The following is a 57671-nucleotide window of genomic DNA, read 5'->3' on the forward strand; positions in this document are numbered from 1 at the left end:
CGAGGCTGTTGATTTAATAATCCATGATAAAACCGTTCATATAAGGGGTACACAAAATAAACATCTTGGTAAAATGATGTTCGTTGTTGTTCAATATACTCCTTATATTTCTTTTCAAATAATTCAACAGTTTCTTTTGGTTTATCTTCCTGAATGATATTCATCTGATCTAACAATTGTCGACCTGTCATAATATTTGGGATACTTTTCAAAGTCGACTGCTTAAATTTCCTCAAAATATCTCCGACCAAAGAAAATGATGCAGCTGCGTAGCATAGTAGTGCAATCTGATGTTGGCATGGAGGTGCTTCGTAACAATCACATCCATTTTGATCATGATTATTTATATGTAAAATTGGTAAGTGAATTTGTTCTGATTCTTCTACCACTCCGACAATTCTACCGTCTCTAACTGAAACATTATAAACCTGTCCTTGTCGATAAAGCTGTAAGCCACTTTCAACAAGCTCCGCATCTCTCATATTTTGTGGAGAAAGTTTAGAAAAAAGCGAGTATGAGAGTTCATAAATCACATCTTTACTTAAATCACGTTGAAGCATTCTCTGCCTCCTAACTCGTAACATTCTTATTGGTAATTATACCCTAAACAGATACGTTACACATAGTTGAAAAGGAAAAAGTATAAGTTCCTTCATTACATATGATGAAAAATGAAATAAATGAGATAAAAGTCATGAAAAAAGTAGGATTCAATAGAAAATTGACTAATGATGCTGCTTAATTTTGTAAATTACTGGTGTATTTAAATAAATGGTAAACAACTTGTAATATAGCTGTAACATAAGGGAGAAAAAAACATGATATTATCGAATTATCAGATAAATTGGTATATAAAGTAGAAACATACATGTCTAGGAGTGAAAAGAATGAAAAAAGGTTTTATACTACTTTCAGTAATTTTCCTATTCCTAGTTGGACAACCTCTTAGTAAAACATCAGCCGCAACTATGGATGGTAATGATATCGTAAATGAAGCAAAACAACATATAGGTGTAGATTATGTTTACGGAGGCACAACTCCAAATGGATTTGACTGCTCAGGATTTACTCGCTATGTATACAAAGAAGCAGCGGGAATTAGTTTGCCACGTTCTTCTTCTGATCAATATGGTGTTGGTAAAACAGTATCTAAAGATGACCTAGAGCCAGGCGATCTAGTGTTTTTCAGCAATACATACAAATCTGGTATATCACATGCTGGAATTTATGTTGGAAATAATAAATTCATTAGCGCTTCAAGTAGTAAAGGAATTAAAATTGACTCTCTAAGCGGAGGCTATTGGGGTCCTAAATATACTGGAGCAAAAAGAATCATAAAGTAATAGAATACTAGACATATAAATATAAGCTCCCTAAGCAGGGGGCTTTTCGTTTTTAATTGACAACTTTGTAATAACTAACTAGAGAGGTGAAAAGTTTTGAAAAAGTTTTTTATAAGTTTTATCGCGTTTTTATTAACATTTAGCATGGTTAAGGATGTATTTGCGGAAACTTCCACAGGACAAGTGGTACCAGAAAAATGGGTGATTACATTAGAAGTAGCTAATCTAACAGTACAAAATCCAGAAACTGGTGAAGTTACAACTGTACAAATACCGGCTAATCAATTATTGAAGGTTGAAAAAGAAGAGGCAGAAGTGTTTTTTGTACAGTATAACGAAACGCTAGGCTCTGTTTTAAAAAGTAAAGTTCGTGACGCTACATTGTGGGAGATTCATCCAACTGAAAAAATATTTAAGGTGATGACAAATACAGCTCTATTACTAAATGAAAATGGTAAATTAGTAAATAAAGGGATTGTAAAAAGTAATACTTTATTTGAAAAAATAGGAGAAAAAGATCAATACCTTATTATTCAATACTTAAATACAACAGCTTATATAGAAAAAAATAATACAGTTCCCGTACAAGGTGGAAAACTACCTGTACCAACAATTTCTGTAAAAGCAGTTTCAATAAAGGTAGGAATGACGAAACGAGTAACTAAAATTGTAAATGCAGTAAATAAATCATATATCATAGCAGAGATTCCGGCTCGTCAAAAAATAGACATTAAAGGTGAATATGGTTCTTTTTATGTAGTAAAAATTGGCGGGAATACGGGATTAATTACAAAAACGAATCTTTCACTTAAGACAAATAACTATGTGAATCCATCCGGTGACTATAGCTATAATGAGATGATTGCAGATTTACAGGAATTAAATGCATGGTATCCTTCATTTACTAAGGTAGAAATAATAGGCAAATCAGTTGATGGAAGAAATCTTTATGCAATTAAACTTGGAACAGGTAAAGAAGAGATTAGTTTAAATGCCTCTCACCATGCCCGTGAGCATATGACAACTAATGTATTAATGGAAATGCTTGATCAATATGCGAATGCTTATGAAAAAAATACAAAAATAAATGGCTATGATGTAAAGAAACTATTAACTAGAACATCTATTTACTTTGTACCAATGGTGAACCCTGATGGGGTTATGTTAGTACAAGAAGGTGCAAATAGTGCCAAAAATCCAAGTCAAGTGATCAAACTAAATAATGGAAGCAAAAACTTTAAGGCTTGGAAAGCGAATATTCGTGGTGTTGACTTAAATCGTCAATATCCAGCTAATTGGAGTAAAATTAGTGGAAATAAACCTAAACCAGGACCGGATAACCATAAAGGCAGTAAACCTTTAAGTGAACCAGAAGTAAAGGCTTTATATGATTTTACGAATAAACACAGCTTTAAAAATACCGTTGCATATCATTCTTCTGGCAATATTATTTTTTGGCACTATAATCAAAAAGGTAGTCAATTTACGAGAGATAAAGCGATTGCTACTAAACTTTCAAAGCAAACTGGATATAGTCTTGTTGCACCTGCTAAAGGTGGAGGCGGAGGTTATAAAGATTTGTACGTTGCGGTAAAAAAACGTCCAGGATTTACAATTGAAATTTCTCCATATGTAGGTAATAAACCTGTACCACATTCATACTTCAATAGTATTATGAAGAAAAACTTACCAATTGGATTAATACTGGCTGCAGAACCAGCAAAATAAAGGGTTTGATAAGGTCCTATATTAAAATATAGGACTTTATTTTTTTAAAATTTCAACACAATTTGTTTTTCAGTAAAATCTATGATACAATAACTACATACTTAATAAGAATTGGTTAATTCAATTCATGTGTTAAAAGGGACGAATTTTCATCCTGTTATAATGTGTGTATTTTTTCTTAACAATACTCATTAAGTGTAAAAAAAACAGGATATATGGAGGTTCGCATTATGAACACAGGTACAGTAAAATGGTTTAACGCAGAAAAAGGTTTCGGATTCATCGCAGTTGAAGGTGGAGACGATGTATTCGTACATTTCTCAGCTATCCAAGGCGAAGGTTTCAAATCTCTTGAAGAAGGCCAAAAAGTAAGCTTTGAGATCACTCAAGGTAACCGTGGCGCTCAAGCTGAAAACGTAGTTAAATTATAATTCTCACTTATGAGATAAAAGACTGTTAGCAATTATGCTAACAGTCTTTTTTTTGTCGCTAAACGAAAATAAGGACTTGTTATTAGATTGTTGAGATTCATATAGATGATAGGCATACCCAGGAGAGTAGAAGACAAGTAGGAGGGCTACTGTACAGTTTTAACGAACGTCCCAAGATAATTTAAAATACATAAAAAAAAGAGCCGGTTTCAGCTCTTTTCCTCATTTATTTTAATGCCTCATTAATTAATTCAGTCGCTTCAAGTTGAGAAATACCTTTAATTAAACTTAATTCTCCTACAAACATTCTTTTTGCAGTGTCGAGCATTTCTTTCTCACTTGGGTTTAAAGGTTTTTCTTTACTTTGTAATGTTAAATCACGTACAACTTGTGCGCCAGCTAGCAATTCACCCGATTTGAGTTTTTTCATATTCACATCATACTTTTGTTTCCATGATAATGAGTCATCTGGATGACCATTTGAAAAATCATCTAATACTGTTTCTAGGTGGTCGTGATCTTCTACTAATCGAATTTTCGTTCTTGAAACATTTCCTTTTGGAATCATTAACTTCATATTACTGGAAGGCATATGGATAATGTAATATTGCTGTGTTACACCCTGTATGACCTTTTCTTCAATGGAATCAATCACTGCAGCTCCTTGCATGGGATAAATTATTTGATCGCCAATTTTGAACAATGTATCCACCTCCGAAAAACCTATGATAAATCAAGTATAACATTGTTTAATGAAATAACAAAATTTTTATAATATCATTTAAAAAGTAAAATTGTCAATTAAAAACATGTATAATTTTAGTCTTTTTTGGGAAAAAGATGAACATGTCGAATGGTCGTGGACATAATATGGAGGGAGAGATTGTCGGAAAGGAGGTTGTTCATGAATTATCACTTTCGTGTTGTTTTATTTTGTGTAGCAGTATTAACTTTTTTTACATCAGCAGGATGTAGTGAACAAAGGGTTCTAGAAAAATTACCAGATAGTGTTTTAGATAAAATACCTGATGGAGTATTGTTAACAGCTGCAGAGCTATCTTACGAACCTTTTCTAAAAAATGAACTAGGAAAGCAATTGACTGAACACCAAGGTGTTGCTGAACCACTTTATACTGAAATGCATGATCGGTTAAGTGATTATGAGTTAGTTTCATTAACAGCTGGTCAAATCGGTTTTTCAGCAATTGCCCTAAAAAATACGAAAGACAATAGTCTTTTATTTGCATTTAGTGGTTTAAAGAAAATAAATTTACAAGATATATATCAGAGGTTAATTGGTTTTGATTCTCCAGAAAATGCATCACCCGTCGTGGTTGATGCACAAGCTCAGCAAGCATATAAATGGGTAAAGCAAATATTAAATAAAAAAGAAAATACTGGTGCGAGTGTTTATGTAACCGGGCACTCATTTGGTGGGTATTTGGCACAGTATATAGGCTATCAGTTGGTGCAGGATCAAAAAATGAAAGACCATCCACTTGTACAAGGAGTTACATTTAATTCACTTGGTGTTTTATTAGATAATGGAACGAAAAAACTTCATACGAAAACTGAAAATATTCAAACGCTATTCAAACCAATCTTTACAAATTATATTGTAAAAGGAGATCCTTTAGACTACGCTAGTAAGACATTTTTTGAAGAAATTACAGGTTATTCACTGCAACATCTAGGAAACGTTAATTATATTACAGTAGATGAAAACTATAAAAAGTCTTTACAGTCTTTGGAAAAAACAAAGGATTTATGGACAAAAGCGAAGCAGTTAAAACCTCTATATCCATACCATGATCTAGCTGGTTTCGAGACTCATTTTTGGTCGGTACAGTAGTTAATACGTAGAATGCAAAAACAGTAAAAAGTTATTATCTTTAACGATAATAGCTTTTTTATATGTCTTCCTTCCAATATAAAGAAGTAATGAACTAAATAACTATATTAGTATTTTAATTATTCAAAATAATAAAAAAATTAGTAGACTGCATTTTCTTTATCATATACAATCGACTTAGTTGGTATATTCTAGCAATTAATGAACATTTAGGAGTGATTGATTAGTATGAAAAGAAAATTTTCTAAACGTAATGTACTAATGACATCTTTGTCAGCAGCTTTAGTAGCATCTGCCTTAACACCTTCTGTAATTAGTGCTAAATCAGTGAAAGAACCAAAATTAACAGTTAAAAAAGTAACAGCGGTGAATACAAAAACAGTAGTTGTTGAATTTAACAGAGCTGTAGATAAAAAGTCTGCAGTGAAAGTGAACAGTTATTCATTTGCTAAAAACAGTGGGATTTCAGTAACAAATGTTACGTTATCTGGAAATAAAGCACTTTTAACAGTTAAAGGTGTTGAAAAAAGAACTGCATCATTTACTACAAGTCTAACAGTTTCAAAAGTTAAAGATAATAAAGGCAAAGTAATGGCTACAACGAAAGTAAATGTTAGCTTTAAAGTTGCTGCAAAAGCTGTAACACTTACTAAAGTACAAACACTTGATATGAATAAAAATGGTAAGCTAGATGCAGTTGCTGTACAATTCTCAGAGCTTGTATCTGGCGTGGATAAAGCTGACTTTACTGTAGACGGATACACGGTAACAAACGCTTCTTCAAAAGGATTAGTGACAACGCTTACACTTGAAGAGCAAGCATCAAGTGATTTAACTGCTAAACCAGCGGTAACATTTGTTGGTGAAGTGAAGGATGGCTCTGGTAAAACTGTTACATCAATTAAGTCAACTCAAACTACAGCTGGATTTATCGCTGTAAATTTAGGTGGTACAAGTTTAGCATTTAACACAGAGCAAGAGTTCATCGTAAATGCAAAGCTTCCTGAAACATTTACAAGACCAGCAGGTTCAGAGCTTAAATTTAAAGTATTGATCACAAAAGACGGTGCGCCAGTTAAGAATTTAACATTTGGCTACTTAGCAGGCTATGCACTTCAATCAACAACAAATAGCCAAGGTATTGCTTATGTACCACAAGATGGTGAAGTAAGTGATCTTTCTTTAACACTATTAAAAATGGCTGAAGGCTATCCAGTTCCATTTAAAATGAAACTTCCTTCAGTAGGAGTCTATGAAATTAAAGTAGAATTAGTAGACCACAAAGCAAATGACGCTGCTGTTGAGGGTGCTAGTTACAAATATGCTTTAAAATAAGATTTTGATATAAACTAAACTATTCAAGATTATCGATTTTTAATGAGTACGGTTTTGAGTCGATGATCTTAGAGTGCACTAATGATAAAGAATGTGATTGGAACGGAAGGCAGCTCGACTCCTGTGGGAATAGCGGGAAGGTTAGACCCCGGAGGCTTGCCGAGGAGGCTCAGCTCTCGCCCCACGGAAAGCGAGCAGCCTGAAGTGGAAATCAACACATCGTATTTAAAAGTAAAAAAATGAACAAATTAGATATATAAACGAAAAAGGGCTCCTCATGTCGAATTGACGTATGAGATAGCCCTTTTTTGTATTTATTTACATTAATCTCTGAACTAACCAAATCAGACCTAGGATAAAAATGAAAACTGAACCTATTTTTACATAACTTCTGTATTTTGAAAGAACTTGCAATTTCAATAAGATTGGCACGATCAATAGTGCAATACATAGTTGGATAAACTCGATTCCAAGATTGAAATTTAATAATGCTACAGCTAGATTTGATTTCGGAAGTTCCATTTCTTTTAAAATGCTAGCAAATCCCATCCCGTGAATTAATCCAAATATAAATGTAATTGCCCATCTATAGTTAATCTTTTCTTTCAATATATTTTCTATAGCAACATAACAAATACTTAGTGCGATCACTGATTCAACAAATTTAGATGGTAGGTCAACGATTCCTAATACTGCTAAAGTCAAGGTGATACTATGTGCAATTGTAAAAGCAGTGATTGTTCCGATAAATTGTTTTAAAGATTGTCTGCTTAGTAGTAATGCAAATAAAAATAATAAATGATCATATCCAGTTAGTATATGAAGCATCCCTAATTTGAAAAATGATAGCCAAGATGAAGTATCTTCTGCAGATTTAGTATCACTTACTTGTTTTGTATCTTGTGCTTGTCCATCGGTTGTTTGTTGATCTTGCTGAGCTTCTGTTAAAAGGATTGTCCATGTTCTGTTTGTCCCTTGTAAAGCAGCTTGGCTCGTTTCAGATCCATAAGTAGCTGTTAATAGATTTACATAATTTGTCGTTCCTGAGTCACCTGTGTAAAAGCCATCATTTAAACTGATTGTGTCCCCAGGAGCAAATGCAGGGAAGAGAACTTTAAACTCTATATATTCTACATCCTCTTTTTTAATCTTCTTCATTTTTTTAACTGTTGGTGTTTGTTCTTCGTTATTTTTATCAAGAGAAAGCTTTTCAGTAACAATTTCCTCTAAATGGTGTTCCTCTTTTTTTAATTCTGTTTTTTCTAGTTTAAAATTATTATTTGGATCAATACCATTGATTAATTCAATAAGAGATATTGAATCAATTGCGAATGTCATTTCAGTTTGTTCTTTTTCAAACTTAATATTCGTAAAACTAGCACTATAATTATGTGCTGATGCGTTTTGTGGTAGGGTTATAAATAAAAGTAAAAGTAGTGGTATTAAACGTAAAAATAGATTTCTCGATTTCTTTCTTTGTATAGCTTTTATAAGCTTGTCAAAATAATGAAGCACCGAAGTATCCCCCTGTATTCTATTAAAGTATTCAGTAAATGAATCTTTTCATTAGATTCATATATTAAAAAGGAAATCATAAACCCACTTAATATAATCATAGAATAATTGAGTTTGTATAGTATTAATTTAAAATTTACAGAAAATGTAAACTAATTTTAAAATAAACTTATTTCTTTACTTTTAAAAATTTCATATAATATTCTAGGCGATATATCTTTATAAAATTACTGATATATTACACGTTTATAGAGAAAGGGAAAATACTGTTTTTTAGCAATAATTATTTCACCAAATTTATTAAAGGATGTTGATGAAATGAAGTTAAAAACAAGAAGGATTAAGCGTTGGACGAGCATGGTCATATCAGCTTTACTATTAACAAGCACGTTCTTACCGAGCGGTTTAGTGAATAGAGCTGAAGCAGCAATCGCTGATCATGTAGTAATTAGTCAAGTATATGGTGGCGGAGGAAACACAGGAGCTACATATACAAATGATTTTATTGAACTTTATAATCCAACTGACAGTGATGTTGTATTAGATAATTGGTCGGTTCAATACGCTAGTTCAACAGGAAGTGGTTGGACATTAACTACTTTAACTGGAACGATCAAAGCTAATGGTTATTTTTTAGTACAAGAAGCAGCTGGAACTACAGTAAAGGATAAGCCTTTACCTACTCCTGATAATACTGGTTCTTTAACGATGGCAGGAGGAGCTGGAAAAGTAGCATTAGTAAACAATAATAGTGCACTTTCAGGTACAAATCCAACAGGAACAAATATTATTGATTTTGTAGGTTATGGAAGTGGAACAAATGCATTTGAAGGGACTGGTCCCACAAATCCGTCTCTTACAAGCACGACGAGTGCTCAGCGTAGACCATATGCAAACGTTTCCCCGGGTGGTGGAAAAGGAAATGCATGGGATACGGATGATAATGCTAAGGATTTTGTAGCAGCAACACCTGTACCAAAAAACACAGCAAGCCCAACTGAAGCTCCAATGGTTTCAAACACGAGCTTACAACCAATTGGAAACAATATTCAATTGACGAAACAAGGTACTGACTGGAAAGTAAGTGGTCTTACTAGTGCTGTTCCAAACGGTGCAACAGTAAATATATATGATAGTGTTACAAAAACTACTAAACTATCAACAATCGTTGCTTCTGCTGATGGCAGTTTTGAAGTGAACTTTTCTGCTGGGGACTTAACTTCAGTATTTGTAAGTGCTACTGAAACAGCTAAAGAAGAAAGTGATGTAATTGAAATACAAAAAGCAATTGAAAGCGCTTCAATAGATGGATCGAAATTAAGTTATATGGTAGATGGTAATGGGGTAGGTACATTAATTGGTAATAACGGTGCAGGAGTTGCATCTTCAATTATTAATATTTATCCAAATGATACTGCTACTATTTCTGAAAGATTATTAAATCAAGAAGTAAAAGTAAGTGCAACAGGTGCTTTTACAGCTACGATTAATAATGCACCAAATACAATTTATGTAACACAGCAATCAAGCAGTGCAAAAGGGATCAAACTTGAAAGTTCGACAGTATCAGTTACAAAAACAGTAACAGATCAAGTTACACCTGTAAAAGTTGTACGTGAATCGGATGCGACAACTGGGAAACCAGTTAATCTGAATAAGTATTATACAATCGAGGGTGTAGTAACTGTAGACAACGGTATTCTTGGAACACAGAAGCAAAACTTCTATCTTCAAGATGCAACAGGTGGGATTAATGTATTCAGTACTTCATATGACCCTGGGTTTAAGGTTGTTAAAGGTGACAAAATACGTGTGACTGGTAAAGTCATTTATTACAATGGATTAACAGAATTTGATACGTCTAGTATTGTGAAAATAGATGAAGGTAATGCTGTACCAGTTGCAAAAGATGTGACAATTTTAGATTTAACTACTTTTGCTGTTGCAGAACCTCTTGAAGGTAGCTTAGTAACACTAACTGGAAAAGTATCAGCAACTGCAAGTACACCACCAAATTACAATGTAACGATCGTTGATGAAAATAATAAAGCAACTACATTAAGAGTAATGAGTAATACAGGTATTACACCTGATACTGATTTAGTGGTCGGCAAAACATACACGATTACGGGAATTTTAGGACAATATACAACTAATGCAAATGCGACGAATGGTTACCAAGTGTATCCACGTGGTAAAAGTGATATTGCATCTGTTTTAAATATTACACATACGCCTATTACCGAAGACTATAAAGATACAAATATAGAATTCGAAGCAACTGTTGATGGTGCAGAATCTGTAAAAGTTTACTATAGAGCAACAGGTGGTACAACTTATACAGCATTACCAATGATAAAAGGTAGTGAAGGACGCTACACAGTTACGTTAGAAGCGAAGGACGTTCCTTCAAACGGATTTGAGTACTATATTGAGGCGATTGCAGGTGCAAGAACTGTCACATCTGGTTCAAGTACTACACCTCATAAAGTATCTTTAAAAGCTGATTTAGTAGGTCCATATTTTAATGGGGAAACACCTCAGGACCAATCAAAAGTTGAAACTCCACAACCGGAAATTTCTGTATTAATGAATGACCCAAGTGGTGTAGATGTTGATACTGTTCAATTATGGGTTGATGGGATTGAAATTAAATCTCCAGCGGCAACAATTAATAAAAGCCAAGTTAAATATGCTGTAACCCAAGATCTTTCAATTGGAAATCATACTGTAAAGGTATCGGCGAAAGATAGCAAAGGTAATAGTAATGAAAAACAATGGACGTTTGAAGTTGTTAAACGTTTTACTGGTGGTAAACATTATCGTGGAACAACACATAATCATACGAATATTTCACACGATGGTGCAGGGACACCAGAGGATGCTTTAAAAGCAGGTAAAGCACATAATTATGATTTCTTTGCATTCTCAGATCACTCGCATGATATTGATGCAAGTCTTGCTGGTACGGATAATGTTGACCGTAAAGGTATGACAGAACGAACTGGCGGAGAACAATGGCAGTTAACAAAGGATTTAGCAAAACAGTATACAAAAAACGGTGATTATGTAGTATTCCCGGCATTTGAAATGACTTCTACAACATGGGGACATTCAAATATTTTTGGGACTGAAAACTTTATTGACCGTAATATCAATGGAAAACAGTACCAAGACTTAAACAAGTATTACTCTTGGGTACTAACTTATGATGATATTGTTGGTCAGTTTAACCATCCAGATATGTCAGCAAATGCATTTAATAGTTTTAAACCTTATGACGCTAAAGTAGATAAATTGTTCACAATGCTTGAAGTAGGTAATGGTTCAGGTCACTACGGATATGCAAATGCTGATAAAAAGTTCTACTCAACATTAGATTTAGGATGGCATGTAGCACCAACATACGGTGAAGATAACCATGAAGGTTCATGGGGACAAACAAATGCGCGTACAGTTATCGTTGCAGATGATCTTTCACAAGATTCATTAATGCATTCTATGAGAAATATGCGTGTTTACATGGAAGAAGATCCTAACTTTACTTTAGATGTGTTAGCAAACGGCTACTACATGGGATCAACAGTTGATAGTAAAACACTTAATTTTAATATTTCTGGTAGTGATTTGGTAACGGAATCACGTACAGATAGCGATTATAGTTATCTTTCATCAAGCTACCAATCTGATGATCGTATTGCGAAAGTAGAATTAATCACAAATGGTGGTAAAGTAGTAGATTCAATTCAACCAATGACGAAGGATTTTACATGGAAACCAACATTTACTGTTCCAAGTGGACAACAATGGTTCGTTGTAAAAGTTACTCAAATGGATGGTGAAAGAATTTATTCTTCTCCTATTTGGTCAAAAGAACAATCAGTAGATGTAAAAGTGAGCGGAATTGATATTGTTGGGGATGTTATTGTTGGAGGTAATCCTGCGACTTTAAAAGCTACAGTTGCTAATAACGGAACGCAAACAATTAACAATTTAAAAGTAGATTTTTACTATGATGAAGTGAAACAAGACAACTTTATTGGAACAAATAATATTTCATCAATCCTATCAAAAGGTTCAGCAACAGCAACAGCGACATGGAATACGCCACTCGTCGGAGACCATCAAATAATTGCAGTTGTGACTTCACTAGATAGTCTTGATATTGGTGATGTTAAATTTAACTTACCAGTTAAAATAAAAGAACCATTAGGTATTAAAGTATTAATAGATGCATATCACGGTAATGAAAATACTTCTGGTGATAGTGGAACGTATAAAGATAATTTAAAAGCTTATACAGTTCAACTTCAAAAAGAAGGTTACACAGTTGCCGAAAATAAACAAGCTTTAACAGATGCTGTATTAAGTAATGTTCAAATCCTAATGATTACTTCAACTAGAACAGCTTTATCAGCAGACGAAAGAACAGCGGTTGCTAATTTTGTGAAGAATGGTGGTTCTTTATTACTGACAAGTAAGAGTAATAACAGTTCAGATCCAACAATTAGTAATCCGTTACTAGCTGATATTGGAACGAAAATTAGAATTAATAATGACGGAGTATTTGATGATAGTAAGTCAGGTAACTTCTGGAGTGACCCAAAAGTATCACCATATGCAGTAAGAATTCACCCTGGCTTAGTGTCAAATTATATTACAGACAGAGTCTCTTTCCTTGATTATTATAGTGGAGTAAGTCTTGCCGGAGAAAATAACGGTCCACTTGTCGAAGGTGGTAAAGTTGTCATCCTTGGTAAAGGAAACGAAACAACTTATGAAGGAAATATTAAAGGTGGATACACATATGATAATGTTTCAGATGAAAAAGGTGGATCAGCAATTCCATTAATCGCATCTGAGGAAATCGGTGAAAAAGGTCGTATCATCGTTTCAGGAATGAATATCTTTAATGATAAACAAATGGATGAGTCATACGAACCTAAAGGTAATAATGAATTCTCACTAAATGCCATCAATTGGTTAGCTCATCGTGAAACGAAGATTTCTAATATTGGTGATGTACGTAAGCTTGAAGAAGATAAAGAAGCAGTAATTGAAGGAACAGTAACGACTGCTGCAGGAGTATTCTTCGACGCGTTTTATGTACAAGATGAAACAGGTGGCATCATGGCATTTAAAGAGGCACCAGAAGGATCTTTAGAAGTCGGTGATAAAGTTAGAATTTACGGCCATATCAAAACGTTTGAGAATAATAAAGAATTTGAGTTTAATAGTTTCGCTACAGATGTCATAAAAGTTGGTAAGACGACGCCGATTGCACCTAAGGAAGTGACGACTGGTGCTGCTACATCGGAAGAAAACCAAGGACTTCTTGTAAAAGTGAAAGGTAAAGTAGTATCTAAGTATGATGCAAATTCTTATATCATTAATGATGGCTCAGGAGATACTCTTGTATTTACGGATGGATACATTACAAATCAAAGTGGACCTGTACCTGACCTAAAAGTAGGCGATACTTTAGAAGCAGTTGGTTTATCTGGTAAATTTACAGATGGTAACCGTATTCGTGTACGTGATACAAAGGAATTAGTAGGATCTGACACAACTAGTCCAATCTTACACGTTAATTCTTTAAATGATAAAGATGTAACAATTAGCGGAACAACTGAAGCAGGAGCTAAAGTGTCTGCAAAAGTAGAGGATTTAGAAATTGGAAATGCTACAGCAGACAGTACAGGTAAATTCGAAATGAATATTACAAAGCTTGCTGCAGATACAAAGGTTAAGGTAACAGCTGTTGACGAAAATGGTAATGTTAGTGACGTTGTAGAGGTAATCGTAATCGACGTAACTCCACCTTCAACACCTGTCGTAAATGATGTGAAAGATTTTGAAACAAATGTTTCAGGTAAGGCAGAAGCAGGCTCAACAATTATCGTTTCTGTTGGAGATCATATTCTTGGTCAAGGTGTAGCAAACCAAGATGGACAATTCAACATTTCAATTGGTGAGAAACAAAAAGCAGGATCAGTAATCAGTGTCGTTTCGGTTGATAAAGCAGGAAACAGAAGTACTCAAACTGATATAACTGTTATTGATGCTACTGCGCCAGCTGCGCCTGTTGTATCTGAGATAAAAGATTACAGTACAGTAATTGGAAAAGCAGAAGCGGGCTCAACAATCACTGTTTCAGTAGGAAGTACAATTCTTGGTAAGGGTATAGCGAATCAAGATGGAAGCTTTTCTATTTTATTAAGTTCTAAACAAAAAATAGGAACAATTTTATCAATTGTATCTGTCGACAATGCAGGTAACAAAAGTTCTGTGACTCATGTAACTGTAGTAGACACAACTCCACCAGATTCACCGATTGTAAAGGGAGTTGTAAAAGATAATGATAAAAAAATTATGGGAACAGCCGAAGTGAATTCTTTAGTAGTAGTAAAAATTGGTGATGAAATCATTAGTGCTGATACTGCGGATTCAAAAGGAAAGTTCACATTAGAGATTCCAAGACAAAAAATAGGAACGGTTCTTTTAATTATTGCAATTGATCTACAAGGGAATGAAAGTACACCTGTGAGAGTAGTTGTACAGAAGTAAATAGTCGTTTCATAAACCAGATGCCTTTATTGGCATCTGGTTTTTTTATTTGTCAAAAACATTAAGTAATCGTCTTACAATGAAAACCTAAACATTTTCAAAAAAGGATAGCAATCGCCTTGTTATCTTTGATAAGTAAAGTAGGTTTATAGAGAAATCTGTTGATTATTGAAGTCTATTAGGGAAGATTTGTCATATAAATAAAAATAGAAACAGTCCTAAGAAAGTGTAAATCGATATAAATATAAGGGGGGTGAAAAATAGCATTTAAAAAACGATTTATTTTTGTTTGTTAATAAGAATATTTTACGTTCTGAGTAATAGAATATATTAATTTTCAGTTCTTTATAGAGAAATGCTTGCTATGGGGAAAATATGGTACAAGCTACAACATTTTTGATGTTTTTAGGTTCTTTTTAAGAAGGAGAGGGGACAAATGAGTTATCAGAAACGGCGTTCTATGTTAGTAGTAATTGACTCTTTTATTATTCTATTTGCTTTCCTAGTTAGTCATTTATTTTTATATGTAAATGAAAGTTTAGTAGAACTACCTAAGCTACTCATTGGTGCCTCTTGTTTAATTTTATTACATCATGTATTTTCATTTAAATTTGGTATGTATAGGAAAGCTTGGGAACATGCCAGTTTAAGTGAGTTAGTTGATCTTCTGAAGACTGTTACATACTCGGTTTCTGGTTCTTTTATTATTCTATTTTTCTTACAAGGAATTGTGTTCTATCGAAGTTTTATTGTTACATGGATGATTTATTTTATATTTTTAAGTGGATCAAGACTGATTTGGAGATTAATCAATGAAACCAATCATCAGATTACACCAACTAAAAAGAATACGCTTATTGTTGGTGCAGGAGTTGGCGGGACAATACTTGCACGTCAATTATTGATTGAAAAAAACTGTGATTTAATTCCAGTAGCATTTATAGATGAAAGTGAGAAAAAAGAGAAATTAGAAATATTCAATATTCCTGTCGCTGGAAAAATGAAAGATATCGAACAAATTATTAAAGAGAAATATATTCAGCATATTGTCATTGCAATTCCATCCTTAACAGCTCGTGAATTAAGCAATATTTATCAAACCTGTTTGCAAACAGGTGTGAAAACACAAATTGTACCTAGCTTAGATGATATCGTTCATGGAAATGTAAGTATGACACAATTGCGAGATGTTTCTGTGGAGGAATTACTAGGAAGAGATCCCGTTCAATTGGATGAAAAAGGTATTTTTGAAAGTCTTTCAGAAAAAGTAATTCTTGTTACTGGAGCAGGTGGGTCAATTGGATCTGAACTATGTAGGCAGGTCATAAAGTATAAACCGCAAAAGCTCATTTTATTAGGTCATGGTGAAAATAGCATTTATACAATTGAAATGGAGCTTTTGGAACATAGGCTTGCAGGTGAAATAGATATCATTACTGAGATTGCAGATATTCAAGACCGTAAAAGAATATTTGAAGTAGTAGAGAAACATAAACCACAAGTCATTTATCATGCAGCAGCTCATAAGCATGTACCGTTAATGGAAAAGAATCCGAATGAAGCAGTTAAAAATAACGTAATTGGTACAAAAAATATGGCCGAAGCAGCGGATTGTTTTGGAGTAAATACGTTTGTATTAATTTCAAGTGATAAAGCCGTTAACCCAACAAGTGTGATGGGTGCCACGAAACGTATGGCTGAAATGGTCGTTCAATCCTTAGATAAGGCGAGTAAAACGAAATTTGTATCTGTCCGATTTGGAAATGTACTAGGAAGTAGAGGAAGTGTTTTACCACTATTTAAGAAGCAAATCGAAAAAGGTGGACCAATCACAATTACTCATCCAGACATGGAAAGATACTTTATGACAATTCCCGAAGCTTCAAGGCTCGTTATTCAAGCAAGTACGCTAGCAAATGGTGGAGAAATATTTGTACTTGATATGGGTGATCCAGTAAAGATTAAAGATTTAGCAGAAAACTTAATTCGTTTGTCTGGATACGATATAGAGGAAATTGGCATTAAATATTCAGGTATTCGTCCAGGTGAAAAGCTATTTGAAGAATTACTTGGTAGTGATGAAGTACATGATGAACAAATTTACCCTAAAATCTACCGTGGTAAAAGCGCTATTCAACCAAGTGAGTTTAATCTTTGGTATACAGAACTTATAAATAAGCTACAAGAGTGCTCAGACAATGAACTAAAACAATATTTAGTAAGCAGTGTAAACAGTAAACCAATTATTAAAATGACTAGTTAATTGGAATAAATTATTTGAATCCAAGGGGAGTTTAAAATGCAAATAAGATTAAAGTGTAAAAGAATCATAGATGTTACTGTATCTTTAGTTGGTTTAATCACACTTGCACCAGTCTTACTCATTGTATCAATCTTTATTTATTTTCAATTAGGTTCCCCAATTGTTTTTGAACAAGACCGAGTCGGAGAAAGAGGTAAAGTTTTTAAGCTGATCAAGTTTCGGACTATGTTAAATACGCAAGATGCTGATGGTAATTTGTTACCGGTAGAAGAACGTATGACCCCATTTGGAAACTTTATTCGTTCGACCTCGCTTGATGAAACGTTAGAACTATTTAATGTCTTAAAAGGAGACATGAGTTTAGTTGGCCCAAGACCATTACTAGTCGAATATGTGCCACTATACTCAGAGGAACAATTTCGTCGGCACGAAGTAAAGCCAGGTATAACTGGTTGGGCACAAGTTAATGGAAGAAACAATATTAGTTGGAATGAAAAGTTTAAATTAGATGTTTGGTATGTGGACCATTTTAGTTTAATGCTAGATACGAAAATTCTATTTATGACACTTTTTAAAGTGATTAAACGATCAGATATTAATCCAGAAGGAAGTGTTTCGATGAGTAAATTCGCAGGGAACGAAAGTACAGAGGTTGAACAAGTATGAAAAAAATCTACTTATCTTCACCACATATGAGCGGAAAAGAATTAGATTATGTGAATGAAGCTTTTCGGTCAAATTGGATTGCACCTTTAGGTGAAAACGTGGATTGCTTTGAAAAAGAAGCTGCAGAATTGGTCGGAACAAATTCTGCCGTTGCATTATCAAGTGGAACGGCTGCTATACATTTAGCATTAAAAGCATTAAATATTGCAAAAGGTGATATTGTTTTTTGCTCTTCATTAACATTCGCAGCTAGCTGTAATCCTATTATTTATGAAAATGCTACACCTGTTTTTATTGATTCGGAGCGTGAAACATGGAATATGTGTCCTATTGCGTTAGAAAATGCACTTCGGATCGCTAAAAAAATAAATCGACTTCCAAAGGCAGTCATTGTCGTCAATTTGTACGGTCAAAGTGCAGATTATGATAGATTACTAGAAGTTTGTCATAAATACCAAGTTCCTATTATTGAAGATGCAGCAGAATCATTAGGCGCAACTTATAAAGGAAAACAAACTGGCTCATTTGGACAGTTTGGTATTTTTTCCTTTAATGGAAACAAAATTATCACAACATCTGGTGGTGGAATGATTGTTTCAAATGACGAAGAATCACTCAGTAGAATAAAGTTTTGGGCGACTCAAGCACGAGAAAAAGAACGCCATTATGAGCATAAAGAACTCGGCTATAACTATCGCTTAAGTAATGTGTTAGCGGGAATCGGTCGTGGTCAATTAATGATTTTGTCTGAACGAATTCAACAAAAAAGGGAGATATATCAATTTTACCAACAACAATTTGCAGATATAGACGAGATACAAATGATGCCAATTGCTAAGTATGGTCAACCAAATTATTGGTTATCAGTGATTACACTTGATGAAAAAAGTAGATTAAAGCCAATACAGTTAATTGAAATGCTCGAAAAAGAAGGAATTGAGTCAAGGAATGTATGGAAACCAATGCATAGACAGCCCTTTTTTGAAAAGTACCCATTTTATACAGCTGAAACGAAAGAAAGTGTAAGTGATGATTTATTTAATAGAGGAATTTGTTTACCATCAGATACGAAAATGACCATCGCAGATTTAGAAAGAGTAGTAGGTATCGTTAAGTCTGCATTTCATTTTGTAAAATAAAGGAGACTATATGAAAGAATTTAATATACTTTTTCTAAGTGCAGGTAGAAGAGTTGAGCTTATTAAGCAATTTAAAGAAGCTGCTAATGAATTAAATATAAAAAGTAAGTTGATTTCAGTCGATAGTTCTCCAACTGCTCCTGCATTTTACTTCACAGACGCTTTTTATATTGTACCTTCGATTCATGACAACGAATATATTTCGACATTAATCAATATTTGTCATAAAGAAAAAATCCATTTAATCATCCCTACAATAGATTTGGATCTGCCTAGAATCGCTCAAAATAAAGAATTAATTGAAACTGAAACAAATGCCAAAGTGTTAGTATCAGATTTAGACGTTATATCGATTTGTTTAAATAAGATGACTACGCAGGCGTTTTTTGAAAATAATGGCTTTGATTCACCAAACATTATCACAAATAAAGCGTTAGAAATGAAAGATTACGAGTTTCCTTTATTTATTAAACCATTTGATGGAAGCTCAAGTATTCATTCTTTTAAGGTGAATTCTGAGATAGAACTAGCATTTTTTAAACAGTATGTGAAAAACCCAATGGTACAAGAGTTCATCGATGGTGAAGAGTTCACTATTGATGCTTTTCTAGATTTTAATAGTCAGATTCTTTCAATCGTCCCTCGAAAAAGAATTGCTGTTAGAAGTGGAGAAATATCTAAAGGGATGATTAGTAAGGATGCATTTATCATAAAAAAAGTAAAAGAGCTACTAGAAACTTTGAAGCCGATTGGTCAAGTAACCGTTCAGTGCTTTAAGACGAAAGATAGCATAAAGTTTATTGAAATTAATCCTCGCTTCGGTGGGGGTGCTCCGATGAGTTTTAAAGCGGGAGCAAATTCTGCTATTGCTATTTACAAGTTATTAATGGGATATGAACTGTCATATAGTGAGGATTATGAGGACGAGTTATTGTGTTTACGGTATGACCAAACAGTTTATATTCATCAAAAAAGTAGCGTGATATCTTGATACGGGCTATTGTATTAGATCTCGATGACACCTTAATTTTAGAAAAAGATTATGTATTTAGCGGATATCAAGTGGTTAGTGAAAAAATTGCTAATGATTTTAATGTTACTCAATCAATTGTCTTTGAAAAAATGTGTTTGGCGTTTACGAAGGGCAAGTCAAAGGTATTTAATCGTGTTTTAGATGATCTGAAATTATATTATAACCAGGCATATATTCTAGAATTGTTAAAGCTTTATAGAGACCACGATCCTGAAATTCATTTACTTGATGATGCGAAGGAGTTACTTTCATTGCTGAAGCAGAAAAATTACAAAATAGGGATTATTACAGATGGATACAAAGAATCTCAGCAAAGAAAAATAGAGACGTTACATCTAGGACAATATGTTGACGAAATTATTATAACAGATGAATTTGGCAGGAAATATTGGAAACCGCACAAGAAATCATTTCAGTTAATGAAAGATAGGCTCAATGTCGATTATTCAGAAATGGTCTATGTCGGTGACAATCTGAATAAAGACTTTATTATGCCAAAGGAACTCGGATTTACAACGATTTGTATAAGAAGAAGTGAAGGTATTTATTATCATATTGAAAAGGATTTAGAAATCTATCAACCGCACACGTATGTTGAAAATTTACTTGATGTACTAAAGGTGATCGAATGAAGAAAATACTCTATATTACAACTTTAAGTAGAACAATTAATGCGTTTCTAGTTCCACATATCCAACGATTACTGGAAATTGGTTTTGAAGTCGACTGTGCTTGTGCAGTTGATCGACCAGTAAACGAGAGTTTGTTATCAAATGGCGTAAAAGTGTTCGATATTCCTTTTTCAAGGAACCCACTAGATTTAAGGAATCGGAAGGCATTTCAGAGTTTGGTACAAATTCAAAGGGAACATCAGTATGACATCATTCATGTCCATACGCCAATTGCAGCTTTATATGGTCGTTTACTAAAAATGAAATTTCCAAAGTTGAAGACAATCTATACCGCACATGGATTTCATTTTTATAAAGGTGCACCGCTATTAAACTGGCTTCTATATTATCCAATCGAACGAATCATGGCGAGATTTACAGATGCTATTATCACAATGAATGATGAGGATTACGAAAGAGCCAAATCATTTCATGTATCGGAAACGTATAAAGTAAACGGTGTTGGATTAAATCTTAATCAATACAATGTATTAAGCTACAAAAAAGAATTATCTCGAGCAAAGCTTGGCATAGACCCATCAGACTTTGTCATTGTTATGATTGCAGAAACAAATTTAAATAAAAACCACCAGCAAATGATTCATGCTATTTCTTTAATATCCACTGAATATCCACAAGTGAAGGTATTATGTGCTGGCGAAGGACATTTATTAGAGACACTAAAACACGAGATTGTGAAAAAGCAGCTAGAGAACACAATCAAGATGTTGGGCTATCGAAGGGATATTGAAGAGCTAATTTCCGCAAGTGATATTGGAATGCTACTTTCATATAGAGAAGGTCTTCCTAGAAATATTATGGAATTGATGGCATTTGGGAAGCCGGTCATTGGGACAAACATCAGAGGAATTAAAGATTTAGTAATCGATCATGAAACAGGCTTGTTAGTGGAAATAGGAGACTATGCTGCGACAGCGGAAGCTATAAAAAGGTTTATTATGGAAAAGGATCTTTTACAGTCTTGTGGACAGAATGCTTTTGAAAGAGTACAAAAGTATGAGATTTCAAATGTTTTACATCAATTAGAAGAGATCACTCTGTCTAGAAGGATCAGAAAGGTGGAGTAAATGCCTAAAGTAAGTGTCCTCATGTCAGTATACAATGGTGAAAAATATTTAGCAGAAGCAGTAAAAAGCATCCTAAATCAAACATTTAAAGATTTTGAATTTGTTATCATTGACGATGGATCAACAGATCATTCACTACAAATTCTTCAACAATTTAGTGATAAAAGAATACGTTTATTGCAAAATGAACAGAACAGAGGCTTGGTCTACTCTTTAAACAGAGGACTTAATGAATGCTGTGGTGATTATATTGTTAGAATGGATGCAGACGATATTGCAAACCAGCACCGCCTTGACATACAAGTACGTAAAATGGATGAATCTCCTGATGTTGTGTTACTAGGTTCGTCATTCCATATGTTTTACTTTAAGTCATTCATTAGTAAACGAATTACACCACTGAAAGATACAGAACGAGTGAAGACTAGACTGTTATTTCAAAATGCTATTGCACATCCTACAACAATCATCCGAGCAAAAACACTAAAAGAACATCATTTGCTTTACGATGAAGACCATCGCTACGCTGAGGATTTTGGATTATGGAATAAATTAGCTTTATATGGTGAAATTGCAAATTTACAAGAACCGTTACTTCAGTATCGGTTAGTAAGCAATAGCCAAACAGCACGCGGTAAACGCGATGAGAAAGAACGCCGTGACATTTATAAAAAAATCATCTCTATTCCTTTATCAAGGTTAAATATAGAAGTTAAACAAAATGATATACATTTTGAATTAGCAGAAGCGCATAATCTGAAGCAGCTACAATACAAATTAAATGATTATGAGGCATACTTGTTGAAGCTTATTCAGGCAAATGAAGGAACAAACGCATTTAATCACGATCGGTTCCAAGAAGAGTGTGCATCCCAATTTTATCGTTGCTGTCTGGTATTTGGTGACTATAATGCATATAATCAACATTTCTATCAAATTACCCCAATTAGTTCGTTGCAGTTTAAAATGGATCAACTTCAATTTATGGCAAAGAAAAGAATTAAAAAATACGTTCGTTAATAGTAGATGAATGATAAAACAGATGGAAGGTGAAAAATGCTTGGTTATAATCTACTCGTACTAAGTACATTTTTATTTTCATCAATCGGCCAATCAAAAAAGCTAAGTAAATGGATTGTTGCGATCTTTAGTGGTTTTTGCTTTTTAGCACTATGGTTAACAGCGGGGTTTCGAGATCAAGTAGGGACAGATTTTATAAGCTATCGCGTATATTTTGACCATATAAAACTACTTTCATATGAAAATAGAGGAATTGAGTCTGGTTACTACTTTCTTAATAAAATTGTTTATTTCTTTAATACAAATAACGAAAGTATCTTTTTAACAACTTCATTTATTACGTTGATCCTCATTTTTCTGACAATCAATCGATATTCGAACCATATAGGTGTCAGTGTCTTCTTATTTTTAACAATGTATTTTTATTTTTCATCGTTCAATATTGTGAGGCAGTATATTGCTGTTGCAATTGTATTTTATGCACTAAAATATATCGTTTCGAACGAATCTAAAAAGTATATTTGTTTCATTCTCATTGCAATGTCATTCCATGTGACAGCCATCATTGCATTGTTGGTTTACCCTTTTATAAAAAGAAATCATTCAACAATTCTTTATTTGTCTATCTCAATTATTACGTTTTGTAGCATCCCATTTCTTCCACATATTATGGGACGAATCAGTGATTTACTAGATAAATATCATACATTAAATTATGGGGCTAGTCCTGTTGGAATGGCCATATCTGGTTCTTTATTTCTATTCGCTTTATTCCATAAACAAAAACTCATGAAACAAAGTCCACTCAATATCATTTATATGAATGCGATGTTTTTAGCTTTTATTTTTCATACACTTGGTAGTCAACAGGTAGTTCTCGCAAGATTTGCTACTTATTTTTACATCTTTTCAATCCTTCTCATTCCAAACTGTCTTTTAATCTTAAACAAATACGTTCGAATCAGTGTATATATTGTTTTATTTTCATTATTGCTAGTTTACTTTAATATCCAACTAACTCGTGGAGTGGCCGGAGTTTTTCCGTATCAAAGCATTTTCTCAAATTAAATCAAATGAATAGGTGATGATGAATGGAAGAAGTAAATGAGACAATCCCTAAAATAATCCATTATTGTTGGTTTGGAAGAGGAAATAAGCCTGCCATGTTTGTAAAATGCATAGATAGCTGGAAACAACATCTACAAGATTATGAGTTTATAGAATGGAATGAAGATCATTTTGATATTGAAACAAATCAGTTTGTATCGGAAGCATATAAAGCCAAGAAATTCGCTTTTGTTACTGATTATGTAAGAGTATATGCTTTGTATAAATATGGTGGAATTTATTTAGATACAGATACAGAGGTATGTAATTCCTTCGATCCCTTTTTAATGGATGAAGCATTCCTAGGCTTTGAAGAAAAGAATTTTATTGCAACAAGTACGATCGGAGCAAAGAGCGGAAATCCCTTAATCGGAAAAATGCTAGAAACATATGAAGATAAACCCTTCATAAATCCAGATGGTAGCTATAATATGATCACGAATGTATCGATTTTAAGCTCACTATTATCCCAGCTAGGTATAAAACTAGATGGAAAAAAACAAGAGTTACCAAACATCGTAACGATATATCCTCAAGAAGTATTTTCTCCATATGACTATATTAACTGTAGAAATAGGGCGACAAATCAAACTGTTACCATTCATCATTTTGATCAGAGCTGGTTACCTTGGCATAGTAAATTGAAAACTTCAGTTAAAATTTTCTTAGCAAAGATTCTTGGTGGCGAAAATATTGCACTCATCCGTCACTACATTCAAGAAGGAAAGAAGTGAGTCTAATGAAGAAGAATATTCTAATTGCTTCATTTGACTTGAATGTCGGTGGAGTGGAAAGAAGCTTAATTAGCATGTTAAATCAATTTAATTATGATGATTACAATGTAGATTTAATGCTATATCGTCATGATGGTGAATTTATGGATCTTTTACCGGTTGAACCAAATTTGTTAAAAGAACTTCCACATTATGCGACATTTCGAAAGTCTATTAAACAAGTAGTAAGGGAAAAGTATTATGCTTTAGGGGCAGTCAGGTTATTGTCTAAAAGTATTGCCGTGACAAAAGGAAAGATCAAAGCATTAGATGAGCTAGGATACTATCAAATGCAGCTTATGTGGAAATACTCGTTACCATTTTTACCAGAACTCCATAAAGAATACGACGTCGCTATTAGCTACTTGTGGCCACATTATTTTGTCGGTGAAAAAGTGAAGGCAAAGAAAAAAATTGCCTGGATTCATACCGATTATTCAACGGTTTATACGGATGTCGATTTAGATTGTTCCATGTGGGAAAAATTTGATCACATTATTTCAATTTCTTCTTCCTGCTCAGAAGCTTTTCTACATAAATACCCTTCATTATCTAATAAAATTGTTGAAGTAGAGAATATTACATCACCAGTCTTTGTAAAGGAACTAGCAAATGAATACATGGAAGATTTAGAGAAAAACGAACATGATTTCAATCTAGTATCAGTCGGTCGTTTATGCTTTCAGAAAGGCTTTGATTTAGCCATCCAATCAATGAAGCTCTTAGTAGATAAAGGGTACGAAAATGTGAAATGGTATGTAGTCGGAAGTGGAGAAGATGAAGAAAAGTTAAAAAGAATGATTAAAGATCTTGGATTAGAAAAGCAATTTATTTTAGTCGGTAAAAAGGTGAATCCATATCCGTATATTAAGCATTGCGATTTGTATGTTCAGCCTTCGCGGTATGAAGGGAAGGCGGTTGCGGTACTAGAGGCTCAAATATTAGAAAAACCTGTTTTAATTACGAATTATCCTACAGCCAATAGTCAAGTAACGGACGGAGTAGATGGAGTCATTACAGAGTTAAGTGTTGAAGGGATTGCGAGTGGGATTGAAAAGATGCTTAAAAATCTTTTGTTAAGGGAAGGTCTTTCAAAAAATAATAAAGAGACTGACTTTCGTAATTCCGCAGAATTAGAGAAATTATATCAATTATTCTAGTTCGAAGGAAGGAGCAAGCTGGATGAAGAAAAAGATTCTTTTTGTACTCGACTCTTTACAAAGTGGAGGAGCGGAAAAGAGTTTGGTTACATTACTTAATGCTTTTGACTATGACAATTATGAAGTCGATCTTTTATTGATTCGTAAGAAAGGATTATTTTTGCCATTAGTTCCAGAGAAGGTCAATTTGTTACATTCACCTGAATATTATGTGGCGATTAAAAAGTCACTGCCTATATTTTTAGTCAATATGTTAAAAAAGAAACAGTTTCGCTATATGTTCAGTCGAATCGCAACTTCAATTTCCTTGAGAAATCCTTTTAAGAAGAAACGATATCATACAGCGCAGATTAATTGGCAGTACGTTCGATACTCAATTCCAAAGCTAGAAAAAACCTATGACACAGCAATCGCATTTAGCCAAGGTGTACCAACATATTTTGTCGCAACTAAAGTGGATGCCAAAAATAAAATCACCTGGATTAATACAGACTATGAACTAGCAAGGTTTAATAAAGGCTTTGATGAACCGTATTATTCAAAATTTAATCGAATTGTAGCCATTTCTGATCAATGCAAGGAGTCCTTTACAAATGTGCTACCAATTGCAAATGAAAAAATCAATGTCATCTATGATCCAGTTTCTCCATCATTCCTACACGATTTAGCCGAAAGTGGAGACGGTTTTGATGATGATTATAAGGGCATTCGCATTCTATCAATTGGTAGACTAGTTGAATCAAAAGGTCATGAATTGGCAATTGAAGCCTGTTCAAAACTGATAGAAGCAGGGTATGACTTAAGATGGTATGTCATAGGTGAGGGTGAAGAAGAGGAGAATTTAAAAGAACGTATTCGCTCTTTAAAGCTAGATCAACACTTTCATTTATTGGGAGTAAAGCAAAATCCGTATCCATATTTATTGCAAAGTGATTTATATGTACATGCTTCAAGAATTGAAGGCTTTGGATTGGCGATTCAAGAAGCGCGAATCTTTAAAAAGCCAATCGTAACGACTAATTTTACTGTTGTAACAGATCAAATTACACATAATCAAAACGGTATTATTGTTGAAATGAATGCTGATGCAATTTTTAATGGTGTAAAACAAATATTAGACGATGAACGTCTACGTACACAAATCAAAAACTATTTAGAACTTGATGATGCAAGTACAGAGGATGAGATTCATAAATTGTACGCCATTATATAAGTTTTTTTGTCAGTGATAGGAGACAAAATAATGAGAAATCAAAAAGTACTTTATAATTTACTATCAAACTTGATACTTCAAGTACTATTAATCATTGTTGGTTTTATTATTCCAAAGATGATTATTCATGCATATGGTTCAAGTACAAATGGTCTAATTAGTTCCATTACACAGTTTCTAGCTTGCTTAACAATCGTTGAAGCTGGACTTTCCTCGGCGATCACACTTTCTTTATATAAGCCTGTTGCTAAGAATGATATCCAAAAAATTAATGAAATCATGAGTGCGGCAAGAGAATTTTTTATTAAATCTGGATATGTTTTTACCGGTCTTGTCATCTTATTAGCTTTCATTTATCCAATCATCATTGAGGAAAAGCGACATTTCTATACTAGCTTTATTGTGTTGGTAATGGGGCTAAGTGGGGTAGTGGAATTTTTCTTTATCGGAAAATACCGGACACTTCTGTATGCAGATCAAAAGGGATATGTTTTAACAAATGTACAGACATTTGCTTTAATCAGTAACACGCTAATCAAAATCCTCTTTATCTACTTAGGCTTCTCAATCTTAACGATACAAATTGGCTCAGCGATAGTTTATATTGTAAGCTTTTTCTTAATCTCAAACTATATTAAGAGAAAATATCCTTCATTAAACTTGCGAGTTCAGCCGGATAAAACAGCTGTAAACCAGCGCTGGGATATACTCATACATCAATTGATGTATATTATCTTAACGAATACACCTATCATTATTCTTTCTATTTTTTGTAGTCTAGAAGATATAAGCGTTTATTCAATTTATATGATGATTCTTACAGCAATTAGTGGCGTTGTTTTTATCTTCCAAAATGGAATGCACTCCTATTTCGGTAATGTACTAAATACAGATAAGCATGAAGTATTAATAAATCTTCATAGTTTATATGAAAATGCATTTTTTATGATTATTACATGCTTGTATTGTTGTACCTTTGTATTGATCATTCCGTTTATTAGAATCTATACACATGGTATAACAGATGCGAATTATATCCGTGAAGATTTAGCATTGGCAATGGTATTGTTTGGTTTATTAAAAGTAATCAGGGTACCGGATATGTCTATTTTAAGTGCAGCCGGTCATTATAAAGAAACAAAATGGCGAGCAATTACCGAAGGATTAATTCTTGTGTTAACAACGATTCTATTTGTTCACTTTTATGGAATGGTCGGCGTTGTGCTAGGTGGAATTATTTCACTAGCATTTCGGTCAATTGACATCATCATGTATACTCATAAAGAGATATTACGTGTCAGTGTGAAACATACAGTACGCAAAATTAGTGTGAATACTTGCTTAGGTTTACTTTCTATCCTACCTTTTATCACGATCGTTCATCTTCATCCAACGAATTACTTTGCATGGTTTCTGACAAGTCTTGTCGTGTTTGGATGGATTGCGATTGTGATATTATCTGGTAACTTTTTATCAGATCGTAATGGAATGAAACAGTTATTTAGGCAAATCTTTCCTTTACTTAAAGTTAAGCTATTGAAACAAAAGGTAGAAGGAATGTAATAGAAGATGAAAAGCCAACAAATGTTGTGAAATACAATGTTGGCTTTTATTTTTTAGCTTATTTTTTAGTGTTTTGGACGACAGTAGATGTAACTTTATCAATTGAACGTACCTTTAAAGTCGCATTGCTTAGTATATTATTTTGAAAATAAAATGGTTTATTGTAACCAGTGTAAGAAGTTGTATCTACTGCAATACTTGCACTTTTAGACGCAAACGTATTGTTTGAAAAAGTTGCTGCTTTTACTGAGTATGCATTATTCACCTTAAAGAAACGAACCATTCGATAATCTTTTGCAGGTGAGTAATTAAGATTGATTTTATTTGATTTAAATAGAAAATTTGATGCGCTTAAAACGGAAACGATTGGTTCACTATTTAAAGGATTTTCAGTAAACGTGAAAGTCGAGGACTCAATCGTTTTTTGTGTAGCGCCTGAAGTTGCTGAATTTTCGATATAAACACGAACGTTATTAAAAGTCGAACCACTAATCGTTGAATTCTCTTTTAATGAAACTTCCATATATGATTGTGCAGAAGTACTTGTAAAAGTAGAGTTTGTGATTTTAGATGCATAAATAGTTCGACCAATGTCTTTAAATTGGGAATTGATATAAGTGATATTTTTTGCATCTCCACCTGCAATGCTAGCTCCAGGGTCTCCAGTAAATTTACTGTTTGAGATTGTAAAATCAATTCCGGGTGTGTAAATATTCCATCCAGCACTTTGATCTGTATTATTAAACGTACAGCCGTTTACAAGGATATTTGCATCGTATAATTCTAGTCGAGCATTTTCAAACGTATTATTTTCGAAAGTAGAAGATTGATAACCATATATTTTCGATGAATAAATTGTATTACCTGTGAAAGCTGCGCCGTAGACATAAGCGCTTGTCCCATTAAAAACGTTGTTCGTAATCGTTTTATTTTTACTTAAGCTACTAGTAGATAGTCCAACTTTACCTTTTGACCCAAATACATTATTTGACGCTTTTAAGTTTTCGCCATCGTAAAAGATTAAGTCAAAGCTATCATTATTGTAAAACTGGTTGTTCTCTATTGTAATTGTATCGTTAGGATAGTCTCCACCCTCTACATCAATACCACTTTGAGGTGCAGTCCCTTTCATATCATGAAGGATACAATTTGAGATTGTAATATTTCTGCCGCCGACAACACTAATACCTTGACGACGATTGTCGTGAATTTTACAGTTATCTACTAATACATTTTCAGCAAAATAAAATGCCCATACGTCAACTCGTAAATCGGGTGCAATTTTTTTAGCGTCAAAAACTAGCTTATAATAATACGCACCTGTAGGAATCTTAACGCTATCTTGTAAAAACTGAACATTTTTCTGACTTGAAATGAAACGATTGTTTTGATCATAAAAATAGACTGAATAGGATTTATTCGTTAATGAATCAATGGAGGATGGGTAAAGTAGCAATTCCTTCGTACGTTGAAAATGCACAGAAGATAAATTCATATCGCTATTAGATAGGATGATTTTTGAAGTAGATGGTACAATTTCACCGGAAGAATTGATATCTCCAAATCGAAACGCAGATGATTCTCCAATATAGCTTGTAATATTTTGCCCCGATAGAAGAATCCCGTCACCTGTAAAATTTGATAATTCTACATTTTTAATCGTTACATTTTTAGATCCTCTAATTTGGATTCCGAATCCCCATTCATGTGTACCGCCACCGTCATAATGATGTGCATTTTTATCTCCAACTAGTTTTCCACCAATAATAGATACATTATTATTTGGGAATTCGACGTAAATAATATCGTAATACTCATTTCCATTTGTTTCTTTATATAGAACAGTTGCATCAGTCATGTAAAATGTAAAATCTCCAACTAAATTAACACTATTATTAGCCTCAATTAGATAATTTCCTGCTGGAAGCAGTGCGCCTGTATATCCATTTGATTTAGCGTATTGGATTGCACTATTAATCCCATTTGTCGTTTGAACTGGATTCCCTTTTTGGTTATTAATTTGAAATTTGTCTAAATCAATTTGATAGATTGATTCAATATTTTGAGCAATGATTTGTGTAGTTGACAGCCTGTCCTTCTTAGGTCCGACTAATTTACCGTTTTTTGCTACGTTAGAAGATTTTAAGCTAACGGTAGAATAAAGAGAAGACATAATTAGCATAAAGATTAGCCCTAGAGGAAGTAAGATTGTCATCAACTTTTTCATGATGATTATCACATCCTAGAAGTAATTTGCGTTTACAGTAGAAACACATACAGCATTCTATGAAAATAAAATAGTTTCGCAAGGTTCAAAATCCTATTTTATGAAAAATAATTTAAATAATTTAGCAGATTGTATTAATACTCTGTCTAGTAAATGAATACATTTAAGGTAGTATGATACGAAGTTGATTTGAATATGTAGCAAGTAAAAAATGGTTGGAAGAAAACTGAGAACTGTGAGGGATTCTATTGAACAAGAAAGTGAAAAAAGCGATTATACCAGCAGCAGGTTTAGGCACACGTTTTCTACCAGCTACAAAAGCAATGCCAAAAGAAATGTTACCAATTATTGATAAACCGACCATCCAATATATTGTAGAAGAAGCGATTGAATCGGGTATTGAAGATATCATTATTGTTACAGGTAAAGGGAAACGTGCAATAGAGGATCATTTTGATAATGCATTCGAGCTTGAATATAGCCTTTTACAAAAAGAGAAATTTGAGTTGTTGGAAAAAGTAGTCCAAGCCTCAAATATGATTGATATTCACTATATTCGCCAAAAGGACCCAAAGGGACTCGGACATGCAGTTTGGTGTGCTAGAAAGTTTATAGGAGACGAGCCCTTTGCAGTTTTGCTAGGCGATGATATAGTACAGGCCAATGTCCCTTGTACGAAGCAATTAATTCAACAATATGAACAAACTGGTGCATCTGTCATTGGTGTAAAACAAGTACCAAATCATGAGATTAATCGATATGGCATTATTGATCCTTTTAAAGAGAGTGACAGACTTTACAAAGTAAATAATTTAGTTGAAAAGCCAAGTTTAGAAATTGCTCCTTCTAATTTAGCAATAATGGGTCGATATATTTTGACACCAGAAATCTTTTCATTTTTAGAAATGCAAAAGGTAGGTGTCGGAGGAGAAGTCCAACTTACGGATGCAATTCAATTGTTAAGTGAATCTCAAGCGGTATATGCGTATGACTTTATTGGTAAACGATACGATGTTGGTGAAAAGCTAGGCTTTATTAAAACAACGGTTGATTTTGCGATGCAGGACAAACAGTTGAGAGAAGAATTAATTGGATTTTTTCATGGTTTATTAGAAGAAGAGAAGGTCCAAGAGGCAAATTAAAAATGGTTTATGATGATATTGAAAAGGTGAGGGGAAATATGAAGGTACTAATTGTTGGTGGCGCAGGATATATTGGATCTCATACGGTTTATGAATGTATACGTGATGGCCATAAAGTCATTGTGGTTGATAATTTATCTACTGGCGAAATTGGACATGTCCATCAAGATGCTAAGTTCTATCAAGCTGATATGAGAGATGAGAAAACATTAAATCATGTATTTCAAATAGAAAAAGAGATCGATTGCGTGATTGTTTTTGCTGCAAAACTAATTGTACCGGAAAGCTTAGAAAAACCACTTGAATATTATGATAACAATGTAAATGGAATCAGAGTTTTACTTGAGGTTATGAAACATAATCATATAAAAAACATCATATTTTCTTCAACGGCTGCAGTTTATGGAGAACCAAATAGAAGTGAAATTAGTGAAGAAGAACTCTGTTTACCAATTAATCCATATGGAGAAACAAAGCTTGCAGCTGAAAGATTGATTCAATGGGCAGCAAAAGCATATGGTTTTCATTATTGTATTTTTAGATACTTCAATGTTGCTGGGGCAGATTATACAGGCGAAATCGGTTTAGAAAAGGAACATTTAACACATTTAGTTCCACTGACCATTCAAACTGCACTTGGAAAAAAAGCGAAACTATCTATATACGGATCTGATTATGAAACTAGTGATGGAACCTGCATTAGAGATTATATACATGTATCGGATTTAGCACGGGCGCATATTCTCGGTGCAAAATACACGCTACAAAATAAGAGCGGCATTTTCAATTTAGGATCTAATAATGGGTATTCCGTAAAAGAAGTAATCGAAAAGGTAATTGAGGTTACTGGTGTAGCAGTACCATATGAATACACAAAGAGACGAGCTGGTGATCCAGCAGTATTAATTGCATCTAATACAAAAGCAAAAGAAATATTGGGCTGGGAGATCAAACATAATTTAGATGATATGATCAAATCTGATTGGCATTTTCGAGCGAAAATGATTGATAGAGAGTACGGTAAAGTGGCAACAAGCTAACCAATTGACACTAAAACCTTTCTGTATGAATTGATAAATAATTGCTTAGTAAAAAGAACCAATCACTTGTAGGAGGAGACTATGGAAGAAACGGTCGGCATAAGAGAATTCTACGAAATATTAAAGAAGCGGTTTTGGGTGATTATCTTGGCAATTATTTTAATGTCTACTTTATCAAGCTATTATAGCTATTATATTATGCAGCCAACGTACGAAGCTTCATCACAAATTCTAGTAAATGAGAAAAAAGCTGATGAAGTAAACTCACAATTCATTGATATTCAAACAAACTTACAATTAATTAATACTTATAATGTCATATTAACGAGCCCAGCCATTTTAACGAAGGTAATTGAGCGGTTAGATTTAGATGTTTCAATTGAAGAGTTGCAAAACATGATGACTGTTGGAAGTGAAAATGAGTCACAGGTAATGAATGTAGTTGTGAAGAATAAAGACCCAGAATTGGTCATAAAAATTGCAAATACAATTGCCGATGTTGCCAAAGAGCAAATTCCAAAAATCATGAGCATTAATAACGTTTCTATTTTAACAAAAACTGATCCAAACAAGGAATTAAGCCCAGTACAATTACAACCAATACTCATAATTGCAATTGCGAATGTAGTCGGCATTTTAATCAGTATTTGTATCGTTTTTCTACTTCATTATTTAGATAACACTATTAAAGACGAAAAACAGCTAGAAAGTATATTAGGTGTCCCAATCCTAGGTACGGTTTACGACAGTGGGAAGGAACGAAAAAACCGTTCGAATCGAGGTGTTCAAGTTGTCACGACTGAAGAAAAAAAACAAGCTTACTCATAGTTTGGTTATGATAGAAGATTCCTTTTCTGTCGTAGCGGAGCAATACCGATCTATTCGAACCAATATAGAATATTCTTCGGCAGATAAGATTCTCCAAACAATTATCGTGACTTCAGCAAATATGTCTGAAGGGAAATCTACAACAGTTTCAAATTTAGCAATTTCATTTGCGCAGCAAGGAAAAAAAGTATGTATCATTGATGCCGATTTAAGAAAACCAACTATGCACTATATATTCAATCAAAAAAACACAATTGGACTCTCATCCGTCCTAACCAGACATGCTCATCTAGACGAGAGTATCCAACAAACAAAAGTCTATGGATTAGACATCATTCCATCTGGTCCTATACCGCCCAATCCTTCAGAGCTATTGGGTTCTAATGCAATGAGGGATTTACTAGCCATCCTACGTTCATCCTATGATGTCATCATGATAGATACACCGCCACTACTACCAGTAACGGACGCAAAAGTACTTGGCAAAATTGTAGACGGCTTAATCTTTGTAGTGAAAAGTGGTGGCACTGAAATTGAAGATCTTAAAAAAGCGAAGCACCTACTTGAAGGTATTTCAACGAAAGTAATCGGTACGGTCTTAAATCGCAAAAAGGTAAAGAAAATTAAAGAATACTACTATTAAAAAGAATGAATCTTACTCAAATCTCTTAATTAAAAGACGAGTTCTTATTGTAATGGAGTCATTTAAGAGTGCGAACAAACTGCTTAGTTGAACAAGGAATGTGTTAAAAAAGCCAATCCCTTCGCACAAAAGGATTGGCTTTTTTCTAACTTCTGTTAAGATATTTATTTACAATATATATGTATAAGACTCATAAGAAAATACAGTGGAGCTTGTTCAAATTTTATAAAAAAAAATTATATTTTTTCTTGAACTTTTAATCTTAATCCCACAATTAAATAAAGTAATGATTGCAGAAAACCGATTCCAACTGTAAATAGACCTATTAAAATTGATCCAACAATCAATATAATTTTCGTTACTCTTATTTTCTTATTATTTTTCAAGTTATAGTAAGAAGCAACACCAATAATTAAAGACAACAAAGCAACTATAGATATGACTAGGCCAGCAATTCCTACAAACTCAATGATATTATTTGCATCTTCATTTGTAAGTGATATGTCGTTTTGAACAGCAATCTTTATTTCTTTTTGAAACAACTTATTATTTTCTAATGTTTGGGTGAAAATTCCACCTAAAAGTAGTAGGATAGATAATACAATTCCTATTAATAATAGAATACGATTACTTTTTTTATTCATAGAACTACCCCTCTGATCATCTTTATACTGCTAAAAATATTTCTTCCAAACTTGTTTCTTTTATATTTACCTCAAAAACCTTGAATTCATTTTTAATCAAAAACTCTATAAATTCCGGTATAACTCTTTCACTATTACTTTCTAATACAGAATATCCATTCTCGTTACCTTTAAAATTAAGAAAATTATTGCTACTAGTACTATTAAATTTTGAAATCAGTGAACCAGTAAAGGTAGGTTCTGTTCGAATAGAAACACTAAAATGTTCACTAGCATCTTTCTTTAATTCTTTAACAGTACCTAATTTTACAATCCTACCTTCATGCATAATAGCTATTCGATCACTCATTCTTTCAATTTCATTTAAGCTATGTGAAGTAAGGAAAATAGTTGTACCGGTTTCTTTGATTTCCATTATTAGCTTTTGAATTTCAATACTTGATTCTGGATCCAGACCAGAAGTAGGTTCGTCTAAAATAAGAATTTCAGGACTTCCAATTAAAGCCTGAGCTATACATATCTTTTTTTTCATTCCAAATGAAAAAGATTTTATCTTTTGCTTCTCTACTTCGTAAAGTCCTACCTTATTTAGTAAAGAGATTATATCCTTTTTGGATATTTTTACTTTCTTCAAACTACTCATATATTTCATGAAATTAAGAGCTGTCATATGTTGATAAAGATTAGTGACATCAGGCATGACACCAATTTTTTTCTTATATGAATTTATTTCTGATTGATCTAATCCTAATACTGTAGCAGTACCTGATGTTTTATACGAGATTCCTGTCAAAATATTTATAAAGGTAGATTTTCCAGCTCCATTTCTACCTAAAAAACCAAATATTTCACCCTTTTGAATTGATAAATTTACTCCCTTTAAAACTTCTTTATCAGAGAAAGATTTTTTTATATTTGAGACTTCAATAGCATTCATTATAAATCCCTCCTATTTAATACGTAATATCCAATATACAGGAGAATAATAGCAATTAGTAAAGGAATTAATAAAAACCAACCAGCCTTAATAATATAAAAGTAAGGAAGAAAATATTTAAAGGGGACTAAAAACCACTTATTTGTAAAAGTTGAAGCCAGTCCTAATATAGGAAGAACAAGTCCCAATAATATACCTAAGAACATTGTAATATTAGGCTTAGTTATGATTGTTGATAAAAAAACAACGAAAGAAACAACAAATACCATAAAAATAATTAGAATAAAATAGTCTTTCCAAAACCAATCCTTAGCATATAAAGAAACCAAACTAAATGAAAGTGTTATTGCAAATACCCAAAAAGCCAGAACACCTACAAATTTACCAAACAAAATATCGAACCTAGAAACCTTAGTAACTAAAAGACGTATGGTTTGTAAATCTGTTTCTCTATTAATCAGGTCATGAGAAATGGCAAAAACAAATAAAAAACCACAAAAAAAGATTAATAATTTAATACTTGATGTATATACTGAACCTGAATTTACATCTTCAATTAGAGTTGGATTATTACTAAAAAAACGAGCAGTTAAAGTAGAAGTAACTGTAAAAAATACAATAATTGCTATGGACTTAAATGTTTTAAACACATCCATAAATTCTCTATTACTAATATTGATCATGATGTCACCTTTTTCATTTTGTTTATGTATTCGAATTTTCGATATTTATTTCTGGGGAATATAATAGCAAAATTAATAGAAAAAATGGTATAATTAAGCATGGTTTAATTCATGGGTAATTGGTGCGAATGGCATTATATTTTTTTATATAAGTGTGTAAATCGTGAAAAAAATGACTAAGATTTTAAAATGGCAGTTTTAAAATCTTTTTTTCGTACAGTTTTTTAAATTACAGTCCAAGAAGGGCTGCGATTTTTTCAATTACCCATGATGATAAACCAGATAAGAAATTAACAGTTGCAGTATATCCTCTTGAAATTGCTTCCACGATAGCAGAACCCGCAAGCTGTTCAATCGACCATTTTGTGAATCCGTTTAACTCATCCCATAAAGATACTAATTTCTTTGCTATTAATTTAATAAGTGCTCCCACTATTATTCCTCCTGTGGCCATTCGCACCAACATATTCCATTTAAGCGTATATTTTCTAGTTTCCAATGAAAATTCTTAATTTAGAAAATTAGATAATATTTCCAATCGCTTACATCCAACATGTTACATGAAAGTTTTTATTTTTTGTATTGGGAAAATTTTTGCTATTTTTTTCCATTTTTCGCTACTTTTTAATTGATAAGATTACCAGAGTCCAGCAATAATGCGGTTTTGCTTATTTTTTTATTGGGAAAATTTTGATTTTTTGTTTTAGTAGTTGACAAATTTCTCATATTGAAGAAATTATAGATTATAGTAACATAAAAAAATTCCAATATTTAGGAGGGTTTTTCTAGTGAAAAGTTGTCCAGAATGCGATAGTAGTGATATTAGAGATGGATATTTTAGTAACGGGTACGTTAGTGGGGTAAAAATTGTAGGAGATAATCCTTTAAAACCTTCTAAACTCGTTGTAGAATATTGTAAGAATTGCGGGTTTATAGTAGGAATGAGAGCGAAAAACCCTGAAAATTTATAAGAGGTATTATTGAATGATGAATATGGTACATAGTGTTATGAATGGTACACTACATAATCTTTCTTTGATTCCAGGAGTAGGTTACTTAGGGGCAATAATACTATTTACTTTGTTGCTTAAGATCATATTCTTACCATTAAAGTATATTAGTATGGCAAATAAAATTAAAAAAGAATTAATCAGAGATAAACTAGAAGAAACTGAAAAAAAGTTAAAAAAGGCAAGGGGTACAGAGAAAAAGAAATATAAACTAATTTTACTTGAGTTATATAAAGAAAACAAAATCATCTTACTTCGGAAGCGTTTTATCTTTATATGCTTTCAAACATTTCTAATTATTCAATTTATTTATGCACTTTACAATATAACTGAATTAGAGGGTGTAACCACTCTATGGTTTAATTTAACAAAAATAGACAATACTTACATACTATCAATTTTACTTTTAATCATTAACTTAGTAGACGGATATCCTAAGGAATTAAATAAAGCTAATTTCATTACGTATATTGTCATTAATATTTTAGTGGTCACTTTATCCTTTTATGTGATATCTAGTATAGTAGTTTACTGGATTGTAGGAGCTATAGTTTCTTTAATGTTTAGACTTCTTTTTGAAAAGTATTATTATACAAATCAGAAGAAAATACTGCGTCAAACCTAAAAAGGGTTCTTCGAAAGAAGAGCCTTTTTTGCTATTTTAGTGGGATTTACTATTGGTGTTCTAATACATTTACTAATTTTACTTACTAAAATCTTGAAAAAATTAAATGAGAACAAAAAATATTTACTTTCTAGCAAAACTTCACCAACAATCTCACGGAAATCAAGCATTCTAAAGAGTATCTACAAACAATTTGTTAAATCTGAACAATTATTTCTAATTAGTCTTTTTAAAGAAAAATGTTAACAAAACAAATAATTAATTGCTCTTAAAAAATGCATGAATTCATATAAATAGTAAAAAGAGATAAAAAATATTGCCAAGTCATTTGGTCAAAGGGGTCAGGTTGGTGTGAATTTCAGAAAGATTTTGGTTCGGACTGGCATTGTATTATTAGCTGTCTTAATCATCGTAAGCGCATGCGGTTTTTATATTTATCGTGACGTTGTCAAAACAACAACAGTTATTTATCAACCAGTTAAGAAAACTGAAAAACGAATTGAACCAGTTCAAGTTGTTGAAAAGGATCCATTTTCTGTTTTGCTCTTAGGTGTAGATAAAAGAGAAGGAGATCGTGGGCGTTCAGATTCATTAATGGTGGTAACCGTCAACCCAACAAAGCATTCAACAAAAATAATTAGTATTCCGCGGGATACACGTACTGAAATTGTCGGTAAAAAGAAGATGGATAAAATCAACCACGCATATGCTTATGGTGGTGTACAAATGACCATTCATACAGTCGAAAAGTTTTTAAATATTCCAATTGACTACTATTTACAAGTAAATATGGAAGGGTTTAAAGACATCGTTGATGCAATAGGTGGTGTGAGAGTAAATAATACACTCGATTTTACATTTGAAGATGTTCACTTTGGTATTGGGTCACTATTTTTAGATGGTGATGATGCATTGAAGTTTTCACGGATGAGATACGAGGATCCTAATGGAGATTTTGGTCGACAAGCTAGACAGAGGAAAATTATTGAAGGTGTCATAAAAGAGGGTGCAAGAATTGATAATCTACTAAGCTATCATGACATTCTAAAATCTATAAGAAAAAACTTAGTAACGAATTTTAAGGTAGACGATATTTATGAAATTCAAAAAGATTATCGTTCAGCAAGTGAGATCATTGATCAAAAGCAAGTAGAGGGCAATGGAACAATGATTAATGGTGTTTACTATTATGATATTCCAGATAAGAATCGTCTATCGATCTCTAAAGAATTGAGAAGTCATTTAGGTTTATAACGTTACATAGTAAGTAAAAGGAGAATGTCAAATATGATTGATATACATTGTCATATTTTGCCTTACTTGGATGATGGGCCACAAATTATGGATGATGCACTTCAATTAGCAACAATTGCAGTAGACCAAGGAATCAAAAAAATTATTGCAACACCACATACACAAAATGGAGAGTATTCTATTTCGGTTGCGCATGTAAAAGAAACAGTAGATTTGTTTAATCAAGAACTAGCAAAGCATCAAATACCGTTAGTTGTAACTCCTGGCCATGAAATTCGTGTAACAAGTCAATTTGAAACTGACTTAATACAAGGCAAATACTTGTTTTTAGATGACAAGCAAAAATACATTTTAATCGAATTTTCTTCAAGCTTCGTTCCATCAAATGCTAGTCAGCTAATTCATAATTTAGTTTGTGATGGGATTGTACCAATTATTGCACACCCTGAAAGAAATGCGGTTTTTCATCGGAATTCCAATCTCCTCTATGAACTAGTAGAAAAAGGTGCGCTAACTCAAATTACTGCAAATAGTGTAGTCGGCAAATTTGGAAGCAAAATTCAAAAATACACTAATAAACTACTAAAACATAATTTAACGCACTGTATAGCCTCGGATGCACATAATACGAAAAATAGAGTCTTCTTTTTAAAAGAAGCCCACCAAGAAATAGAAAAAAGATTTGGCTCAAAAATGAATGCCTATTTATTAGAAAACAGCAAAAAAATCGCTGTAGGTGAAGATATACTAACACGTTCGCCATCATATATAAAAAGTATATTCTTTCCATTTCAATTTAAAAAATAGCGTTTGCGTCTGACATATATTTACGTTTGCCTAATACATTTAATAATGAAAACAAATATATTATGTGTGGTAGGGTGTGAATTGATGAAAAAGAAAAACAACAAACAATTCGGCTTCTTATTAATGACCTCAGGACTACTCATCATGCTGATTAGCACAATTGCTTACTACACCTTTTCTTCCACTGTAAGTACAAGCCCATACACAACTGTACAGCTAGATCTATCAAATAAAGAAATGACAAAAACAACAGATTTAATCTATGTGAAAGAAAAAGAAAAAAATGGTTCACTGTATGAAATCAAACACATACTAAGAAATACAGGCAAAAAAGATATCACAAGAATTACTTTGGAAGGGCTTTTATTGCAAAAAAAGAACCATAATGAAGCTCAATATATTAACATTCAAATGATAAAATTTGGTGAACAAATCTACACTCCTACATTCCTTATTAATCTTGGATTCGATCTCAACAAAGATCAAAAAATCTCACTGGATGAATTTTCAAAAGGTAATTTTCCTTTGGGAAGTCTTGTAAAAAATAGAGAAAGAGAATTTACGCTGCAAGGTAAGTATGAAAAAGGATTAGCGCCATTTAATAGTGATAACCCAGAAACTAGGATTATTATGGATATTTCGTATCATTTGGAATAAAAACCATATGCTAGATAGACATTTTGTACGAAAAAATGTCTATTTTTTTTATTTTATGAACATGATAGAGTTACCTGCATACGCTATTAGGACAGGAATTTATTATATAGAGTCAATTGCTCTATCAGAGGTAGAAGTGATATGAAAGTATTTACTAGGTTTATGAACATTTTCATGTTAGTTGTTCTGCTATTAATGTCATATAAAGTAATTGAAGGGAAAATGAAAGGTGAACCACCTACATTTTTTGGACACCAAGTATATTACGTAATTTCTGGATCAATGGAGCCAACATTAAAAACTGGTTCAATTATTGTTGTCAAAAAGTGGACAAACAATATGAAGCTAGTACCTGGAGATATTATCACATTTAGAATGCCATACAATGAAAAAATTCTTGTAACTCATCGTATTAAAGAAATAGTCCAAGGGCATGAACAAGAACTTTACCGAACAAAAGGAGATGCAAACCCGATACAAGATCCTTGGATCGTTACTAGTAAAAGTATTGTTTCTATATATAGTGGTGTAACAATTCCATTGGTGGGCTACTTTTATGAACAAATTCAAGCTAATATCATACTATATCTTTTACTGATGCTTTTAGGAATCGTCCTAGTATCATATGGATTCCATTTAATCCGTAAACCAGATAAAAATAGTAAGGAACTGTAAAAAAGACCAGCTGGTGCTGGTTTTTTTATTTGTATTTCACTTTTCTACAAATTATGAGAAAAAAGGTCGATATTTGATGTATCTTTTATATGAAAAAAGTATTGTTTTTTGAAAATTCGTTCTATATAATGAACATTGTAAGGTTGTTCTTTATACAGAACGAAATGAGAAATGAAAGGGGTAAAGAAATGATTACCCGTAAGAAGAAGCATAAAAAAAATTCTGAGAAAAATAAAATCATATTCAGTATTATTGCTGCCGGCGGTATTGTTATCACTTCAACAAGTTATGCCTTTGGTGAAGCTGATGTATCAACTTTAGTAACAAACTGGTACCAATCAAAGATTACTGAGGCAAAAGATTCAATTACACAAGCAGCATTAACAAAAACAGAAATTGAAAAAGCTAAATTAATTGAACAGATTCGAACCGATATTGAGAACTCAACGTCTGAAATCGTTCACTATTCAGAACAAAAAAGTGCAGAAGTACAACTTGCGATCGAGCAAAAAAGAAAAGAAGTTGAGGAAGAAATGAAAAAGAAGAATGATGAGGATAAAGATAAAGTAAAAGATCAAATTGATCAATCGACAGAGGATCAGATTGCAGACATTAACAAAGATAAAGATATAGATAAAGATAAAGATAAAGATAAAGATTCGGATCCAAAAGATGAGCCGAAGAAAGATGAGAATCAACAAAAAGATGATTCAAATAATAGTTCATCAAATGAAGATAAAAAAGATGAGGGTCAAAATGAACCTAAAAAAGATAAAGATGATAAAAAATCAGATTAACGGGAGAATTGTATGAGCCAGGTAAATACGAGTAGTGTTCATGTAAAAGAGAGAATTGAAAAGTCATCTAATAATTTAGTAGGTTGGATTAAATATATCGTCTTCTTACTGTTTGTATTTTTTATCTTTCATAATGTAATTGGTATATCGAAAGTTAGTGGTCTTTCAATGAGCCCTTCTTTAGAAGATGGAGGGTTAATAATAGTAAATAAAGCTGCTAAATATTATAAAAAACCTCATTTAGGTGATGTTGCTATTTTAACTCAACCAACAGAGGGTATTGATATAGTAAAAAGGATAATTGGTGTAGCTGGTGATAAAGTAAAAATTCAAGAGGGCATTGTTTTTGTCAATAATGAAGCAATACCCGAAGTCGCTACATTAGGTAAATCAGTGGACATGGAGGAAGTAACAGTACCTGATGGAACATTATTTGTAATGGGGGATAATCGAACACCAGGGGAAAGTTTAGATAGTAGAGATAATAGTGTAGGACCTATATCAATTAATAATTTAAAAGGATATGTATTATACTCTTTATCTCCTTTTCATAGTATTCCAAAACCATTGGTATTAGAATAATACAAATTTGAGGTGGGGATATGAAGGGTATACAAAATTATAAAAGAATCTTGCCTATCGTAATAATAGGTTTGCTATTGGTCATTAGTGTAGGAAGTGTTTATGCTAATACAGATATAAAGAAACAATTAGATCTTTGGTCCTTTTCAAAGACTGATCAAGCAAAAACTACAATAAGTAAGAAGCTCAGCATCACATTAAGATCTAACGAAGACAATATTGATGAAGAAACAAAGAAATTATTAGGGAATACAACTAAAGAAATTGAAGATTCAGCTAAGAATATTCAAGATAAAGTTGAAAATGTGATCCTAAGTGAATTAGAAAAGAATGAAAAAAATATGAATACAGCTTTCCAAAGCAATCAAAGTAATTTAGATCAGGATTTTGATTTGATCAATTATGAAGTAAAAGGGAAGGCGACTACAATATTAGATGAACTTTATGAAGATTCTAATATTCTACCAAACATCAATTCTGAAAGTGGGTCAAATATAAACTTAGAAACTGCCAAAGAACAAGTTGAAATCGAAATAAATAAAACGAAAGAAACAATTTCAAAACTTAAAGTATTGGCACAAAATGAAAAAGATTCATTCGTAAAACAGTATATTCTAGAAAAGATAATATTTTTAGAAATGCTGATTGAAAAGGTAGAAAAATAACTATGTTATAACGTCTTGTTCTCAATGAAGAACAGGTATTATATAAAAAATAAAACTACATATTAAGGGAGAGATTTAAATGAAAAACGTATTATCATTAAAAGGTAAAATTGCAGCGGGGATTGCAGCAGCAACTATTTTAGGATCAACTGGTGTAGCATTCGCTAATACAAACGCTGGAGAACAATTCACAGCTTGGGGTAATGCTCAAATCTTAGCAGCAAAAAATGCTGTTACAGCAGCGCTAGCAGGTAAGCTTCCAAGTGCTCAAGCTAGTATTGATACAAAAGCAAATGCAGATCGAGATGCTGCTAAAGGTAGAATTGATGCTGCTGGAGCAGCTGAAAAATCAGATACAAAATCTAAAATTGAGGCAAAGTTAGCATTGCACATTGCTTCTTTACAAAATGCATTAGCTGCTTTCATGTCTAGTATTGGTGGGGATTTTGATTCATTAGTCAATGCAGAGAATGGTAAAACAACCTCGACTTTAAATGCTCAATATTCTGGATTAGAGACAAATATTACTTCTGTACTTAATAACGCAAAAGCTGCAAATGTAAAAGATGTAACAGACTCATCTTTATTAGTTAAAGGGCAAGCGACTTCAGATTTAATTAAAGAAATCAATCGAGTGAAGAGTGCTTTAGCTGCTGAAGTTGAAAGTCAAAAAAATACAGCTACTAGTGAGGTACTTGCGCATCTTACTTCTGAAGTAACTCGTATTAATGGTCAGTTGGATGCATTAATTGCTGGTCTAGAAGCTAGCGCTAAAACTGCAATTGAAACAGCTGGTCAAACAGTAGAAGACAGTGCAATTGCAAACTTTGATCGAGTGATTAACCTAATTCAAACAGAGACTCCAATTAAAGTAGACGAACAAAAGTTATCATGGGAAGCTGGTAGATACAATGATAACAAAATTAAATTTAAAGTAAAAAATTCAAATGAATTCGACGTAGTATTTAGATATCATTTTGAAACTCCAAATCATAATACTGGTGGCGTTTCTGAAACACCTTTCGCACAAAGTGTTGCAACTCCTGGTGTAAAAGAATTTACTTTTGACGTAAGCAAATTTGTTGGGGTGGATTTAGGTGGACTATTAGTTGTTGAATACTTAGATGAAAATGGCAACTATAAGCATGCTTATTCAGTAAAATTATTAGATTTACCAAATCTATAATTAAAACGGTAAAGGCAGAGGATTTAAATATCTTCTGCCTTTACCATTTTAGTCATTTCCATTTTAATTTTTGAAGAACCTTCGTTAATTCCTGAAGACTACTTTCTTACATTTACATAAAAAATCCTTTAGAACAAGTGATCAACTTAATCTAAAGGATTATTTACCTTGCTTATACTTATTAAACTCAATAAACTTCATTAATTCTTCTTTTGGAATACCCGAATTAATTGCCTCTTGAAGGATGTTCATCCATTCAGAATCAATCGTTTTTGTTAGCGTAATATCATCTTCTTTTAAAAGGTTTTCGGCTGTCGTGTTAAAGACACTAGCTATTTTCTCTAGCACTTGAATTGACGGGTTACTTTGAAGACCCCGTTCAATTGAACTTATGTAAGATTTTGCGATGCCTGCGCGTTCTGCGAGCTCTGTTAAAGACATTCCATGTTGTAAGCGTAGTTTTTTAATACGTTCTCCAATCATACATTGCTACCTCGTATCTTTTTGACTATTGCAAAAAGTATATCATAAAAGATAAAGGTTCTCCTAGCTCTGACTTGAATCTTTAATGCAATTGTAAAGAAAGGCACGAACTTCTTCTGGTGATATACCTTCGTCAATACATTCTAAAAGTAAATCTGTCCAGCTAGGTTCAATCTGGTATTCCTGTAAACTTGCTTGCATGAATAAAGCCCTCCCAAAAAATTAGGTATATGACACCCAGGTAGCACTGCCATCTTTGTTAGTAGATATCATTTTACCTAAATTTAAACATACATTTTATATATATGTTTAACCTTGCAAGTCATGCAGGAAAGTAAAATTTTTCTAGAACGGAAGATCAGTTGCTTTGCGTCCCAATCTTTCAATTGGTTTGCCCTTTTCTGGAGGATTTTCTTAACAATTTACTTAGAATAAATGCGAATTAGTACTTTAGAAATGAAAATCAATTAGAACTAGTTCAAATTATATAATGGATATGATTCATAAATTGTAAGAATTTGTAACAGCAAATGAAAATTTTTTCTTTTACGTTTTTGAATAAAATAGCTAATTTTTCATTGTTGTTAAAAGGTTTTACATATTGGATGAAAATCATAAAGTTTAATATGAACTAAAATTCTTTTCGACATCTAGTAAAAAGATGCTCGAATAAAGGAAATCTATCAATATATAGTGAATTTAATAGTATTAGGTACTAGGTATGAAGAATGATATTAATTTTTTAAATTTTTAAAATTCCCGACAAAGCTGCCGATATAATACATAGAAAATATATAGGGTTAAAAATAGGATAAAAGTTTTATATTAAAGGAGACAATTATGAGCGATTCAATGATCATTACTAAATTGTTAAATAGTGCAGTTCAGTCAATTAAAACTGTTATCCCATTAACATTTACAATAGGCGAACCGAGAAGGCTTAATGGAAATGTTGTAGAAGCGCACTTAGGTGTACTTGTTGGAATGACTGGAGATTGTAAGGGACAAACGATTTTAAAAGGTCCATCGAATACATTTAGTCAGCTTGCACTTGCAATGTTCGGAATGCCAGTCGAAAATGAAATTTTGATCTCGTTTACGGGTGAATTAGGCAATATGATTGCTGGTAATTTAAGTACGTTTGCATCAGAGCAAGGGGTTGAGATGGATATAACGCCACCAACTGTTTGGGAAGGAAATACAACACTGCATAATATTAAAACACCAATCGAATTAACGATGAATTTCGAAGGTGCCGGAGAAATGTCTTTAATCATTTCTGTTGCATAAGGAAAAGAGTAATCAATATGATTACTCTTTTTTTGCTGTCTCAATTTTGTGTTATTTGTTTCCTTAATCTTTTTAAGGCATAAAGATAACTTGATCGAACGCTAGCTTCTGGCATATTGCATCTAATTGCAATTTCGTTAAATGATTTATTCAAATAGAAACGCTCTACTAATATTTGTTTTTGTAATAAAGAAACGCCATCTAGATGACTTATAAAGTGGTCAAATAGAAATGCTTCGTCATGATAATGTACTTCTTCTTTGTGCGAATCAACTACAACAAAACGTTGCTCATACTTGTTTTCTTTTGTCATTTCGTTTAATAAATGGCCACGAACAGTTGTATAAGCATGATTAGAAAAACTGCCTTTTTCCTCCTTAAAATGTTCATAAGCATGCCACAAAGCAACTAAGCCAACTTGGTAATAATCCTCGAAGTTTTTATAAATCCTAAGTGTTTTGATGAGTGATTTAACCATAGGTGAGTATTGGAGCAAGCAGTCTTCAAATGTTTTAGGCTTGATTCTTCCTGAATTCATTTGTTTTTGAGATACATTCATAGTTTTCATTTTTTCGCCCTTTTGTAGGCGCGCCAATTGATATTCCGCGGTGATGTAACTATATAAAATAAAATTGGATACCTCATCTGTGAAAACATTAGAAATGAAAAAAGAAATAATATATAAGATTATGTTTTGAGGATGAAACTTAATGTTTGAATGGTATATTTCATTGAAAATTGATAAATGAAGTGAAATTTATATAAGAATTGTTTCTTTTCCAAGTAGGCTTTTCTTTGGTCAAAGAACTGTCATAAATTAATTGAAATGATTTTGATATAATTTTAGATATGGAAACAATTTGAAAGGGAGGTAAAAATGTCGAAGTTAGATTACGTTATATCTTATGAAACGATGTTACTTGAACCTGCAGACCACCCAGAATATTTAACGAAAATTACGGATAAAAACAAAGGAATTATTTACTCAAAACGAACGGCGAAATCGCTAATTAAGGAATCCGCACTTACGTATCATTACTCAATAAAAGGTCATTTAGAGATAGTGAAAAGCAAATATCCAACAATGAAAAAAATTCCTCTAATGGTTAATCCCACATTATCTATTTTAATGATTCCTACAACATCACCAAATCAGTCCTTATGTAAATGGTTAAATTTTATTCAAATTGATCAATACAGACCTTCAAAAAAGCACACGAAAATAAGATTCCGAAATGGAGAGGATGTTATTCTTCCAATTTCTTATTACACATTTGATCGGCAGATGAGTAAAGCGGCAAAATTAATTGGGATTTATATTCATCAAAAAGTGGACTACGAATTGAAGTCAGAGAAAGAAAAATTACTATTAATAAAAGAATTAGTAGAGGATTATTATGAGACGAAAAAAAGCTAGAGAACAAATTAATTGTTCTCTAGCTTCACTTTAAATCATTTGTTGGTTTGGAATTCTTACACTCCATTTAGTAAATTCTTGCTTTTCAACTAAGCTAGCAGGGAAGATAAACGTCCACGGCTTACTTGTATTCGGCAAAATAGTTAATGGTGCAAGTGTAAATGAACCACGAGCGATGATCTCAAAGTTTTCATCAAATAACTCTAAAGGTAATACTTCAAGATTAACAGCTTGTTTTGATCCATTTCGAATCAATAACGTAGCTGCTAAATTTCCATCCTCTTTTAAACTAGCAGAAATTGAGTGCAAGCTAAGTTCGTTTTCGCCAAGCTTAGGTAATGAAGCAACCAGTTTAGCTAATTCTTCTTTTTGCACATCTGACAGTTGTGCTTCCCAAGTTGGTTCTAGGTCTAACTTATGCTCATTTTTTGTTAAATCAAATGCTAATTGGAATCCAGATTTAGGAAGCTCTTCTTTTAATAGTGTTTCACGTTCAAAGTAGAAACGCCAAGGTCGACTACTAGAAGCAGGTAATTCTCCAAGCTCTTCTAAGCTAAATTCCTTTCTAGCTAATAGCTCTCTTTCTTCACTTAAAAGTAATAAGTTAACGTCTTGTAATAGAAGAGATTTTGCTAAGCTATTTCGAACGAATGCCGTTACCAATGCACCTTCTTCGTCAACTTCAATATCAATTGCTGACAATGATAATTGGTTTGGTTGTAATGGTGGCAATTCATTATTTAAAAATTGATAAACATAGCGAGTTTCATCCTCGATATACATTAATGGATGAAATGAGATTTTAGGAAAAATTTCTTCCACTGCTTCTTGTTCAGTTTGTTCAGGCAGAGCATTTGAAGAATCGTGTAATAAATCATTCGAAGAAACAGTTGAGTCTTTACCTTTTTGTAATAAACGCTTAATCGATGAAAACATGTTCTTCTTCCTCCTCAAGTGCTGGGTTACTTAAATCTTGAAATGTTGAAGCAAGATTTATAGAAATTTCTCGTTGGATATGATAAAAAGTTGTTTCAAATAACTTGAAGCCATCGAACTCATATAGACGAATTGGATCTTCTTGTTGATATTGTCTTAAATGAATTCCTTCTATTAGATTTTGTAAGTGATCTAAATGCTCAGTCCAATATTGATCAACAATCTCTAATGCAGTGTATTTCATTAAACTCACAACAGATTCCTTTACTTCTTCATCAAGATTATTTAAAAGATCTTTATAAACAGAAAGTGCCTCATTAACAACCTGCCAAGCATCTTGGTCATCTTCTAAATGCTCCGTATCTATACGAAGTGGTGGTATTAGTTGTTCAAGAGCAGTTTTACCTTCTAATTGGTCCCATTCTTCCACAACACTATTTTCTGGATAGTAGATCTTCAGTGATTTTTCAATTGTTTGGTCTACCTGCTTTGTTAACCAGTCTAAATCGATATCGTTAATTAATAGATTGTTACGGAACTCGTACATAACACGACGATGTTCATTTGCAACGCCATCTAATTTAAGCTGCCATTCACGAATTGAGTATTGATTTCCTTCACATAAACGTTGTGTTGTAGAAACAAACTCTTGAATTGTAGAATTTAGTACTTTTCCATTTTCATCTACTTTTACTTGTTTCACATATTTTTCTAGTTTTTCATGATTGTAACGGACAAATAATTCATCTTCTAATGATAAGTAAAATTGTGATGAACCAGGATCGCCTTGACGACCAGCACGTCCTTTTAATTGAAGATCAATACGTTCACTTTCATGACGCTCTGTACCAATAACATGTAATCCGCCTAGCTCTGGTACACCTGCACCAAGTGAAATATCTGTACCGCGACCCGCCATATTTGTAGAAATGGTAATCATTCCTTTTTGGCCAGCAAGTGCGATCATCTCTGCTTCTTTTTCAACATGCTTAGCATTTAGTAATTGGAAAGAGATGTTTTCCTTTTCTAATAACTCAGCAACAATTTCAGATTGGCGAATTGATGTTGTCCCAATTAATATTGGTTGTCCTTTTGCATGACGCGTTTTCACATCTGTAATAACAGCTTTCAACTTTTGCTCAGTCTTAGCGAAAATCGCATCTTCATGGTCAATACGAATAACAGGACGGTTTGTAGGAATTTGAATAACTTCCATATTATAAACTTGTAAAAATTCTTTCGCTTCTGTTTTACCAGTTCCAGTCATACCAGAAAGGATAGGATACATACGGAAATAATTTTGAATTGTAACAGAAGCAACTGTATGGTTTTCTTCTGTTGATTCTAATCCTTCTTTTGCTTCAATCGCTTGATGTAATCCATTGCTAAGTGAACGACCTTCCATGATACGACCTGTGAATAAATCGATTAATTGAATTTCTCCATCACGAACAATATAGTCTACATCACGTTCAAACAAAACTTCAGCGCGTAAAGCGTTATGAACATAATGGAAGAGAGTCATGTGTTCTAAGTCATATAAGTTATCAATTGAGAAAGCTCTTTCTACTTTTGAAATGCCATCCTCTGTTAAAGCAATCGCTTTTGACTCTTCATCATATAAATAATCCGTATCTCTTTTAAAAGTACGAATAAATCTTGCACATAGTAAATATAAATGTGATTGTGCTGATTTTTTACCAGCAATGATTAATGGTGTTTTCGCTTCATCAATTAATACAGAATCAATTTCATCAATGATTGCATAATTGAACGGACGTTGAACTTGTTCCTCAGGAGAACTCACCATATTGTCACGTAAATAGTCAAATCCAAATTCGGTACCGATACCATATGTAATATCAGCGTTATATGCAGATTTTTTTTCTTCTATAGAAAGGTCAGGAATATTTAATCCAACAGTTAGTCCTAAAAATTGATGAATTTGGCCAATTTGCTCAGAATCACGACGTGCTAAATATTCATTTACAGTAATAATGTGAACGCCTTTTCCTTCAAGTGCACGAGTATACGCTGGTAATGAAGAAACTAATGTTTTTCCTTCACCAGTCGGCATTTCAGAAATGTTTCCATCTAATAATGAAAGACCACCTATTAACTGCACATCATAGTGACGCATGCCAAGTACTCGTTTCGAAGCTTCACGTACTAAAGCAAATGCTTCAACTTTTAAATCATGAATCGTTGCTTCATTATTATTAATTTTTTGTTTCCATGTATAAGTAAACTCACGTAAAGCTTCATCAGTTTGATCTTCGAAGAAAGATTCAAGTGCATTTATATCAGAAACTAGTTTTTCATATTCTTTTAATTTTCGATTGCCAATTATTTTTTGCAATGATTGGATCAAGGATGTTCCCTCCTAAGATGGTAATCTATCGTTTCTATTCTATTAATGTATCATAAGTTCTGCTCTTCTCGAACTAGAAAAAATTTGAATTCGGTGAAAATAGTGAAAAAGGGAACTGATTTCACAAAAATTTTTCGACAAAAGTAGGAGAATTGTCTTATCTTTTAGAATTTAATAAAAAAGTTTAAAAAAAGACTACAAATATGACTATTAATGACGATGTATTAAGTGTACAGCAAGACGTTTGTAACAAAACTGAAAAGTTTGTAATATAAAATTATTACTAATATTTAAAATTTTTTGTACAAATTTCGATTTAATTGTTGTATACTAGCGTTGTTAACCATTTAGTAAATTATGTCAAATTCTTACAAAATTTGTAAAATTGGCAGTAGGGGATAGAGATATTTACCTACAATTGAGTTAATACCTAGAGTAGGAGAATGCATCTTTTATTCTAGTAAAATACTACATAAGATCACAGGGAGGAACACTAGAATGGCATTTAACAAAAACAAAAAAATCGTTACTACAGCTTTAACAGCTGCAATGGTAGCATCTGCTGTAGCTCCTGTAGCTGCTGCAAAATTAACTCCGGCTCAAGACGCGACTAAAGCGGTAGACGGATACTACAAATTATCAGTAAAAACAAGAGCGGACGTTTCTAACTCTGCTAAAGTTAAAAAAGCAGCTTTAGCTAAAGTTGCTAAATTAACAAGCAAAAAAGATGCTAAATTAAAAGCTTCTTTAACTGCTAAAGTAGCTAAGAAATCAGCTGCTATTAACAAATACTACAACACAGTTATCGTTCCTGCTGAAGTTGAAGCTAAAAACATTGCTACTGCAAAAGCTGCATTAGAAGCTGCAAAAGCATATGTTGTTACAGCTGATACTAAAGTTGAAGACGTAGAAAAAATGTTTGCTGAAGGTATCGCTTTAATTAACAAAATTAAAACTGCTTCAGTTAAAGCTGACTTAACTAAACAAGCTAATGATCTTAAAACAGTTGTTTTAGCTAAAATTGACGAATTAGCAGCTCCTAAAGTTGCTTCTGTTACTGCAGTAAACGGTAAAGAGCTTGAAATCAAATTCAACAAAGCAGTTAAGAAAGACACTGTTGTTGATGCTTCAGGAAACTTAATTAATGCTTCTGTTACTGCTATCGGTTCAGCTTCAGTTGTAACAGCACCAAAAGCTTCATTAAGTGAAGATGGAAAAACTTTAGTTGTAACAGCTACTACAAACTTCAATGGTGAGTATGCGGTGACTGTATCTACTGCAGTTAAAACTACTACAGATGTAGCACTTACAGCTTACTCTGGAATTGTAAAAGCTTCTGATACTGCACGTCCAACAGTAGCAGGTGTAACTTACTCTGATTATCAAACAGCTGTAATTACTTTCTCTGAGCCATTATCTAGCTTAGGTACAATTGCTGCTAACAATGCTGATATCACATTCGGTGCACTTTCAGCTGATGGTAAGAGTGTAACTGTTAACTTAGCTTCTGTTAACGTTAAAGCTGATACAGATTATAAAGTAACTATTATTGGAGCAAAAGATTTTAACCAAAACTTAATTACTCCAAACCCAGTTGAAGTGACTGTTAAAAAATCAACTTCTGACACTGTAAAACCAACAGTATCAACTTTATCAGTTGTAAATGATAAATCATTTAACGTAACTTTCAGCGAAAAACTTATTGGTAACCCAACTATTAAGGTAAATGGAAACACAGTAGTAACTGGTGTTCCTGCAGCTGGTCAAGTTCAAGGAACAATTACTAAAGATTCTACTGGATTAGTATATAATGTAACTTTAACTAATTCTCTTGTTGTAGCACCTGCTACATCTGCTCTTGCAACAATTGAAGCTTCTTTCTCAGATTTAAGTGGTAATGTTGCAGATGCATTCAGCAGAATTGTTGAGTTTAAAAAGGATACAACTGCACCTGCATTACTTAGCTCTTCAGTTGAAAAAATCAACGGTAAAGAGTATTTAGTGTTAAACTACGATGAAAATGTTACTGCTACTAACGGGAAGTCAGTTACTGGTAAAGTAGTTAAAGATTTTGTTGAATCTGCTGCTACTACAATCACTACTGATTCTGAAACAGTTGCAACAGCTGCTGTAAACTTTGAGTTACACAATGCGGTTAATGGTAAATCTAAATCAGTACGTCTTGATTTAGCAACATTATCATCTGGTGCTTACACGTTAAACTTACCAGTTGGTTTAGTGGCAGATGAGTCATCTGTTGACAGTGCTGCAACTACTGTAACATTTAACCGTAACACTAATGTTGATACTGGTAAACCAGCTTTAACAACTGCTGGCGTTAACGGTATTACAAAAGTTAACAACAATACTTATACAGTATCGTTCGATCGTCAATTAGATCCAGCATCAGCACTTACTCTTGCTAACTATTCAATTGAAGGTGCAACTGTTAAGAGTGCAATTTTCACTCAAAATGATTCTACAGGTGCTGTTGTAAGAATTACTCTTAATGAAAACTCTGTAACATTAAATGGTGAAAGAACAGTTACTATTCAAAATGTTAAGAGTGCTGCTGGAGTAGCAATGGATACTAAAGTAACTACAGAATTCTTAACTGAAAACGTAAATCCACTAGTTGCTTCAACTCAATTAGTTGGTCTAAATAAAATTAAAGTAGTATTCAGCGAAAACATTGATGCTACAACTGTTGGAAATACTGATTTTGATGTATTAATCGGTGACGTAGCTGAAACTGGTGCTGTAATTGCTGAAGATGCAACAGATACATCTGGTAAAACGTTTATCATTACTCTTGCAGATGATATTACTGCAACTGAATATGCAAAAACAATTACTTTAAAAGCAGGCTCTGCTTTAAGTGTAACTGATGAAAATGCTAACGCTCTTGTTTTCACAACTGCAGCTGTTACAAAATAATTATTAAACTTTAAAGCTCTGAGGAGAATATTCTCCTCAGAGCTTTTTTATATGATAATTTCATACAATTATAGAAGAATGATTAATTTTGTTAGTAAGTTGTTAATATTTACCTCGCACTTTTATGGTAAAATCTTCCTACACTGAGTTAATTCAACCTTAACTTATATAACCAAATTCTTTTATCCTAAGAATCTCTGTTTATATCACAAGGTTACTGCACTCTTACATAGGAGGAAAGAAATGAAAAAACTGTTAATGATTTGTGTTTGTGCATTATTGTTTGGTTTTTCTGTTTTTTCACCACAGGCTTCTGCAGCTGGTATTAAATTAGCGATGAAACAAACGAAGTATAGTTTGGAAGTTGGTAAGAGCGTTAAGGTTGGTCTTTCTGTTTCGGGGACAAAGTTTTCTAAAGTAAAGTGGAAGTCTAGTTCGAGTGCAATTGTTACGGTAAATCAATCTGGGACTGTTAAGGGGATTAAAGAAGGATCGGCAAAGGTTACTGCATATCTTCCTAATACAAAATATAGTGCAGTGACTACTGTTACTGTTTCTAAGAAAGCTTTAACTACGCAAGAGGTGTTTCAAAAGGTAAATCCTTCTATTGTGTATATTGAGTTATACGATGCGAAGGATAAGCTATTAAAAACCGGTAGTGGAGTCATTACAAAATCTGATGGTGTTGTTGTAACCAATCACCATGTTATTACTAATATTGTTGAGCCAAGTTACGTTGTAATTGTTTTAAGTGATGGAAGAAAATTTAAAACGAATCAAGTAATTGGATTTGATGTTGATCGAGATTTAGCTGTATTAAAGATTAATGGTGTTTCTAATCTAAAAGCAGTTACATTAGGTGATTCAAGTACACTAAAGACTGGTGAAAAGAGTTTTGCTTTAGGTAGTCCTTTAGGAATTAGTAATACAATTACTGAAGGAATCATTAGTAATAAATCAGTGAAATTAGATGGTGATTCAACACCATATATTCAAAGTACTGCACCAATTAGTAGTGGAAATAGCGGTGGTGCGCTTGTGAATAAGTTTGGTGAGGTCATTGGTATTAATGTAGCTACTTTAGTTGAGGGTCAAAATATGAACCTTGCGATACCGATCAATTACTATAAAAAGATCAAATTAACAACTCCGAATACTTTGTTAAATGTAAATCGTTTATATTATGTGCCATTAAGCGGTGAAGGGACTATAGAAGAGGAAGAACCAAATGATTTACCGAAGGATTCTGATATCCTAGAGTATAAGAAAAATCATATTAATGCTACGATTAGTAATAATGATGATTTAGATTTTTACGCGTTCTTGTTAAATGAAGAATCTACAGTAAAAATAGAATCATATGCATTAGACGCTAATTTACAGGGAGAATATTCTTTTGAAATATATGATATAAATGGTGAAATAGTTGATTGGGGATTAGAAGATAGAGACGCATCGGGGAAAATCGTTTCAAAATCTGTGACTAAATTGCCTCCTGGAATTTATATCATAGAATTTGCAACCTATTTAGATACTACACAAGTATTCGCAAATTCAGCCTATCATACAACTGTTGAAGTAATCACTCAATAAATATAATTTAATATATATAATAGCCTGTTCTTAAAACTTAGAACAGGCTATTTTTATTTTTGGCCGTTCGTTTTAATATAATCAAATTTTATTTGTTTGCTAAGTTTTTTTAGGAATATGGATCTAGAAATCATTTTTAAAATTTCCATTAATGCTTTCATGTACGAGTACTATACAATTAAAAGTTAATGAACATATTAGGTATAATTTAATCTATTAAAATATCTTAATTTAACTTAAAATAAAACGGTATGAAAAATTTCAGAATAACAACAAAAGGAGAATACAACGTGAAGAAAATTTTATCTTATGTAACTGCTTTTGCACTTGCTTTGTCTACTTTTGGTGGGTTTGCTACAATCGGATCTGCTGAAACAACAGAAGTAGAACAAAATGGTACAAAGGAAACTGCTACAAATATGAGCTTTGCACCAACTGGAGATGTTGAATTGCCGTACGAAGCTTATGGTAATGGAACATTTGAAACAGCTGAAGATGTTGATTTTTACATGTTTACATTAAGTAAAGATGGCGGAATTAAAGTTCAAACATCTCTACTAAGAACTGCAGTTACTTCAATAGAACTTTATAACGAGAAAGAAGAAGATCCATTACAAAGTTGGTCTTTACCTGAAGGCGAAGAATCAATTGATGCATTTTATGAAGGTTTACCTGCGGGAAAATACTATATTAAATTGAAAGTTGAAAGTGGAACGGTTGATAATAATTCAAATATGTATAGTATGAGAGTTTTATACTCGAACGAAGATTATTTAGAGAAAGAAACAAATAATTCTCCAGAAACAGCAACACCAATGACTCTTAATAAATATTATACTGGTTTCACTGATATTTACTCAGATGATTATTACAAAATTACAACTCCATCTACAGGTAAGTTAACAATTCGCGGAAGCTATTCTCCAAATGTTGCTTTAAGTTATTTCTTACTTAATTCAAAACATGAAGTGATAGAAGATTGGGAAGTTGATCCAGACGAATCTGAAGATGTTGATGATATTTTTACAGTTGGTGTAGCTGCCGGTACGTACTATGTACTAGTTACGCATAACTATGAAGAAGATGAATATGCAAACGAATATTACATGACACAAGTAAAATTCGTTGCTGATAACTATACTGAAAAAGAGAAGAATGAAACAACAACTACTGCAACACCAGTCGCATTAAAGCGTGCTTATAATGGTATTTTATCTTGGAAATCTGATATTGATACGTACAAGTTAAATATGCCTGCTACAGCAAATGTAACATTAAACATGTCGCAAGCTCCATATACAGCATTTAAAGCAGTTTTAGTAAATAGTAAAAACCAAGTGGTAAAAACATTCTATACAAAAACAGGTAAGTCTAATAATGTTTCACTTGGAAATATCAATTTACCAAAAGGAACTTACTTCTTAAAAGTTTCACACTACAAAGGTGATTATGTACAAGTACCATATAAATTAAATCTTCAACCAAAAGTAATGTGGGGTAAAATTGAATACAAAACAGGTATGACAGGTAAAACTGTTGCGGTGGCAACAACGAAAATCTATAAATTAAAATCTGGTAAATTAGTTTACTATAAAACAATTTATAAAGGTGCAGAAAATGGTGTTTACGGTACTGACAAATATGGTTACAGATTAGGTAATAGTTTGTATATCAAGAAAAGTACTACTGTTAAATACTATACAGTACCTTCTTCAATTAAAACTAGTTACACATTGGTAAATAAATAAGAGAAAGACGAAACCTTAAAAAGAGGT

General features: G+C 32.8%; 50 protein-coding genes and 1 riboswitch (1 of these 51 only partly in view). Of the genes, 37 read left to right on the forward strand and 13 right to left on the reverse strand.

Features of this window, described 5'->3' with window-relative positions; all coding sequences use genetic code 11:
• Positions 1-560 carry the beginning of a hypothetical protein gene (locus tag ACX6U0_RS13615; protein ID WP_464960442.1) on the reverse strand. 1066 nt of this gene lie to the left of the window's left edge, so only the first 560 of its 1626 coding nucleotides appear in the window; it begins with the start codon at positions 558-560; its stop codon lies beyond the left edge, outside the window.
• 327 nt (positions 561-887) lie between these two features.
• Between ACX6U0_RS13615 and ACX6U0_RS13620 the strand changes: the two genes are divergently transcribed.
• The 3 genes from ACX6U0_RS13620 to ACX6U0_RS13630 all read left to right on the forward strand — a co-directional run bounded on the left by ACX6U0_RS13620 (position 888) and on the right by ACX6U0_RS13630 (position 3502).
• Positions 888-1343, forward strand: a complete 456-nt coding sequence (locus ACX6U0_RS13620; RefSeq protein ID WP_464960443.1) for a C40 family peptidase — start codon at positions 888-890, stop codon at positions 1341-1343.
• 96 nt (positions 1344-1439) lie between these two features.
• Positions 1440-3071, forward strand: a complete 1632-nt coding sequence (locus ACX6U0_RS13625; RefSeq protein WP_464960444.1) for a M14 family metallopeptidase — start codon at positions 1440-1442, stop codon at positions 3069-3071.
• Positions 3072-3301: 230 nt separating this feature from the next.
• The gene (locus ACX6U0_RS13630) at positions 3302-3502 is read left to right on the forward strand and encodes a cold-shock protein (RefSeq protein WP_056469390.1); all 201 of its coding nucleotides are present in this window, start codon (positions 3302-3304) and stop codon (positions 3500-3502) included.
• 226 nt (positions 3503-3728) lie between these two features.
• Here the strand turns inward: ACX6U0_RS13630 and ACX6U0_RS13635 are convergent, their stop codons facing one another.
• Positions 3729-4214, reverse strand: a complete 486-nt coding sequence (locus ACX6U0_RS13635; RefSeq protein WP_464960445.1) for a CarD family transcriptional regulator — start codon at positions 4212-4214, stop codon at positions 3729-3731.
• A gap of 192 nt (positions 4215-4406) precedes the next feature.
• Here ACX6U0_RS13635 and ACX6U0_RS13640 point away from each other — a divergent pair, with 192 nt between their 5' ends.
• Both ACX6U0_RS13640 and ACX6U0_RS13645 read left to right on the forward strand, forming a co-directional pair.
• Complete coding sequence (locus ACX6U0_RS13640) at positions 4407-5354, forward strand: lipase family protein (RefSeq protein WP_464960446.1); 948 nt, start codon at positions 4407-4409, stop codon at positions 5352-5354.
• Positions 5355-5582: 228 nt separating this feature from the next.
• Positions 5583-6689: a hypothetical protein gene (locus ACX6U0_RS13645; protein ID WP_464960447.1), complete on the forward strand. Its 1107-nt coding sequence runs from the start codon at positions 5583-5585 to the stop codon at positions 6687-6689.
• Positions 6690-7007: 318 nt separating this feature from the next.
• Here ACX6U0_RS13645 and ACX6U0_RS13650 read toward each other — a convergent pair whose 3' ends face one another.
• Positions 7008-8204: a HupE/UreJ family protein gene (locus ACX6U0_RS13650; protein WP_464960448.1), complete on the reverse strand. Its 1197-nt coding sequence runs from the start codon at positions 8202-8204 to the stop codon at positions 7008-7010.
• Between the two features lie 318 nt (positions 8205-8522).
• Between ACX6U0_RS13650 and ACX6U0_RS13655 the strand changes: the two genes are divergently transcribed.
• The 13 genes from ACX6U0_RS13655 (at position 8523) to ACX6U0_RS13715 (ending at position 28467) form a co-directional block, all read left to right on the forward strand.
• Positions 8523-14771, forward strand: a complete 6249-nt coding sequence (locus ACX6U0_RS13655; RefSeq protein WP_464960449.1) for an Ig-like domain-containing protein — start codon at positions 8523-8525, stop codon at positions 14769-14771.
• A gap of 436 nt (positions 14772-15207) precedes the next feature.
• Positions 15208-17034 (forward strand): polysaccharide biosynthesis protein, encoded by a 1827-nt coding sequence (locus tag ACX6U0_RS13660; protein ID WP_464960450.1) that lies wholly within the window; start codon positions 15208-15210, stop codon positions 17032-17034.
• Positions 17035-17070: 36 nt separating this feature from the next.
• Positions 17071-17700, forward strand: coding sequence for a sugar transferase (locus ACX6U0_RS13665; RefSeq protein WP_464960451.1), 630 nt, complete (start codon positions 17071-17073; stop codon positions 17698-17700).
• Positions 17697-18839, forward strand: a complete 1143-nt coding sequence (locus ACX6U0_RS13670) for a DegT/DnrJ/EryC1/StrS family aminotransferase (RefSeq protein ID WP_464960452.1) — start codon at positions 17697-17699, stop codon at positions 18837-18839. The genes ACX6U0_RS13665 and ACX6U0_RS13670 overlap by 4 nt, the downstream gene beginning before the upstream one ends.
• 10 nt (positions 18840-18849) lie before the next feature.
• On the forward strand, positions 18850-19830 hold the full coding sequence (locus ACX6U0_RS13675) for an ATP-grasp domain-containing protein (protein ID WP_464960453.1): 981 nt from the start codon (positions 18850-18852) through the stop codon (positions 19828-19830).
• Positions 19827-20504, forward strand: a complete 678-nt coding sequence (locus tag ACX6U0_RS13680) for an HAD family hydrolase (protein ID WP_464960454.1) — start codon at positions 19827-19829, stop codon at positions 20502-20504. The genes ACX6U0_RS13675 and ACX6U0_RS13680 overlap by 4 nt, the downstream gene beginning before the upstream one ends.
• Entirely contained in the window at positions 20501-21631 is a 1131-nt protein-coding gene (locus tag ACX6U0_RS13685; protein WP_464960455.1) for a glycosyltransferase family 4 protein, read from the forward strand. The genes ACX6U0_RS13680 and ACX6U0_RS13685 overlap by 4 nt, the downstream gene beginning before the upstream one ends.
• Positions 21632-22651, forward strand: a complete 1020-nt coding sequence (locus ACX6U0_RS13690) for a glycosyltransferase family 2 protein (RefSeq protein ID WP_464960456.1) — start codon at positions 21632-21634, stop codon at positions 22649-22651.
• 36 nt (positions 22652-22687) lie between these two features.
• Positions 22688-23719 (forward strand): EpsG family protein, encoded by a 1032-nt coding sequence (locus tag ACX6U0_RS13695; RefSeq protein WP_464960457.1) that lies wholly within the window; start codon positions 22688-22690, stop codon positions 23717-23719.
• Positions 23720-23742: 23 nt separating this feature from the next.
• Complete coding sequence (locus ACX6U0_RS13700; protein WP_464960458.1) at positions 23743-24492, forward strand: glycosyltransferase family 32 protein; 750 nt, start codon at positions 23743-23745, stop codon at positions 24490-24492.
• A gap of 5 nt (positions 24493-24497) precedes the next feature.
• Complete coding sequence (locus tag ACX6U0_RS13705) at positions 24498-25691, forward strand: glycosyltransferase (protein ID WP_464960459.1); 1194 nt, start codon at positions 24498-24500, stop codon at positions 25689-25691.
• Positions 25692-25713: 22 nt separating this feature from the next.
• A complete protein-coding gene (locus ACX6U0_RS13710) occupies positions 25714-26904 on the forward strand; it encodes a glycosyltransferase (RefSeq protein WP_464960460.1) in 1191 nt (396 codons plus the stop codon).
• A gap of 30 nt (positions 26905-26934) precedes the next feature.
• Positions 26935-28467 carry a lipopolysaccharide biosynthesis protein gene (locus ACX6U0_RS13715; RefSeq protein ID WP_464960461.1) on the forward strand — a complete coding sequence of 511 codons (1533 nt, stop codon included), beginning with the start codon at positions 26935-26937 and terminating at the stop codon, positions 28465-28467.
• A 58-nt stretch (positions 28468-28525) separates the two neighbouring features.
• Here the strand turns inward: ACX6U0_RS13715 and ACX6U0_RS13720 are convergent, their stop codons facing one another.
• Positions 28526-30694 carry a right-handed parallel beta-helix repeat-containing protein gene (locus ACX6U0_RS13720; protein ID WP_464960462.1) on the reverse strand — a complete coding sequence of 723 codons (2169 nt, stop codon included), beginning with the start codon at positions 30692-30694 and terminating at the stop codon, positions 28526-28528.
• 248 nt (positions 30695-30942) lie between these two features.
• Between ACX6U0_RS13720 and galU the strand changes: the two genes are divergently transcribed.
• From galU to ACX6U0_RS13740, 4 genes are all read left to right on the forward strand, one after another.
• The gene (gene galU, locus ACX6U0_RS13725) at positions 30943-31836 is read left to right on the forward strand and encodes a UTP--glucose-1-phosphate uridylyltransferase GalU (protein ID WP_464960463.1); all 894 of its coding nucleotides are present in this window, start codon (positions 30943-30945) and stop codon (positions 31834-31836) included.
• A gap of 38 nt (positions 31837-31874) precedes the next feature.
• Positions 31875-32876 carry a UDP-glucose 4-epimerase GalE gene (gene galE / locus ACX6U0_RS13730; RefSeq protein WP_464960464.1) on the forward strand — a complete coding sequence of 334 codons (1002 nt, stop codon included), beginning with the start codon at positions 31875-31877 and terminating at the stop codon, positions 32874-32876.
• Positions 32877-32957: 81 nt separating this feature from the next.
• Positions 32958-33704: a YveK family protein gene (locus ACX6U0_RS13735; protein WP_464960465.1), complete on the forward strand. Its 747-nt coding sequence runs from the start codon at positions 32958-32960 to the stop codon at positions 33702-33704.
• Positions 33667-34347: a CpsD/CapB family tyrosine-protein kinase gene (locus ACX6U0_RS13740; protein ID WP_464960466.1), complete on the forward strand. Its 681-nt coding sequence runs from the start codon at positions 33667-33669 to the stop codon at positions 34345-34347. The genes ACX6U0_RS13735 and ACX6U0_RS13740 overlap by 38 nt, the downstream gene beginning before the upstream one ends.
• A gap of 236 nt (positions 34348-34583) precedes the next feature.
• Here the strand turns inward: ACX6U0_RS13740 and ACX6U0_RS13745 are convergent, their stop codons facing one another.
• The 4 genes from ACX6U0_RS13745 to ACX6U0_RS13760 form a co-directional block, all read right to left on the reverse strand.
• Positions 34584-34991: a DUF4064 domain-containing protein gene (locus ACX6U0_RS13745; protein ID WP_464960467.1), complete on the reverse strand. Its 408-nt coding sequence runs from the start codon at positions 34989-34991 to the stop codon at positions 34584-34586.
• A gap of 22 nt (positions 34992-35013) precedes the next feature.
• Positions 35014-35928, reverse strand: coding sequence for an ABC transporter ATP-binding protein (locus tag ACX6U0_RS13750; RefSeq protein ID WP_464960468.1), 915 nt, complete (start codon positions 35926-35928; stop codon positions 35014-35016).
• The gene (locus ACX6U0_RS13755) at positions 35928-36611 is read right to left on the reverse strand and encodes an ABC transporter permease (protein ID WP_464960469.1); all 684 of its coding nucleotides are present in this window, start codon (positions 36609-36611) and stop codon (positions 35928-35930) included. Before ACX6U0_RS13755 ends, ACX6U0_RS13750 begins: the two co-directional genes overlap by 1 nt.
• 229 nt (positions 36612-36840) lie before the next feature.
• On the reverse strand, positions 36841-37044 hold the full coding sequence (locus tag ACX6U0_RS13760) for a hypothetical protein (RefSeq protein ID WP_464960470.1): 204 nt from the start codon (positions 37042-37044) through the stop codon (positions 36841-36843).
• 355 nt (positions 37045-37399) lie between these two features.
• Here ACX6U0_RS13760 and ACX6U0_RS13765 point away from each other — a divergent pair, with 355 nt between their 5' ends.
• The 10 genes from ACX6U0_RS13765 to ACX6U0_RS13810 all read left to right on the forward strand — a co-directional run bounded on the left by ACX6U0_RS13765 (position 37400) and on the right by ACX6U0_RS13810 (position 44869).
• Positions 37400-37582: a hypothetical protein gene (locus ACX6U0_RS13765; protein WP_464960471.1), complete on the forward strand. Its 183-nt coding sequence runs from the start codon at positions 37400-37402 to the stop codon at positions 37580-37582.
• Positions 37583-37595: 13 nt separating this feature from the next.
• Positions 37596-38246, forward strand: a complete 651-nt coding sequence (locus tag ACX6U0_RS13770; RefSeq protein ID WP_464960472.1) for a YidC/Oxa1 family membrane protein insertase — start codon at positions 37596-37598, stop codon at positions 38244-38246.
• Positions 38247-38597: 351 nt separating this feature from the next.
• Complete coding sequence (locus ACX6U0_RS13775) at positions 38598-39500, forward strand: LCP family glycopolymer transferase (protein ID WP_464960473.1); 903 nt, start codon at positions 38598-38600, stop codon at positions 39498-39500.
• Between the two features lie 33 nt (positions 39501-39533).
• Entirely contained in the window at positions 39534-40307 is a 774-nt protein-coding gene (locus tag ACX6U0_RS13780) for a tyrosine-protein phosphatase (protein WP_464960474.1), read from the forward strand.
• A gap of 84 nt (positions 40308-40391) precedes the next feature.
• Positions 40392-40964, forward strand: a complete 573-nt coding sequence (locus ACX6U0_RS13785; protein ID WP_464960475.1) for a hypothetical protein — start codon at positions 40392-40394, stop codon at positions 40962-40964.
• Between the two features lie 141 nt (positions 40965-41105).
• Positions 41106-41639, forward strand: a complete 534-nt coding sequence (locus ACX6U0_RS13790; RefSeq protein WP_464960476.1) for a signal peptidase I — start codon at positions 41106-41108, stop codon at positions 41637-41639.
• A 188-nt stretch (positions 41640-41827) separates the two neighbouring features.
• The gene (locus ACX6U0_RS13795) at positions 41828-42436 is read left to right on the forward strand and encodes a hypothetical protein (protein ID WP_464960477.1); all 609 of its coding nucleotides are present in this window, start codon (positions 41828-41830) and stop codon (positions 42434-42436) included.
• A gap of 12 nt (positions 42437-42448) precedes the next feature.
• Complete coding sequence (lepB, locus tag ACX6U0_RS13800; protein WP_464960478.1) at positions 42449-43018, forward strand: signal peptidase I; 570 nt, start codon at positions 42449-42451, stop codon at positions 43016-43018.
• A gap of 20 nt (positions 43019-43038) precedes the next feature.
• Entirely contained in the window at positions 43039-43683 is a 645-nt protein-coding gene (locus ACX6U0_RS13805; RefSeq protein WP_464960479.1) for a hypothetical protein, read from the forward strand.
• A gap of 79 nt (positions 43684-43762) precedes the next feature.
• On the forward strand, positions 43763-44869 hold the full coding sequence (locus ACX6U0_RS13810; RefSeq protein WP_464960480.1) for a hypothetical protein: 1107 nt from the start codon (positions 43763-43765) through the stop codon (positions 44867-44869).
• 159 nt (positions 44870-45028) lie between these two features.
• On the opposite strand, the gene ACX6U0_RS13815 is transcribed toward ACX6U0_RS13810, so the two are convergent.
• Positions 45029-45352, reverse strand: a complete 324-nt coding sequence (locus ACX6U0_RS13815; protein WP_464960481.1) for a helix-turn-helix domain-containing protein — start codon at positions 45350-45352, stop codon at positions 45029-45031.
• A gap of 63 nt (positions 45353-45415) precedes the next feature.
• The gene (locus ACX6U0_RS13820) at positions 45416-45553 is read right to left on the reverse strand and encodes a hypothetical protein (RefSeq protein ID WP_464960482.1); all 138 of its coding nucleotides are present in this window, start codon (positions 45551-45553) and stop codon (positions 45416-45418) included.
• Positions 45554-45695: 142 nt separating this feature from the next.
• Positions 45696-45758: riboswitch (cyclic di-GMP riboswitch) on the reverse strand.
• A 434-nt stretch (positions 45759-46192) separates the two neighbouring features.
• Here ACX6U0_RS13820 and ACX6U0_RS13825 point away from each other — a divergent pair.
• Positions 46193-46642 carry a chemotaxis protein CheX gene (locus ACX6U0_RS13825; protein WP_464960483.1) on the forward strand — a complete coding sequence of 150 codons (450 nt, stop codon included), beginning with the start codon at positions 46193-46195 and terminating at the stop codon, positions 46640-46642.
• Positions 46643-46682: 40 nt separating this feature from the next.
• Here the strand turns inward: ACX6U0_RS13825 and ACX6U0_RS13830 are convergent, their stop codons facing one another.
• Positions 46683-47210, reverse strand: a complete 528-nt coding sequence (locus ACX6U0_RS13830) for a sigma-70 family RNA polymerase sigma factor (protein WP_464960484.1) — start codon at positions 47208-47210, stop codon at positions 46683-46685.
• Positions 47211-47519: 309 nt separating this feature from the next.
• On the opposite strand from ACX6U0_RS13830, the gene ACX6U0_RS13835 reads away from it, so the two are divergent.
• The gene (locus tag ACX6U0_RS13835) at positions 47520-48059 is read left to right on the forward strand and encodes a competence protein ComK (RefSeq protein WP_464960485.1); all 540 of its coding nucleotides are present in this window, start codon (positions 47520-47522) and stop codon (positions 48057-48059) included.
• 30 nt (positions 48060-48089) lie between these two features.
• Here ACX6U0_RS13835 and ACX6U0_RS13840 read toward each other — a convergent pair whose 3' ends face one another.
• Positions 48090-48995 (reverse strand): accessory Sec system S-layer assembly protein, encoded by a 906-nt coding sequence (locus ACX6U0_RS13840; protein ID WP_464960486.1) that lies wholly within the window; start codon positions 48993-48995, stop codon positions 48090-48092.
• Entirely contained in the window at positions 48979-51366 is a 2388-nt protein-coding gene (gene secA2, locus ACX6U0_RS13845) for an accessory Sec system translocase SecA2 (RefSeq protein ID WP_464960487.1), read from the reverse strand. Before secA2 ends, ACX6U0_RS13840 begins: the two co-directional genes overlap by 17 nt.
• 498 nt (positions 51367-51864) lie before the next feature.
• Between secA2 and ACX6U0_RS13850 the strand changes: the two genes are divergently transcribed.
• The 3 genes from ACX6U0_RS13850 (at position 51865) to ACX6U0_RS13860 (ending at position 57644) form a co-directional block, all read left to right on the forward strand.
• Positions 51865-54303, forward strand: coding sequence for a hypothetical protein (locus ACX6U0_RS13850; RefSeq protein ID WP_464960488.1), 2439 nt, complete (start codon positions 51865-51867; stop codon positions 54301-54303).
• Between the two features lie 243 nt (positions 54304-54546).
• Positions 54547-55896 carry a S1C family serine protease gene (locus tag ACX6U0_RS13855; RefSeq protein WP_464960489.1) on the forward strand — a complete coding sequence of 450 codons (1350 nt, stop codon included), beginning with the start codon at positions 54547-54549 and terminating at the stop codon, positions 55894-55896.
• Between the two features lie 290 nt (positions 55897-56186).
• Complete coding sequence (locus ACX6U0_RS13860; protein ID WP_464960490.1) at positions 56187-57644, forward strand: hypothetical protein; 1458 nt, start codon at positions 56187-56189, stop codon at positions 57642-57644.
• The last annotated feature ends 27 nt before the right edge of the window (positions 57645-57671 follow it).

This window comes from Gottfriedia sp. ABJ_BB2_2, from assembly GCF_055484705.1.

Bases quoted from the DNA above. Each gene is read 5' to 3' on its own strand.
- ACX6U0_RS13810 (WP_464960480.1), top strand. From the start codon at position 43,763: ATGAAAAACGTATTATCATTAAAAGGTAAAATTGCAGCGGGGATTGCA.
- ACX6U0_RS13700 (WP_464960458.1), top strand. From the start codon at position 23,743: ATGGAAGAAGTAAATGAGACAATCCCTAAAATAATCCATTATTGTTGG.
- ACX6U0_RS13630 (WP_056469390.1), top strand. From the start codon at position 3,302: ATGAACACAGGTACAGTAAAATGGTTTAACGCAGAAAAAGGTTTCGGA.
- ACX6U0_RS13690 (WP_464960456.1), top strand. From the start codon at position 21,632: ATGCCTAAAGTAAGTGTCCTCATGTCAGTATACAATGGTGAAAAATAT.
- ACX6U0_RS13790 (WP_464960476.1), top strand. From the start codon at position 41,106: ATGAAAGTATTTACTAGGTTTATGAACATTTTCATGTTAGTTGTTCTG.
- ACX6U0_RS13750 (WP_464960468.1), bottom strand. From the start codon at position 35,928: ATGAATGCTATTGAAGTCTCAAATATAAAAAAATCTTTCTCTGATAAA.
- ACX6U0_RS13820 (WP_464960482.1), bottom strand. From the start codon at position 45,553: ATGCAAGCAAGTTTACAGGAATACCAGATTGAACCTAGCTGGACAGAT.
- ACX6U0_RS13675 (WP_464960453.1), top strand. From the start codon at position 18,850: ATGAAAGAATTTAATATACTTTTTCTAAGTGCAGGTAGAAGAGTTGAG.
- ACX6U0_RS13835 (WP_464960485.1), top strand. From the start codon at position 47,520: ATGTCGAAGTTAGATTACGTTATATCTTATGAAACGATGTTACTTGAA.
- ACX6U0_RS13620 (WP_464960443.1), top strand. From the start codon at position 888: ATGAAAAAAGGTTTTATACTACTTTCAGTAATTTTCCTATTCCTAGTT.
- ACX6U0_RS13805 (WP_464960479.1), top strand. From the start codon at position 43,039: ATGAAGGGTATACAAAATTATAAAAGAATCTTGCCTATCGTAATAATA.
- ACX6U0_RS13655 (WP_464960449.1), top strand. From the start codon at position 8,523: ATGAAGTTAAAAACAAGAAGGATTAAGCGTTGGACGAGCATGGTCATA.
- ACX6U0_RS13685 (WP_464960455.1), top strand. From the start codon at position 20,501: ATGAAGAAAATACTCTATATTACAACTTTAAGTAGAACAATTAATGCG.
- ACX6U0_RS13830 (WP_464960484.1), bottom strand. From the start codon at position 47,210: ATGAAAACTATGAATGTATCTCAAAAACAAATGAATTCAGGAAGAATC.
- ACX6U0_RS13855 (WP_464960489.1), top strand. From the start codon at position 54,547: ATGAAAAAACTGTTAATGATTTGTGTTTGTGCATTATTGTTTGGTTTT.
- ACX6U0_RS13745 (WP_464960467.1), bottom strand. From the start codon at position 34,991: ATGAATAAAAAAAGTAATCGTATTCTATTATTAATAGGAATTGTATTA.
- ACX6U0_RS13795 (WP_464960477.1), top strand. From the start codon at position 41,828: ATGATTACCCGTAAGAAGAAGCATAAAAAAAATTCTGAGAAAAATAAA.
- lepB (WP_464960478.1), top strand. From the start codon at position 42,449: ATGAGCCAGGTAAATACGAGTAGTGTTCATGTAAAAGAGAGAATTGAA.
- ACX6U0_RS13715 (WP_464960461.1), top strand. From the start codon at position 26,935: ATGAGAAATCAAAAAGTACTTTATAATTTACTATCAAACTTGATACTT.
- ACX6U0_RS13695 (WP_464960457.1), top strand. From the start codon at position 22,688: ATGCTTGGTTATAATCTACTCGTACTAAGTACATTTTTATTTTCATCA.
- ACX6U0_RS13770 (WP_464960472.1), top strand. From the start codon at position 37,596: ATGATGAATATGGTACATAGTGTTATGAATGGTACACTACATAATCTT.
- ACX6U0_RS13825 (WP_464960483.1), top strand. From the start codon at position 46,193: ATGAGCGATTCAATGATCATTACTAAATTGTTAAATAGTGCAGTTCAG.
- ACX6U0_RS13705 (WP_464960459.1), top strand. From the start codon at position 24,498: ATGAAGAAGAATATTCTAATTGCTTCATTTGACTTGAATGTCGGTGGA.
- ACX6U0_RS13645 (WP_464960447.1), top strand. From the start codon at position 5,583: ATGAAAAGAAAATTTTCTAAACGTAATGTACTAATGACATCTTTGTCA.
- galE (WP_464960464.1), top strand. From the start codon at position 31,875: ATGAAGGTACTAATTGTTGGTGGCGCAGGATATATTGGATCTCATACG.
- ACX6U0_RS13840 (WP_464960486.1), bottom strand. From the start codon at position 48,995: ATGTTTTCATCGATTAAGCGTTTATTACAAAAAGGTAAAGACTCAACT.
- ACX6U0_RS13815 (WP_464960481.1), bottom strand. From the start codon at position 45,352: ATGATTGGAGAACGTATTAAAAAACTACGCTTACAACATGGAATGTCT.
- ACX6U0_RS13780 (WP_464960474.1), top strand. From the start codon at position 39,534: ATGATTGATATACATTGTCATATTTTGCCTTACTTGGATGATGGGCCA.
- ACX6U0_RS13720 (WP_464960462.1), bottom strand. From the start codon at position 30,694: ATGAAAAAGTTGATGACAATCTTACTTCCTCTAGGGCTAATCTTTATG.
- ACX6U0_RS13640 (WP_464960446.1), top strand. From the start codon at position 4,407: ATGAATTATCACTTTCGTGTTGTTTTATTTTGTGTAGCAGTATTAACT.
- ACX6U0_RS13785 (WP_464960475.1), top strand. From the start codon at position 40,392: ATGAAAAAGAAAAACAACAAACAATTCGGCTTCTTATTAATGACCTCA.
- ACX6U0_RS13755 (WP_464960469.1), bottom strand. From the start codon at position 36,611: ATGATCAATATTAGTAATAGAGAATTTATGGATGTGTTTAAAACATTT.
- ACX6U0_RS13850 (WP_464960488.1), top strand. From the start codon at position 51,865: ATGGCATTTAACAAAAACAAAAAAATCGTTACTACAGCTTTAACAGCT.
- ACX6U0_RS13660 (WP_464960450.1), top strand. From the start codon at position 15,208: ATGAGTTATCAGAAACGGCGTTCTATGTTAGTAGTAATTGACTCTTTT.
- ACX6U0_RS13735 (WP_464960465.1), top strand. From the start codon at position 32,958: ATGGAAGAAACGGTCGGCATAAGAGAATTCTACGAAATATTAAAGAAG.
- ACX6U0_RS13670 (WP_464960452.1), top strand. From the start codon at position 17,697: ATGAAAAAAATCTACTTATCTTCACCACATATGAGCGGAAAAGAATTA.
- ACX6U0_RS13665 (WP_464960451.1), top strand. From the start codon at position 17,071: ATGCAAATAAGATTAAAGTGTAAAAGAATCATAGATGTTACTGTATCT.
- ACX6U0_RS13710 (WP_464960460.1), top strand. From the start codon at position 25,714: ATGAAGAAAAAGATTCTTTTTGTACTCGACTCTTTACAAAGTGGAGGA.